The sequence below is a fragment of the Spartinivicinus poritis genome, from assembly GCF_028858535.1.
GTDB classification, from domain to species: Bacteria; Pseudomonadota; Gammaproteobacteria; order Pseudomonadales; family Zooshikellaceae; genus Spartinivicinus; species Spartinivicinus poritis.
In genome coordinates, this window is sequence record NZ_JAPMOU010000012.1 from 115,343 (window position 1) to 164,103 (window position 48,761).

Genomic DNA, 48,761 nt, shown 5'->3' on the forward strand with positions numbered 1-48,761 from the left:
CTTAGAGCCTGTCTCACTAAGTGTAACGAGCGATATCCTGCTGGCTGTTGTCTGGAGTGATGAATCCGGCAAGCAATTGCCTGATAATCTGGATCCGATCGTGGTTGCTGATGAACACCTTTCATTAGCCAGGTTGATAGATGAAGAACTTATTCTAAATCTACCAATTGTACCTGCTCACGAGGACCCAGTTTGCCAGCCGCAAATGGAGTGGTTAGACCCTGATGCTGAAGATGACTCAGCAGTATCAGAGCAACCCAAAAACCCATTCGCAGTGTTGGCTTCCTTGAAAAAGTCGAAGACTTAAGGAGCTTTTCATGGCTGTTCAACAAAACCGTAAAACTCGGTCTAAGCGTGGTATGCGTCGTGCACACGATAGCTTGACGAGTGCTGCGTTAACTGTGGATGCTTCCACGGGTGAAACCCATCGTCGTCATCATGTTTCGCCAGATGGCTTTTACCGTGGTCGTAAAGTCGTAGCTAGCAAAGACGACGAGTAATCCTTGACCCAGTTAACGACCATTGCGCTTGACGTAATGGGTGGGGACCTGGGTCCCCGCAGCACTATAGTTGCTGCCGTTCAGTGGTTAAGCCTTCAGCCCAAACGTTCTTGTCAGCTTATCCTAGTGGGTGATCGCACCCTCATTCAACGTCATTTAACAGCCTTTCCTGATCAATCTACTCAATTTGATATTGTTCATGCCCCAGATGTTATTGGAATGGCTGATAAGCCAACCTGGGCATTGCGTGCCAAACCGAAAGCCTCCATGCGCCAGGCAATTGAGCTGGTTGCATCGGGTCAGGCAGATGCCTGTGTGAGTGCAGGTAATACGGGGGCTCTGATGGTGATTGGCCGGTATGTGCTAAAAACACTGCCTGGTATTGATCGGCCGGCAATAGTCAGTCGGTTACCTACTCGGAAGGGGGTAAGCTATCTACTGGATTTGGGAGCCAATGTCGATTGTCATTCAGAGCATCTGTATCAGTTTGCTGTGCTGGCAGCATTATTAGTCAAATGTTTACATAGCGTAGATTCTCCAACTATTGGCTTATTGAATGTAGGTAGTGAAGCGATTAAGGGAAATGAGCAAGTGCGGCTGGCGAGACAGCTGATTGAAAGCAATCCAAAGCTTAACTTTACAGGTTATGTTGAAGGCAACCAGCTGTTTCAGGGGCAGACTTCGGTTGTTGTTTGTGATGGTTTTGTTGGGAATGTGGCATTAAAAACCAGTGAAGGGTTGGCGGAATTTATTTTAGAGTCAATACAGGAAATGGCTGGGCCTTGGTTGCGGAACCCGCTAACCCGCTGGTTTACGAAACGCTTTTTTTACAAGCTACATCAGCAAATTGATCCCAGAATATACAATGGTGCTTGCTTGCTAGGCTTGCAAGGAACTGTGGTAAAAAGCCATGGTCATGCTGATAGTTTAGGTTTTAGCTGGGCAATTGAGCAGGCTTATCAGCAAGCCCAGCTTAAGTTACCTCAAGTGTTGAATGAAGCCCTAGAAGCTTGGCTCGAAATAGACTAAGTCAATACTTTATCAGTAAGTGTATTTTAAGCTTGCTAAGTTGTTAGCAGTGAGTATATCTACAGCACTTGTAGCGTAGTAACATCAGACAGGTGCGGTGTATAGCTGTTATTGGGTTTCAATTTTTTGTCATTACTGGGTTGTTAAATAAAACATAAGCAGTAATTTCACTGTTAAATAAGACACATTGTTTAGATTAATAATTTCTCAGATACTTTTTTGAATATTTCGCTTATAATGGCGGCTTTTTATTGACTGATAAGTCAGAGGATTGCAATTTACATGACGACACAATTTGCCTTTGCATTTCCCGGCCAGGGATCGCAACAAGTAGGTATGCTGTCAGCAATTGCTGCTGAGCAGTCAGTGATTCAGGAAACATTTGCTGAGGCATCTGCTGCGCTTGGCTATGATTTGTGGCAGCTGGTTCAACAAGGACCTGCTGAAGCACTGAATCAAACTGAGCAGACCCAACCAGCAATACTCACCGCTAGTGTGGCTTTATGGCGTTTATGGCAAGCAAAAACGGCAGCTACCCCTGCGCTGATGGCTGGACATAGCTTGGGAGAGTATTCGGCGCTGGTTTGTGCAGAGTCCCTGTCATTAGCTGATGCGGTTAAGCTGGTCAGGCTGAGAGGGCGCTTAATGCAGGAGGCTGTTGCTGAAGGGGAAGGTGCGATGGCTGCAGTGATCGGTCTTGATGATGAGGCAGTAGCAGAGGCATGTACTGAAACAGCTGGGCAGCAAGTAGTAGCACCTGTTAACTATAATTCTCCTGGCCAAGTTGTGATTGCTGGGCATCGTGAAGCTGTTGAACGTGCCATGGTTGTGGCAAAGGACAAAGGCGCTAAAAAAGTGATGCCTTTACCAGTCAGTGTGCCTTCCCACTGTTTGTTAATGAAGCCGGCTGCAGAGAAACTAGCTGAAGCACTAGCCGAAATTGATGTAAGTCAGCCCAAAATACCTGTATTGCAGAATGTGACTGCTGCAACAGCAAATACAGTAGAACAGCTTCGAGATAATTTAGTTAAGCAGTTATATAACCCTGTACTATGGGTAAATACTGTTCAGGCGATTGCTGATGCGGGTGTTGACACTATTTATGAGTGTGGCCCTGGTAAAGTGCTATCTGGCTTAAATAAGCGTATTAATCGTCGTTTAACGGTGGCTTCATTGGAGCAGCTTGAAGCACTTGAAGCGGCAGTGGCTGCGTTAAATGCCAATTAATTAGCTAAGTGCTAATTAATTAGTAGTTAGTTGAACTCATTTGATAATCGAGAGAAACAATGGATTTAACTGGAAAAGTCGCCCTGGTAACTGGGGCAAGCCGGGGTATTGGTCAAGCCATTGCTAAAGCGTTAGCTGAATCAGGCGCTACCGTTGCTGGAACGGCAACTTCTGAAAAAGGTGCTGAGGCTATTACCGCCTATTTAAAAGAGCTGGGTAATGGTGGTCAGGGCTTTGTTTTAGATGTAAGTGATGATGCTTCTGTTGAGCAAAGCTTGAAAAACATTGCTGATACATTGGGTGGTAACCCGTTAGTTGTGGTTAATAATGCCGGTATTACGCGTGACAATATATTAATGCGGATGAAAGCAGACGAGTGGGATTCAGTGATTAACACTAACCTCACTTCGCTGTACCGGGTGAGCAAAGCTTGCTTGAGAGCAATGACAAAAGCTCGTTGGGGGCGCATTATTAACGTCAGCTCTGTGGTAGGCTCCATGGGCAATGCAGGGCAAACTAATTATGCAGCTGCAAAAGCAGGACTTGAAGGGTTTACCCGCTCATTAGCAAGGGAGCTGGGCGCACGTAATATCACAGTGAATGCGGTAGCCCCTGGCTTTATTGATACGGATATGACTCGTGAGCTGCCAGAAGCGCATAAAGAAACATTACTAGGGCAAATTCCACTGACTCGGTTGGGGCAACCAGAGGAAATTGCAGCAGCAGTTAAATTCCTTGCCAGTGAGCCTGCAGGCTACATTACTGGCGAGACTCTCCATGTAAATGGGGGTATGTACATGGGATAATTGATAATTCCCATTGTACTCCCCAAAAGTGCTGCTAGAATACCCGGTAATTTTTGGGGGTGGTGAAACTTGCATTCATCACAAACGTTTTTATACACTTACCTCTGCAGCGAGACTGCATAACTAGATAGGAGCAGAACAAGGTATGAGTACCATTGATGAACGCGTCAAAAAAATCGTTTGCGAACAATTGGGCGTTAAAGAAGAAGAAGTGACAAACGGCGCATCTTTTGTTGACGATCTTGGCGCTGATTCTCTAGACACTGTTGAGCTGGTAATGGCTTTAGAAGAAGAGTTCGAAACCGAGATTCCTGACGAAGAAGCAGAAAAAATTACAACTGTTCAAGAAGCAATTGATTACGTTATTAAGCATCAGTAATTTTATTTGCTTCTCGTTCGTTTAAATAAAAAGCCGTTCATATTCTGAACGGCTTTTTATTTGTGGCTTATTTTTGTTGTGCTTGAAGACAGTGCTATACGCTGTATTTTTGGTAGTACAGCTATTTATAGTGATACGGCAAAGGCTTGTTCCAATTTTGATGTGCGTTTAATAAAATATTGCTCAGCGATTTACGCCTCATAGGGGCTGATCCTTGTCTTTTGGTAGTGGTGTTTAAAAAAACGTTGAAGCCTGTTTCAAGCTAAAATTATCAGTGTATACCCTATGTGTGGTGTTTGGAATTTCATAAAACCGTAGAAATTCCTTAATATTTTTTGCTCGTTTGTCGTAAAACAAGCGGCGTTTAGTTAAACAACTAATTGATTTGTAATTGTGGAAGAAATATCTGCATCAATATCGTTCATTATTGCTGCTTTATATTCTTCGTTGATAGCTAGCTATTTATTTGGGGAGAGCATTAGTGTCTCGCAGACGAGTGGTGATTACCGGTTTAGGGCTTGTGACTCCATTAGGAAATACGGTTTCAGCTACCTGGCAAAAAATACTAGCTGGTCAAAGTGGCATCAGCACTATTGATTTTATGGATGTAGCAAACCTGCCAACGAAGTTTGCAGGTGCCATCAAGGACTTGGATATTACTGAGTATATGCCTGCAAAACAGGCCCGCAAAATAGATATGTTTATTCAGTATGGTTTGGTTGCAGCAATTCAAGCCATAAAAGATGCTGGCTTTGAAGTCTCTGATGCTAATGCAGATCGGATTGGTACGGTGATTGGTTCAGGTATAGGGGGCATCTCCACCATTGAGCAGAATGTGCAGATTCTCAATCAATCTGGGCCGAGACGAATTTCTCCTTTCTTTGTTCCAGCCTCTATTGTCAATATGGCTAGTGGCCAGTTATCCATGATGTATAACCTTCGGGGTCCAAACTATGCCATTAGCACCGCCTGTACCACAGGTACCCACTGTATAGGGTTGGCAGCACGCAATATTGCTTATGACGAAGCTGATATCATGGTGGCTGGCGGAGCTGAAAAAGCCTCAGCAGCAATCGGTATGGCAGGGTTTAGTGCTGCAAGGGCTTTGTCGACTCGTAATGATGATCCAGAAAAAGCCAGTCGCCCTTGGGATAAAGATCGTGATGGTTTTGTCTTGAGTGATGGGGCGGGTGTGTTGGTGCTAGAAGAGTACGAACATGCTAAGCGTCGAGGTGCCACTATTTATGCAGAGCTGACAGGCTTTGGTATGAGCGCCGATGCCTTTCATGTCACTGCACCGCCTGAGGATGGCCGTGGAGCACTCAAAGCGATGAAGAATGCTTTAAAAGATGCCAAACTGCCTCCTGAACAAATTAATTACATTAACGCTCACGGCACTTCTACACCAGCTGGTGATGTGGCAGAGTCTCGAGCAGTTGAGCAGCTGATGGGATCCCATGCGACTGCATTGGCAATGAGCTCTACCAAATCAATGACCGGGCATTTATTGGGCGCTGCAGGAGCTATAGAGGCGGCGTTTACTGCGTTGGCCATTCGTGACCAGGTTGTCCCGCCTACTATCAACCTAGATAACCCGGATCCAGAATGTACGCTTGACTATGTGCCACATGAAGCACGATCGTTGGCGATAGAGTATGCGCTATCAAACTCTTTTGGATTTGGTGGTACGAATGCTTCACTGGTATTTGCCAAAGTCTAACCTCTGGCTCAAGTAAGCTTTTATTGATAATGAGCGTGTTGCAAAAGTACTTCAAATCAAGCCTTTTCTCCCCGTAAGAGTGTCGCGAAAAGGTACTGGAGAATAAATATGGAGTAACAGGGTATTCTTCCACCGCTCTACAAGGCCATCCCTGGCCTTTAGAGCTTTAGCTGTTCCCGGCAGCCGTTCCAGAGCACCCTATCACTCCATATTTCCAAGCTTTAGCAACGAGCTCAAAGGGGTAAAGTGCTAAAAATGACTTTTGCAACACTCTGCAAAAGAGGTAGTAGATAGGTTGGCTGAACAAGGTCGATTAAATAACGGTTGGCTAAATGGTGAGGCAGTTGCTGACTTGCCAGCAACAGATCGAGGGTTGCACTATGGCGATGGTTTGTTTGAAACCATCCGAGTGGATAACAAGCAGCCTATTTGGTGGCAGCAGCATTTAGAGCGACTTTTGCTGGGTTGCGAGCGTCTTGGCATAACCATTGAGCCAGGCATTGTTGAGCAAGAGCTACAGGGTTTTATTGTTAAGCAAAAGGATCATGGCATCGTAAAGCTTATGATTACCCGTGGCTCAGGTGGTCGTGGTTATAGCCCCTCAGGTGCCAATCAGCCAACGCGGCTGCTGTTATGGTATCCACTGCCTAACTACCCTGCGAAAAATTTCCAACAAGGTATTCAGCTATTTGATTGTCAGAGCTTATTGGGGCATCAGCCTTTACTAGCAGGCTTAAAACATCTGAATCGGCTTGAGCAGGTGCTGGCCCGGCAAGAGTGGAATGATAACCAGTTTGCAGAAGGGCTAATGCTAGATTTGAACCAGCATATTGTAGAAGGCACAATGACCAATGTTTTTTGGGTGGCCGATAATGGTGAGTTGCACACACCAAACCTAAATGATTGTGGAGTGGCTGGCGTTTGTCGCCAGTTTGTGCTTCAACAAGCACAGCAGCTGGGTATTACGACGAAACAGGAGTGTTACACTGTTGCTGATCTTGCCAAGGCCAAAGAAGTATTTGTCTGTAATAGTGTGATAGGAGTCTGGCCAGTCAGAGCTTACCGCCAGTGGTCTTGGCCTCTAGGCTCCTTGACTCAGCAGTTGCAGGCACTGATAAATGCTGTAATGCCATGCGAACGTTTATTTTCAAAACAATAACATTGTTGCTTTTTCTTGCCGGCATCGCTTTAGTTGCCGCTGCCTGGGCGCTAATTTATGGGGTTGATATGTATGGCCAGCAGCCCCTAAAGGCTCAACAGCAAACCACTCTTACCATTGCCAGTGGTTCTTCTGTCAAGCAGATTACTCAACAGTTGAAGTCACAAGGGCTGGTTGAGTATGATTGGCTATTTGCACTTTACATTAGAGCCAAAGGCAAAGCCCATCAGCTAAAAGCGGGAGAGTTTGAATTACAAGCGAATGCTAATCATCAGGATTTATTGAGTACACTCGTCAACGGTAAGCAGCGGCAGTACAGCGTTACTCTGGTTGAAGGCTGGAATGTGAAGCAAATGTTGAGTGCTATTACCAAGCATCCTCAAATTACCCATACTTTACCAGTATCAGTAGATCAAGAAAGCTTATTGGAGGCACTAGGGCTACCGAGCAAGCATGCAGAGGGGTTGTTTTTTCCTGACACCTATTTTTTTACTGCGGGTATGAGTGACAAAGACTTACTGCTGCGAGCATACCGGAAGATGGATAAGGTACTTGCACAAGAATGGCAGCAGCGCAAAGAAGGTCTCCCTTATCAATCACCCTACGAAGTGCTTATCATGGCTTCAATTGTGGAAAAAGAGACAGGCACTGCAGGTGAAAGGCCCCAAATTGCTGGCGTGTTTACTCGTCGTCTGGAAAAAGGGATGCGGTTACAAACTGATCCTACGGTTATTTATGGGTTAGGGGAAAAATACCAGGGCAATTTGACTCGTAAGCATTTACGCCAGCCAACCCCTTATAACACTTATACCATTAAGGGCTTACCCCCTACACCGATTGCCTTACCGGGTAAAGCTGCAATTAACGCCGTATTAAATCCAGCGCCTGGTAAGTCCTTGTACTTTGTAGCTAAAGGGGATGGTAGTCACTATTTTTCTGCAACGCTTAAAGAGCATAATCGAGCAGTGCGTAAATATCAGTTAAACCGGCGTGCTAACTATCGCTCTCAACCAGTTAATAATTAAGTAATTTTTAAGCAAAATACCATGTCAAAACTGAAGTCAGGTCTATTCATTACCGTGGAAGGCTCTGAAGGGGTAGGCAAGTCTACCTGTATATCATTTATTACTAACTGGCTACATGCTAATGGCCTGCCTTGTATAGCCACCAGAGAGCCAGGGGGAACCCCCTTTGCTGAGACAATCCGTAACTTGTTATTGGCGCCACAGCAGGAGCCTGTTACCGATCTCACTGAGTTATTGTTGATGTTTGCGGCCCGGGCTCAGCATCTTGAGCAGGTAATCAAACCTGCTATGGCTGAACAAAAAATAGTGGTTTGTGACCGATTTACAGATGCCACCTATGCTTATCAAGGCGGCGGGCGAGGAGGTGATTTCCTTCAAATCAGTCAGCTTGAGCAACTTGTGCAGGGCTCACTTAGACCTCACGCCACACTGCTGCTAGACATGCCGGTAGCAGATGCGTTAAAGCGAGCGGCTAAGCGAGGAGCGCTAGACCGTATAGAGAGCCAGACCATCGATTTTTTTGAGCGGGTCAGACAGGCCTATTTGGAAAGAGCCAAGCAATATCCTGAACAATTCTACCTTATTGATGCAAGTCAGCCCCTGGCACAGGTTCAGCAGCAGGTTGAACAGGTATTGGCCAAGGTTGTAAAGCAACATGCTTAGCTTTGAAGCTAAGCCATTGCCTTGGCAATTAGCGCAATGGCAGCAGTTAATGGCTCAGCGTCATCAACAAAAGCTGGCTCATGCTTATTTACTGCATGGTATGCCAGGAGTAGGGAAACTGCACTTTGCTCAATTGTTTGGCCAGCTGTTGCTGTGTGTGCAGCCAAATGTAAACACTACTGCACCTTGTCAGCAATGCAAATCATGCCTGTTATTTAATGCAGGCTCTCATCCAGATATTTTGCAGATTGCACCTGAAGGAACCGGCAAGCCAATTAAGGTTGATCAAATCCGGCAGCTCATTGATTTTGCAGCCAAAACTGCTCAGCAAGGTGGTTATCGGGTGATTATTATTGACCCAGCAGATGCCATGAACATCAATGCCAGCAATGCTTTGCTGAAGTGTCTGGAAGAGCCTGGTCACAATACGATTTTGTTGTTACTGAGTGAGCAAACCAGTGCATTGCTGGCAACCATCAAAAGCCGTTGTCAGGTACTGGCATTTCCACTTCCAGAGTTAGAATTAGCGAAAGACTGGCTGCTACACCAGTCACTGCCTGATAGCGACTTAGAAAATTTATTAGTAGCCGCTCATTATCAGCCCCTTACAGCCTTAACGTTCCACAAGGAACAGCGGCTGAAGCAGCGTCAGGCATTACAGTCCTGCTTGGCAGCAATTACCAAAGGACAGAAAACCCCTGTGGCTGCTGCTCAGGAATGGCTCAATGAAGATTTACTCTGCCTATTTGACTGGCTGGTAGACTGGTTGGCAGAGATGATTAAGTGGGCGATGGCAAAAGATGAGACATTCATCAAAAATCAGGATATGCTTAAAATGTTGAGTTATGTTTCAACTAAAGCAGGTGTAACTCGACTCTATGGTTATTATATGTGGCTGTCTGAACAGCGTCAGCGGCTGTTAGGTGCGGCAAACCAGAATAAGCAGTTAATGTTGGAAAGCCTGTTTATTGGCTGGCTTCATCTAACAATCCATTAGATAGATTGAATACAGTTAGGCTGTTGTCATGAAACCTCCTAAGTTTGGTCCACGAAACGGAATCTTGTCATTAACCATTAAGGATAAAGCGGTGCTCTATGCGGCTTATATGCCTTTTGTGGGGAATGGTGGGCTGTTTATTCCAACTAATAAGACTTATCAGCTAGGCGATGAAGTGTTCTTGCTGCTTAATTTGATGGATGAGCCAGAAAAGATTCCTGTTGCAGGTAAGGTAGTATGGGTCACTCCAAAGGGTGCTCAAGGTAACCGTGCTGCAGGCATAGGTGTACAATTTAACGGGCAGGATGATATGGCTCGAAATAAAATTGAAACCTACCTGGCTGGAGCACTACAGTCTGATAGACCGACCCATACTATGTAACGCTCATTGTTAATAAGTTCTTCTAAGCCCGTGTTTTTACACGGGTTTTTTATTTATTTTAAGAAATTACTTTAAGTCGTATTTTACGGTATCCAGTAATACCAAACATTACGGATTTACTTTACTGATTAGAATGGGTAATACCCAGTACGTATTACAGGTTAGGTTCTGCTGTTATGTTAATTGACTCACATTGTCATTTAGACCGTATTGATTTAGCGCCTTATCAAGGTGATTTATCAGCTGCTTTGCAACAAGCGAGTAATCGAGGGGTTGCTGGCTTTTTAGCAATTGCTGTGGATAAGGACAATATCAACACAGTGGTTGAGATAGCGCAGCTATATGACAATGTCTGGGCTAGTGTCGGTGTTCATCCATTATCCGCTGCTGAAGGGTCACTATCTGTTGAGGAGCTAATCAGCCATGCCAGTCAAGAAAAGGTAGTGGCAATTGGAGAAACTGGGCTGGATTATTACTATGATCAGCACTCCCAGGCCGAGCAGCTCAAATCATTTGCAGATCATATAGCGGTTGCGAAACAGTTGAACAAGCCGCTGGTAATTCATACTCGCCAAGCTAAAGCAGACACGTTAACACTTCTGCGTTCAGAAGGGGCTGAGCAAGCAGGCGGTGTTTTACATTGCTTTACCGAAGACTGGGATATGGCCAAGCAAGCCATGGATTTGGGCTTTTATATTTCAATTTCTGGGATTGTAACTTTTAAGAAGGCTACCAATGTCCATGAAGTCGCTAAGCAAGTGCCACTAGATCGCCTATTAGTGGAGACGGATTCGCCTTATCTGGCACCAGTGCCTTATCGTGGTAAAACCAATGAACCACAGTATGTGGTGGAAGTAGCGAAGTGTTTGGCTGAATTACGGGGCGAATCATTTGATGTACTGGCTCAGCAAACCACTGAGAACTTTTTCAGGCTATTTGCTGGTGCAAGGCGGCTTTAAGGAAGGGGTAGGTAAGTGATGCAGAACCTTATGAGGCATGGATGCCGATTAGAGCATCCAGGGAGGGACTTGCTGCGTGTTCTGGATCGCTTACCTAGCCCGTATGTCAAAGTGATCAAATTATTCTTCCAACAACTCCTTCCGACCTCGAAAATACTCCAACGCTTCAGGGTTAGCTAAAGCATCAGTGTTATCGACGGTTTCGTTATGGATCACTTTTCGTACTGCCAGCTCGACTATTTTGCCGCTAATAGTACGGGGGATATCAGCCACCTCTAAGACTTTGGCTGGCACATGGCGAGGGGTCGTATGCTCACGAATGGTTTTTTTAATGGTGGTGGTCAGTTGTTCAGTTAAATGCACATCAGGCTTCAGCTTGACAAACAGCACCACACGCACGTCATCTTGCCATTGCTGACCTACCGCAATACTTTCCAACACTTCCGGCACTTGTTCCACCTGGCGGTAAATTTCGGCCGTGCCAATCCGCACTCCTCCTGGGTTCAGTACTGCATCCGCACGCCCATGGATAATGACGCCACCCTGTTCAGTTAACTCGCCGTAATCCCCATGACACCAAATACCAGGAAAGTTACTGAAGTAAGCTTTGTGATACTTGCTTCCATCTGGGTCTTGCCAGAAACCGATAGGCATGGAAGGGAAAGGCTGTTTACAAACCAGCTCGCCTTTCTCACCAGTGATTGCTTCACCTGCCTCATTGTAAAACTCCACAGCCATACCTAATCCGCGACATTGCAACTGACCACGATAGACTGGCAGGGTAGGGTTGCCCAAAGCAAAGCAAGAAATAATATCAGTACCGCCAGAAATGGAGGATAAGCAAACATCCTGCTTGATATCCCGATACACATAATCAAAGCTTTCGTGGCTGAGGGGAGAGCCAGTGGATAAGATGGCTTTCAGGGCAGGCAATTGATGGGATTGAGCGGGCTTTACCTCGGCTTTTTCTAGGGCTGCAATATATTTAGCACTGGTACCAAATACAGAAATGTGCTCTTTTTCAGCCATATCCCACAACACAGTGGGCTCAGGGTGAAAAGGGGAGCCATCATAAAGCACCAAGGTAGCACCAGAGGCTAACCCACTAACCAGCCAGTTCCACATCATCCAGCCACAGGTAGTGAAATAAAACAGCACATCCTGGTCGGTAATGTCAGTATGCAGTTGATGCTCTTTCAAATGCTGAAGGAGGGTGCCACCTACACCATGAACAATACACTTTGGCTTTCCAGTGGTGCCAGATGAATACAAAATAAAGAGCGGATCATCAAAGGCACATGACTCGAAGCATAATTGATAATCGGCCGGTGGTGTTGCCAGTAGTTCTGCCCAGTCAGTGCTCTTAGCATGCTCACTAATATCCAAAGGCTGCTCCAAAAATTGAAGAATAACCGTGTGGTGGACATTGGGTAATTGCTGCTGGATTTGCTTCAGCTTGGGACGACAGTCAATCACTTTGCCGTTGTAGTAGTAACCGCTGCAGGCAATAAACACTTTAGGCTCAATCTGGCCAAACCGATCGACTACCCCATGGGTACCAAAGTCAGGTGAGCAGGAAGACCAGACTGCACCTAAACTGGCTGTCGCTAACATAGCAATAATCGCTTCAGAGCAGTTAGGCAGCATCCCCACCACCCGGTCACCCTTTGCTACCCCCATGGCTTTGAGCTGATAACTGACAGCAGTGACTTGCTCAAATAGCTCTGCATAGCTAAGTTGCTGGCGGCGGCCTGACTCATCATAACTAATGATGGCAGGATGGTTATCACGGCGACTGAGTAAATGCTCAGCGTAGTTAAGGGTACTACCCTGGAACCACCGTATATTGGTAAAGAATTGGGCATCCTGCATGGGTTGTTCATTGGTTAAGGTTTGCTGAGGGGGGCGATGAAACTTCACCTGGCAGAACTCAGTGATACTCTTCCAAAAGGTCGCAATATTTTCAATGGACCACTGATATAGGGCAGGGTAATCAGATAATGAGCATTGTTGCTGTTGCTCAAGGTATTGACGAAACTGGGTGATTCTCGCTTGCTGGATACGTTCAGCAGAGGGCTGCCAAATTGGACTGTCCTTCATTTTACTTTCTCAACTGGTCTACTACGGGCGCGTAGTATGGGTTCTTATTCTTGTTACTTTCTTGCCCCTCGGGCAAGTGGTTGTCGCAAAAGCTAGCGGATATGGGGTGACAGGGTGTTCTGTAGCTAAGGCATGGATGCCACTTCAAGAGCGGCGGAAGAATATCCTGTTATTCCATATCGGACACTAAATTGACTTTCTGTACTCTTTTGCGACAGCCTCGGTTAAGAGGGTAACTATTTTCAAAGGGTAACACTCATCGCCTGGGCGACATTGGAGCGGTTAGCGCGCCCTAGTTGATGGCATAACCGCTGACTAATGTCAATCAGCTTAGGCAGCTGTAGGCCTGTAGCAAAGCCTAATGACTCAACCAGATAAGTCACATCTTCAGTTGCGACATTACCACTGGCACCTTTCGCATAGGGACAGCCTCCTAACCCGGCGATAGCACTATCCACAATTCGTATTCCTTGATTCAGGGCTTGGTAAATATTGACCAATGCCTGACCGTAAGTATTGTGAAAATGAACCGCTAATTTACCAGTTCCGGTAATAGGTATTACCAAATCCAGTAATGGCTTTATTTTGGCTGGTGTGCCAATACCGATGGTGTCACCCAGTGATATTTCATCACAGCCGAGGTCCAGCAGCTGCTGAACGACTGGGGCTACTTGGGCGGGTGAGATATTCCCTTCATAAGGACAGCCCACCACACAGGAAACATAGCCTCTTACTCGTAGTCCTTGTTGCTTGGCCTGCTTTGCCACTGGGTCAAAGCGCTGCAGACTTTCAGCAATCGAGCAGTTGATGTTTTTTTGGGAGAAGGTTTCTGAGGCTGCGCCAAACACGGCAATTTCGTTGACTTTGGCTTCAATGGCTTGCTCCAAACCTTTCATATTGGGCGTAAGGGTGCTGTAAATCGTGTTAGGTTGGCGCTTAAGCTGCTGACAAACCTCAGTTGTATTGGCCATCTGAGGCACCCATTTGGGCGAAACAAAGCTGCCGCATTCAATGTGCCGAATACCTGCTGCTACTAGGTCTTCAATCAAAGCGATGCGAGTGGCTACTGAGACCGGGGTTGGCTCGTTCTGCAAACCATCCCGAGGGCCTACTTCAACGATACGGACAGCTTCTTTAGGCATTAGCAGGCTCCTTTTGGTTGGCTTCTTCCACATGTAAAGCCAGCAAATCAGTGCCTTCACTCACTAAGTCGCCTGCCTTGAAGTAAATGGCATCCACTGATCCTGCAGAAGGGGCATGAATGGTGTGCTCCATTTTCATCGCTTCCAGCACCATCAAAGGCTGCCCTTGCTCCACCTGCTGGCCTGTGGTTACCAGCACTGAAACAACCGAGCCTGGCATGGGGGCTACTAATGCCTGGTCATGGGGGCTCGCAGCTGAGGGGTTATTGAGAAGGCTGGGTGGTTGCTCTATGCACCAATCTTGCTGCTCGATATGAAGCCAATATTGGCTGTCTGTGCTGGTAATGGTGGCACTCACCATTTTTGAGTTCAGCTGAGCGATGAGTTGATGCTGTTGCCGTTTACCCTGGCAATGGTATTTGTCAGCGCCAATAGTTAATTCCCACTGTCTATCACTTAGCCATTTCACATGAACGGCCATAGGCTGCTGGTCCACCAGCCAGTGAAAAGTAGACTCTGCCTGATAGTTACAACGCCAGGGTGCTTGGTTAGCCCACGGATTGCAGGTAGGAGAGGTTTGTTGACTGGCTTCAGGGATTAACTGAAATAGAGTGACCAGTACTAATGCTTGCTGTAATGGATCAGCGCTGGCTTGAAGCAAGCTAGGCAGCTGCTGGTTAAGAAGGTGAGTATGGTATAGCCCTTCAACAAACCATTGACTATTTAGGACTGCCAGCAAAAATGCACGATTATGGGTAAGCCCCAGTAGAGTCGTGTGGTCCAGGGCTTGTTCCATGCGCTGAATGGCTTGAAGCCGGGTTTCTCCCCAAGTAACCAGTTTGGCTAACATGGGGTCATAGTGAACGCCAATCCTGTCCCCTTGAGTGAGGCCATGCTCAACTCGCAAATAGGGCTGAGGCTCTGGCCATTCCAGGTGAAGTATTGGGCCAGTAGCCGGTAAAAAATTGTTTTGCGGGTCCTCAGCGTACAGTCTGACTTCAATGGCATGACCATCAATAGCTAATTCACTTTGGGCAACAGGTAAAGGCTCTCCACAAGCCACTGCTAATTGCCAGGCAACCAGATCAGTGCTGGTGATCATTTCGGTCACTGGGTGTTCTACCTGGAGCCGGGTGTTCATTTCCATAAAGTAAAATTGACCATCAGCAGCCAGCAAAAACTCAACTGTACCTGCCCCAACATAGTTAATTGCTTGAGCAGCGGCTAATGCTGCCTGGCCCATTTGTTGTCGGAGCGATGGGCCTAACCCTGGAGCAGGGGCTTCTTCAATAATTTTTTGGTGGCGACGTTGGATAGAGCAATCCCGTTCAAATAGATACACCCCGCTGCCTTGGCTATCACAAAATACTTGTATTTCCACATGGCGTGCCTCAGCCAGATACTTTTCAACTATCAGGGTGTCATCGCTAAAGCTGGCTTTGGCTTCTCGCTTAGCACTCTGATAAGCACTGGCAAATTCCTTTTCTGCACTAACCACACGCATCCCTTTGCCACCACCACCAGCCGCTGCTTTCAGTAATACTGGAAAGCCAATTTGTTTGGCGGCATTGAGTAGGGTAGCTTGCTGCTGGTCGGCTTGGTGGTAGCCAGGCATAACCGGGACACCAGCTTTTTCCATCAGCTGCTTGGCTTGTTGTTTAGAGCCCATTAAGCGAATGGCATTGGCTGGTGGACCAATAAACCGAATACCAGCTTGCTCACAAGCAGCCGCAAATTCAGCATTTTCAGCGAGAAAGCCATAGCCAGGGTGAATTGCTTCAGCATTGGTTTGCTGGGCAGCATTAAGGATGGCTTGTTGATTGAGGTAGCTGTCTCGGCTGGGGGCTGGGCCAATCCAAATGGCTTGATCCGCGAGTTGGGCATGGCGGCTGTGACGGTCTGCCTCTGAGTAGACAGCCACGCACTGGATACCCATGGCTTGAGCGGTATGAATAATCCGGCAAGCGATTTCTCCTCGGTTGGCAATCAGAACTCGCTTAAACATGCTGGCTTTCCTCCTGCCAAGCCGGCTTACGCTTTTCTAAAAAGGCGCTCAAGCCTTCTTTGCCTTCAGCTGAGGCTCGAATATCCGCAATCAGCTGTTGAGTGTATTCAGTTAAGGCAGGCCCTATGGGCATGTTAACCACTTGATGGATCAGCTGCTTAGCCGCTTTCATGGCTTCAGGGCCGTTGCTGGAGTAACGTTGGCAGAGCCGTTCAGTAATGGCTGGCAGCTCTTCCGGTTGAGCAACTAAATGAACCAACCCAAGTTGCTCTGCAGTTTCTACATCGATGGTTTCCGCACTTAAAAAATAGCGGCGGGCCGCCCGTGCCCCCATCGCTTGAATCACATAAGGACTGATGACCGCAGGTACCAGGCCTAACTTGACTTCACTTAAGCAAAACTGGGCTTTGGGGGTGGCAATGACCATATCGCAGCAGGCGACTAGGCCAACCGCACCACCATAGGCGGCTCCCTGAACGATTGCGATAGTGGGTTTGGGAAACTCATTGAGAGCTTGCAGCATTTTGGCCAGTTCACTGGCATCTTGCAGGTTGTCCTGGTAGCTGTGGTTGGCCATTCGGCGCATCCAGCCAAGGTCTGCCCCGGCACTGAAATGGCGGCCATTGGCTTTGAGAATGAGCGAGCGTACTTGGTCATCGTGGGCTAATTGATTAAATACTGCCTGCAGCTCTGCAATCATTTCATCATTAAAGGCGTTGTGCACTTCTGGGCGGTTAAGTACTAGCTCAATTGCGCCTTGAGCCAGCGGATTGACTTGAAGAAAGCGAGTGGCACTGAGGTCAACGGAATTCATGGTCACTATCCTTTTTATCTTCTGACCTTATTTACATTCTGAAAATACCGAAAGTATTGCGGGTTGTGGTTGGAGTAGAGGTTGAAACAGGTGCAGCTGAGTTGGCTTGGTAGGCTGCGGCCAGGCCAAGCCCTACCACTGTTCGGGTGTCTTTTGGATCAATGACGCCGTCATCCCATAAGCGTGCACTGGCATAATAAGCGTGAGCTTGTTTGTCATATTCGGCGCTGACTTCTGCTTTAAAGGTGGCTTGTTCAGGATCAGGCCAGTCCTGCTGCCGTTTTGCCATGGCAGCGGCTTTCACCTGAGTGAGTACACCAGCCGCTTGCTCACCACCCATTACGCCAATTCGGGCATTGGGCCACATCCATAGCAAGCGAGGGTCATAAGCACGGCCGCACATGCCATAGTTTCCTGCACCATAACTCCCCCCAATAATGACGGTTAGCTTAGGTACGTTGGCGCAGGCTACTGCATTGACCATTTTTGCCCCGTGCTTGGCAATGCCTTCTGACTCATATTTTTGGCCCACCATAAATCCCGTGATGTTTTGCAAGAACAGCAGTGGAATCTGCCGTTGCTGGCAAAGCTGAATAAAGTGAGTGCCTTTTAGAGCGCTTTCAGAAAACAGCACACCGTTATTCGCAATGATCCCAACCGGGTAGCCCATAATGTGGGCAAAGCCGCAGACCAAAGTACTCCCATACAGGGACTTGAACTCAGTGAAATCTGAGTCATCAACGATGCGGCAAATGACTTCTTTGATATCAAAGGGTTTGCGAGTGTCGGTGGGAATCACCCCATATAGCTCTTCGGCACTGTATTGAGGTGGCTTTATTGGGTGGGGAGGGTTGGTCAATTTTGACTGATTGAATGAAGCAACCGATTGCCTGGCTAAAGCCAGCGCATGATCATCATTTTCAGCATAATGGTCCGTCACCCCAGAGGTACGGCAATGAACATCCGCACCGCCCAGGTCTTCTGCGGATACCTCTTCACCTGTTGCGGCTTTAACCAGTGGTGGACCAGCCAGGAAAATAGTCCCTTGCTGTTTAACGATGATGCTTTCATCGGCCATTGCGGGGACATAGGCACCACCTGCGGTGCAAGAGCCCATTACGACGGCTAACTGAGGAATACCGGCGGCAGACATCCTTGCCTGATTAAAGAAGATTCGGCCAAAGTGTTCGCGATCAGGAAATACTTCAGCCTGGCGGGGCAGGTTGGCACCACCGGAATCCACTAGGTAAATACAAGGCAGGCGGTTTTCTGCGGCAATGGTTTGGGCTCGCAAATGCTTTTTAACGGTGAGTGGGTAGTAGGTACCGCCTTTTACCGTTGGATCGTTAGCGACAATCATACAGAGCTGCTGTTGAACCTTGCCGATGCCAGCAACCACCCCAGCCGCGGGAACAGGCTCGTCATACACTTGATAGCCGGCCAGCTGGCTGATTTCCAGAAAGGGGCTGTCATGGTCTAGCAGTAAATCAATTCGCTCTCGTACCAGCAGCTTACCTTTAGCCTTTTGCTTAGCTTGAGCAGCCTCACCACCACCTTGCTTAATGGTGGCAACTAAATGACGTAGTTTCATCACCTGTTGATGCATTGCATCGTAGTTTGCTCGATAGTCGTCTGAATCTGTATTCAGCAAGGACTTGAGTCGTGCCATAATTGCCTCGCTTAACGGGTTTCTTCAAACAGTTCACGACCAATCAGCATCCGCCGGATTTCGGAAGTGCCGGCACCGATCTCATAAAGCTTGGCATCTCGTAATAGTCGGCCAGTGGGATATTCGTTGATATAACCATTACCACCGAGAATCTGGATGGCATCTAAAGCCATTTGGGTGGCTTTTTCTGCGCAATAGAGAATGATACCCGCTGCATCCTTACGAGTGGTTTCACCCCGGTCACAGGCGGCAGCTACGGCATAAAGATAAGCGCGACAAGCATTAAGGGTGGTATACATATCCGCCAGTTTGCCCTGGATCAACTGAAACTCACCAATGGCTTGGCCAAACTGCTTACGTTCATGAACATAGGGCACCACGATATCCATGCAGGCTTGCATAATGCCCACAGGGCCTGCAGCTAAAACGACCCGCTCATAATCCAAGCCACTCATCAATACCTTAACGCCTTCGTTAAGCTTGCCAAGAATATTGGCGGTAGGCACTTTGCAGTTATCAAATACCAGCTCGCAGGTATTCGAGCCGCGCATCCCTAACTTATCCAGCTTCTGAGCCTGGCTAAACCCAGGAGTATTCCGTTCAACAATGAAAGCAGAGATTCCTTTTGAGCCTTTATCGGGTGCAGTTTTCGCGTAAATCACATAGGTGTGGGCATCGGGGCCGTTGGTGATCCACATTTTGGTGCCATTTAAAATAAAGTGATCACCTTCCTGCTTGGCTTTGAGCTGCATACTCACTACATCGGAGCCAGCACCAGGCTCACTCATGGCTAGGGCGCCAATATGCTCACCGGAAATTAATTTAGGCAGGTATTTCGCTTTTTGCTCTTCCGTACCATTACGTCGAATTTGGTTAACGCAGAGGTTGGAGTGAGCGCCGTAGCTGAGTCCCACTGAAGCAGACGCTCGTGAAATTTCCTCCATCGCCAAAGCATGGGCTAAATACCCCATGCCACTGCCACCTAGGGACTCTTCAACAGTAATGCCCAGCAGACCCAACTCACCAAGTTTGGGCCAAAGGCTGTTAGGGAAGGCATTATCGCGATCGATATCCGCGGCGAGAGGAGCAATCTTAGTTTGAGCAAATTGATGGATTTGCTGGCGGAGAATATCCAGGGTTTCACCCAGATTAAAATTAAGGCTGTGGTACACAATGCTCATGTTTAAATACCCTTACATTTCAAGAAAGTACGAATACTTTTTGCTTTTTATTTAGAGCACATCACTGTGCTAAGGAAGGCTGTCGCAAAAACTAGCGGACATGGGGTAACGGGATGTTCTGTAGCTGCGACAAGGAAGTCGCTTTAGCTCTTGATGGGCCAGGGATGGCACTTCAAGAGCGGCGGAAGAATATCCTGTTATTCCATATTGGACACTAGACTTATTTTCAACACCCTTTCGCGACTCCCTCAAGGGGGATAGGAGGGGCGGGGGTTCTGTAACTGCGATATGATATCGCTTTAGCACAAGAGGCCAGGGATGGCCTTCCTTGTGCGGTGGAAGAATGCCCGACTTTCCTATACTTAAACGCTTACTCTGAATGGTTTTCATTGCTACTGTGAAGAATCAGTACTTTTTAATGCATCCAAGCAGCGTTGCTCTGCTGTATCTAATTCCTGCTGTAGTGCTGCAATATCCTTAAATTGCTGGTTAAGCTGCTGGCGTTTAGCGGCAATCTTGTCCAGTAAGGCTTGGATTTGCTTGATATTGCTGGAGCCAGGTGTGTACATCTCAATCAGTTCCTGACACTCATCCAGGCTAAAGCCCAGCCGCTTGCCACGCAGAATCAGCTTTAAATGAACACGATCTTTATTGCTATAAACCCGGACTTGTCCTTGCCGCATAGGCATTAGCAGCCCTTTATCCTCATAAAAGCGAATAGTGCGGGTGGTTACCGCAAACTCCTTAGCAAGCTCAGAAATACTATAAGTAGTAGACATAAAGGTTATTCCAAAACCTATACAGCAGGCAGTGCTTAACACATGACTATATTGAATTAGAATATAGATTACCTTTACGTAAACGTAAAGTGTCGGTTCATAAAAAACTGATTGAGTAATGTATTTTTTAGATGGCTGGCTGGTGATCTATCGCTTCACATAAATCCAGGATACAGCAACGCATCCATACATTTGCAGAGTCTTCATCAGTACTCTCATGCCAGTAGAGGTGTACCTCCATGGTAGGGAACTCCTCAAAGGGTAAAGGCAAAATACGAATATTTTGTTGGGCTCGGGCAAAGCGTTCTGGAACCGTCATCGCCAGATCTGACTTGCGAATGACTAAAGGCGCTACTAAATAGTGTTGGGCAGTGAATACTACGTTTCGCTGAATACCTAAGCGACCTAACACGGTGTCAACTTCATCAGCCTGACCAAAGCGGGGCAAAATTTGTATGTGGTTAAGCTCCAGATAGTGGTCTAACGATAGTCCGCCATTATTCAAGACAGGGTGGCCCTCCCTCACCACGCAAACGTAATTATCTTCAAATAGCTTTTGATGTTTCACCTGAGGGTCGAAGTTAAGCGGGGCATCAATGGCGAAGTCTAATCGGCCAGAGGCAAGTTCTTTAGTGGTTTCTCTAGGGGAAATGGGCTGTGTTTCTATATTTAAGTGAGGCGCTATTTCTTGTAGTTTGGTAAATAAGCGAGGCAGTAAAATAGCTTCGTTCAAGTCGCCGATGCTTAATCGGAAAAGCTTATCTGCTTCTGCTGGCTCAAAAGAGTCACAGTGCTGAATACTGGTACGCAATAAGCTCAGAGCCTGACGCACTTGCGCGATGATATTTTGCGCCATTGGCGTTGGCACCATGCCTTGAGAAGTGCGAATAAACAGAGGGTCGTCAAAGGTTTCACGAAGTCGGGCAAGTGCGTTACTGACGGCGGGTTGAGTGATTCCCAGAATATGACCTGCTCGAGTCAGGTTTGCCTCAGAATAGATAGCATCAAAAACAACAAACAGGTTCAAGTCTATCTTGCTCAAATTCATAGAATGCCTCAGTTACTACAAACCACCTGGCGCGACATCCCTGAAGTAAGTGTTGTATTTTTCCTTACGCTTTTTCCAGAGTAGCAAAAGCTGTTGTAAAGCGTTAACTAATTATTATAAGTTGGTCATTTTATCGTCATGATGTTTACTGTTACTTGGCAATAGTCGTATAAGAGGAAACCACAGAAGCCGCCTAAGCTTGAGGTTTGACAGCAATAGGCGACAGTATTAGTGGCTTAAAAGGTTGCCCAGATAGGACAGTGATCGGAGGGTTTTTCCATACTCCGAATGGTGTAATCAATGCCTACATCATGGCACTGACTCATCAGTGAAGCAGAAGCTAAAATAAGGTCGATTCGCAAGCCACGCTTTGGCTCCCGTTCAAAGCCACGGCTGCGATAATCAAACCAGCTAAAGTGGCTGTTATCGGTGGGATTTAATTGACGAAAGCTGTCCTGTAATCCCCAGTCTAAAAGCGTTTGCAGCCATTCCCGCTCTTCAGGTAAAAAACTACACTTGCCTGTTCTCAACCAGCGTTTGGCATTGTCGGCACCAATACCAATATCAAGATCAGTATGAGAGACATTCATATCGCCCATGATAATTAAGGAGTCACTGGGTGTATGGTGCTCAGTGACATATTTTAATAGATCTGCGTAAAACTGTTGTTTGGCAGGAAACTTGGTTGGGTGATTGCGACTTTCTCCTTGGGGAAAATAGCCATTAATAATTGTGACTTTGCCTTTTTCAGGGTGAGAGTAGTCGGCGGCGATAAATCGTCTTTGTTGCTCATCTGACGGATAATAGGGGAAGCCTTTAACAACATTGGTTAACGGTGTTTTGCTGAGTAAGGCAACACCATAGTGTGATTTCTCACCATAATAGCTAACCTCATAACCAAGTTCTTGAATGCTGGATAAAGGGAATTGTTCGTCACTAACCTTGATTTCTTGTAAGCCAATCACGTCAGGTTGATGAGATTCTATAAGAGCTTTTAATTGGTGAAGCCGGGCACGGATACCATTGACATTAAATGATATGACTTTCATTGAAAACCTTTTAAATACAATTCTAGATAAAAAATACTACCTTAATAGCAACTTAGCCTAACACTGTAAATAGTCGTTAGCAGTGAAGAAATGAAGGCAATTGGATTATTTTAGAAGCTGATAAGGTTTGCTTATTGTGAAGTAGTTGGCATTGGTTGATTGCCGTGATATGGTGCAAATAATCGAGTCAATAATGAGACAAACAAAAGATCATAATCCATATGCAATAAGGTAAGAAGGTTAACAATAAACGCTTTATGACTTTCATCTGCTTAGGATGCAGTTGCCACAATATAGTCAGCGCAACGATAGCCAAGAAGGTATTTGCACAGGAAAGATAATAAGAATGATATTGACTGTTTAAAGTCAATGGAGGAGTCAATGACAGAGTACGCCCTTCAACTGAATGTGGAAGACCAACTGACAAGGATTGTATACATTGATGAAAACTTTAGTCGTGAAGCGCGCTCGATGCTTTACCACGCCTATCTTGAAGAACCTTCAATTCGTTATTTAATGGATGACTCCAAGCCAAACTATTCGCAGCGTGTACGTGCACTAATTAGAGAGCTTATTAAAGTACATTTTGCTGAAAATCAGCCAGTTATTGGTGTGATGAGGGGGGAGCGGCTAGCGGGCTTTGCTTTTGTTTCAACCCCTGATCACCAAGTAGAATTATTTGAGTCATTACGCTGGCGTTGGCGGCTAATGCTGTCTGTTGGTTTGCAGGCTGCTGAGCGATTTATTAATTATCGAAAAGAAGTGGCTGCCCTCTTAGCGGATAAGCGGTTTTATCGAGTACCATTAGTGGGAATTAATCCAAAATGGCAGCATCAGGGGTATGGACGTTTATTAATGGAGGCTGTGGACAGTCTATGTGAAACTGACCAGGGCTCTGAAGGGGTTGTACTGGATACAGGAAATAGTCGCTACTTGTCGTTTTACAGCTCTCTTGGTTACCAAGAGCTAGGAAAAGTAACGGTAGGCAGTGTGGCTGAGACGGTGTTGGTCAGACCAAACCGAGATCCCCTGCTTGATGAAGCGTAGGCGGCTTGTCAGGTATTTTATATTTAATAATGTGAGCTCATGACAATTAGTTGGCAGATCTTGGTGCCTGAATTCTTGACGTCTTTAATTTTCAGTCAACCTAGCCAGCCTGCATTCCCACTCGTTTCTAGCAAAGTGAACCCATAACAAACAAAGACTTAATTAAAGCTGTTGTATGGGTTGTTTGCCAGATTAAGCGGTATGATCATTTTATTGGTTGAACTTTAGCCCTGTCAGCATGCAGCGAATTTGTAGCTCTAAGAGCTGCTCTGCTGGTGCCCACTTCATTTGTTTGATAGTAAGCAGGTTGCTTACAATGCCTTGAACTCCACATAGTAGGGTTTGACCAATTAATGTGTGATCAGATTCTGCAAATGTTTGTGAGTCACAGCATTTTTTGATTTCGTTGAAAAGTGCTGTGAAATACTGCGATTGCATTATGATTTCGTTGGCTTGTTCATCTTGATCAGGCGTTGAATTTAGCTCTTCAATAGAAAATACAACACGAAAATGGTCAGGGTGCTTTAGCCAATATTGAGCATAAGCCATTAGCAATGATTTAATTTTATTGATGGAGTCCGCATTTTCTTGCTGATCCACTGCAAAATCACTTAACTGAGAAAAAATATCTACCCAGATAAAATGCAATAATGACCGTTTGTTTTCAAAGTAATAATAGAGGGTTCTTGGCGTACACCCAACACGAGCGGCGATTTTTCTGACCGAGACTTGATCTACGCCCTCATTAATAAAAAGTTCTTTGGCAACGCCAATGATTTTACTTCTGATGGCAGCCTGTTCTTCAGGTGATTTAGGCGGCCTGCCTTGCTTCCGTTTTACTGTAGTATCCACTGCTAAAAAGACCTCTTCACACCAGCAGTTCAAATTAAGTCCGTTAATTACTCATCAGAGGGAGTAGGTTTAGTGAATATACCAAATTAAAGAGACCAGAAGCTGACGTAGTTGGAAATCTGCAAACAGAGTAGGGTAATTTTAATCAATTAAGTGAAATATTTTGCATATTTTATTGTAAATAGCTAAACAATTTTAGACAGTGAGATGACTTTTATAGCTCATTTTTAGTCTGTTTTTTCATCAAGTGTTATAAAGATAAAATAAATAATGTTAACTAACAAGCGCTTGAAGTGAGAGAGAAGCACTACTTATCAAGAATGTTTTGCATAATTAATAATCAATTTTAGTTTAAAAAAACATACGACATGAAAGATTGTATATATGTCGAAATTATTGACAGGTCAATAATTTTAGACCATCCTAACACACTCAGTTAACATCCAATAAAATCAAAACAGCGAACAAACAAAGATGAGAACTCCCACATTTACTGAGAAGGAAGCGTTGCAACGGGAAATTGTAGGGGAAAGGTTTCACACTTTGGAGCGCTTTGGTGATCAGCTGAAACAGCAGCTGCTCAAAAGTACTCAATTCACTATTCATACAGCTTGTGAAATCCCTATTAGAGAAGCCAGTGAAGTACCTGAGAGTCTAGAGGTTAAGCAGTTAGACTCAACTCATGAGACGACAAAGCGTGCCTTGATAAATCTATTGACTGATTTTTATAAAGCTGATGAGCAAAGTATTGTTTCAACTAAACGTTTAAGTGGTGTGGTGAGTATTGATGCAGACTGCTTCCTACAATTGAAGCAGTTTAATCAACTGAAAATGTCGCTTAAAGAGGCTATGTTAAAATTGCCTTTCAAAATAAGGCGACATATGCATAAGTATTTGTCGTCACCCGGTCAACCAACAGTTGTTTTACTACAGGCTTATCGACAAGTACCTTTATATTCCAAGGCATTGCTAGCTGAGCAGCCCGGTATTGTAGCTAAGATTCAATTACATTGGCGTCGTAAAGGGGTAGGAGGGAAACAGACGACAGTTGCAGAACTACGGGATCGGTTGATAGCAGAAGCCAATGGCTTGTTTGGTGAGGGGTGCTGCCAAAAGCCATATACTGAGTTCAACTCAGACAATGGTAGGTTAACTCACTTTCGAATGAATATTGAAGCATTAACAGAGTTACCTGATAATGAAGTCTTGTTTGCTGACTATCGACTGATTCGTCCTCATCCACGGGCCAATATATTCTTTGCTGATGAGCGGGGCCAAATACTAACGAAGCCATTGACACCTGTGGCTGTGATGCCCATTTTTATTCATCAAATGGAGTCTTTTTCAACAAAACCGCTTTCTAACCTTACCCCTCGTGATATAAGTCGGGATGGAAAGCAATTAGCTGATGTGCCTGTGACTGAAAACCCATATGCTTTTCGCTATTTAGTGCCTCGCTATAGTTAACATGGTAAAGAGAGTCCAGTTTTACCATCGTTGGAGGCTGTGCTTTACTGTCTGGTAGTGTTGCGAAACCATAGTGGTAACCAAATGAAAAAGCCTCTAGCCAGGTTTTTGGGGGTGGTGATATATGCTTGTGCTGTAATAGGCTGGGCTGAAGAGAGTATTTTGCAAGTCGTGACAGAAGAGTTCCCCCCCTATAACTACACAGACAATCATGAAATTACAGGTATGAGTACAGAAGTCGTTAAAGCTGTGCTTGCTGAGTTAAAGATTAACGCGGATTTTCGCTCCTACCCTTGGGTCAGGGCATATAAAACGGCGTTGACCAAGCCTAATGTTTTAATTTATTCCATAGGTCGCAATGAAAAGCGAGAAAAGCTTTTTAAATGGGTAGGGGTGGTTGCACCAGCAAAGTTTTATTTGTTTGCTTTAAAGCAGCGAGCTGATATTCAACTTAACAAGTTAGAAGAAGCGAAGCAATTTTTGGTGGGTACCTTTCGTGAAAGTGTTCGTGAGCAGTATTTGTTGCAAAAAGGTTTTAAAAAAAATGTCAACATAATCAGTTATTACGATTATAAACGTGGTTTGACTATGTTGGTTAATAAACGCATTGATTTATGGGCAATGAATGAAATGGTTGCTTATTATATATGTAAAAGTATGGGGTATGCTCCAGATAAATTATTACGCCAAGCTTATTTTTTTGCTGAGTTATCTCCAGAGGGCTATTATATGGCCTTTAATAAAGACACAGACGATACGTTAGTCAATAAGCTCCGGCAGGGTTTAATGGCTATAAAAGATAAAGGTATTTTACAAAAAATTCACCAAAAATATGTAAACTGAACGACTCTTGATTTTGGTTGTATGGTAGCCGTTTTTGGCTTAAATTAAATCTTCAATATTATCTTCTCGCTGGTCAGTTATTTTTTTACTTTCTTTATGTTGTGTTTCCTCTTCACCTGTTGGCGTTGCTGGTTGTTGGTCTTGGTGTGTGGCTTCTTGTGATTGCTTAGGTACTTCAGCTTTTGCTATAGACTCAGTGGGTTTAAGTTGAGGGGGGGTGTTAGCGTAATGAATCTGATAGTCGTCCATGGTTTGCAAGCAAGGGATAACACGATTAACTTTCAACATAGTGAGTAAGCCTAGCGGTTGTCCTTCAGCCCCTATAATAAAAATACGTTTTTGTTTTGCTTTTAAAATTTTATGCATGTGGATAATAGTACCAATCCCTGTAGAGTCCATAAATAGTACAGGTCTCAGGTTGACTAAAACATCATCAGTAATTTTATTTGCTAATTGGTCAAAGATATATTTCAGCTTTCGTGACACTTTTGCATCAAAGTGTTCTTTTAAGGAAATAACAACATTTTGTTCTTTTTTATAAATTGAAAAATCCATCAAAGCATCCCTTTCAGTCTTTTTAGTAAGGAGTTAATCGTAGCTGACTTTATTTTCCCTAGTCTCCTGGGCCGGGGGCTATTGCTTTGTTTTAGTACTTCTTACTAGCATAGCTCAAAGTTGGATAAGCCATGTACGACAGTTGGTATCTTGCCTTAGGGTAGGAATGATATTTATTCAGTTGTTTATTATTTTAGCTTTAAATGGTTAAGATCAGCCAATTATTAGAGGTGTCTTTGCTTGCCCAGCTGTTTTTATGACAGTCTGCTTGCTGTAGAGGAGATTGATACGCAATACTAGCAGTATAAACCATAAGCCGTTAATTAGACCATCCTAACACTATGAAAAATACAACATACACGCACATTATTGACTTTTGGTTCAATGAAATCACGCCACAGCAGTGGTGGACAAAAGACGATAATTTTGATCAGTTAATCAGGGACCGCTTTTTACCAATACATACTCAAGCAGTGCAAGGTGAACTGTACCATTGGCGTAATGAAGTGGAAGGGCGTTTAGCTGAGGTGATTATTGTTGATCAATTTTCACGCAATATTTTCCGTAATAAACCTGAAGCTTTTCATTGGGACCCAATGGCTATTGTATTAGCTCAGGAGGCAGTTTTATTGCAGTGGGATACCCGGCTGCCCACTCAGCAACGTGCATTTTTATATATGCCTTACATGCACAGTGAGTCGTTAGTGATTCATGAGCAAGCGGTTAAGTTATTCAGTCAGTCAGGTTTAGAAAGCAATTTAACATTTGAGCTAGAACATAAGGTCATTATTGAACGATTTGGTCGCTACCCTCATCGTAATCAAATAGTAGGTCGTCAGTCGACACCTGAAGAGCTGGCATTTTTAAAGCAACCCGGCTCTAGCTTTTAAAACAATACCGATATTTGTCAAGGAATAAGTTAATGGAATTACTCTATAGTGATGCTTCACCATTTGCGCGGGCGGTACGCATCGTTATACGTCAGTTAGCAATAGATAATGTCAAGGAAACCATCAGCCACCCATTTAACAATGAGCCACTCCTGTTACATGCTAATCCTTTAGGAAAGGTGCCTTGTTTAATCATTGATGATCAGCAGGCTTTGATGGATAGTGAGCTAATATGTGATTATTTGGATCGGCATTGGGGAGAGAACACATTACATCAAACAATGGATAATAATTGGTCACTACGCCGATTTTTTACCTTAACAAAGGGGGGGTTGGAGTTGGCAGTGGCTTATCAGCAAGAAAAACTGAGAAAAGAGCAACAGTGCCAGTCGGCATTTTGGTTGACGCGGTTTAGCCATGGGATCCAACGCAGCTTAATAGAGCTAGAGCAGGCCATTAGAGTATTGCCTGACTCTCCAACTATCGCTCATGTATTTTTAGGCTGTTGCTGCGACTATTTATCATTTCGTCATAGTGAATTACACTGGCAACAGGCGTTTCCAGTGTTGGCTAATTGGTTTGAAAACAACTGCCGTGGAAATGAGTGGTTTACTACCAAGCCGAGAGTTTAGTAGGTAAAGATGAAACAGTGGATTTTTATTGCACTTGGTGTGTGTTGTAGTCTGGTTGGTGGTCTTTTTTTCGCCATTTCTTTTTTTATTTGGTTTTATTTTGATAATCCCTACTCAGAAGGGTTTTCTTTACCTTTTGTGATTACCTTTTTATTGATGATTATCATTGGTAGCTGGATGGTGATAAGGAATAGAAAGCAGTTAAGGCAAATTGAGCAGGAGAGTCTAGAAAAACGCATTCTAACTGCCATTCAGGCCAATGCAGGTCAAGTCACTGCCGCTGAAGTGGCTGTGTTAGCGGGCTGTACCTTAGAGCAAGCAACAGCTCAATTAGATCAGCTATGTGAGAAGGGAATGGGAGAGTTGCAAGTGACGGATGGTGGTAAGCTAGTTTATTTGTTTACTGGGTTTGCTCAAGCAAGTGATAAGGCAACCGCGCGCTCACCACTCGAACCTTAGGTTCAGATCCTATTGCTTGGTGTTTGTTCAAAGATTGTACGTTAAACAAACACCATTACTAATATTAAAGCATTATGAAATTAAGCTGCTTTTTTAAGATTTTTCTTTAATTTTTTTATCTTACTGGCATGCTTTTCCATTTTAGCTTTTCTTTGCTTAAGCTCTTTTTTAAGTTCTTTAACTTTTTTAGTCATTTACGAAACTCCTGCATTTTGATACTTAGAATTGTTTCCCTTAACAGCTCATTACTAAGGGAACCCTTATGTAAGATAGCAATCTAGCATATTTGTCAGTTGAAAATCGTATATAAATTTTATATAAAATTTTCATATTCAAGTAATACTGTTATTTCCTAATTGCAATCTAGCCTGAGTGTTTTAATAAAAGGCACCATTAACCATCAAGGTTTTAGAGGCTTATCTGTGTTTTATTGTTGTATAAGAATAGTTTGGTTTTTTTCTACCTCTTGTAATAACCAGTTGATTAAAGCACTAATTGTTGGCTGGTTGACTCGGTCAGGATGACAGACAAAGTAGTAACTATGTTTAGCGGTGACTGACTGACCAAAAGGAGTCACCAGATGACCAGCTTGTAGAGTACTATTGATTAAGTTGAGCCTACCTAGCGCAATACCCTGGCCATTGACTGCTGCTTGAATAGCGGCTTCACTCATATCAAAACTATACTGACAACAGGCTGTTATAGATGTATTACCGGATTGCTGTTGCCAATATTCCCACTCATCATAGTGCTCGGTTTCTGGACAAGCTTGTGAGTCATGAAAAATAAGGCAGTTTTTAATATTGTCTGGATGACCATATAAATCATGTTCTGCTGCATATTCAGGACTACAGACGGGCTGCAGGACCTCTGTCATTAATTGTTTAGCGTAAAGTCCAGGATAGTTTCCTGTACCATAGTAAATAGCGGCATCAACATTTTCAGTTAAAAAATTTCGCAGATTATTGGGTGTTTCAATAGCAATTGATAATTGGGGGTAGCTGGCTTGAAGCTGGCCTAAACGGGAGGCTAACCAATTGATGGAAAATGAAGCAGGAGCAGATAAGGTTAAGTGACCACTGATATCTTGATGTCGAATATCTTGAATAGTGGTATTTATTGTATGTAAAAAATGCCCTATGACGGAAAGCAGTTGTTTGCCTTCTGCGGTTAGCTCTATATTTCGATTAAACCTTAAGAATAAATTAAAGCCTAATTGCTGCTCTAGGTTTTTTATTCGATGGCTAACAGCACTTTGGGTCAAGTGAAGTTCCTTGGCTGCTAGGGTGAAGCTCATATGCTTAGCTGTACAAGCAAAGCAGTGGAGATTGGCAAGTATGGTGGCATTCAAAGGGCTGACTTTCTCATTAATCATATTAATCCGTAGATTGAAATTTCTTGCTTGTGATCATAAATAGGTATTTGTTGTAATGATACCTTTCTTACACCTAGTTAAAAAAGCCGATAAAAAGTTTAATTTATACCCAAAACGTAGGCTATCTATTATCGTTAATAAAGCACTAAGGTTTCATATGTTAACTCAAACACTGCCTCGCACATCTCTTGGTTTTTTCCCAACACCTGTTGTTGAATTAAAGCAGCTCAGTAACCAGTTAAAGGGGCCTCGAATTTTTATTAAACGAGATGATCAGACTGGGTTAGCGCTGGGAGGTAATAAAACTCGAAAACTGGAGTATCTCGTTGCGGATGCGTTGCAACAAGGCTGTGACACTCTGGTCACTGCAGGTGCTCCTCAGTCCAACCACTGTCGTCAAACGGCAGCTGCAGCAGCATTAATGGGGTTGGATTGCCATTTGGTGCTAGGAGGAGAGGCGACCAGCAAGGTAAATGGTAACTTATTGTTGGATCGATTATTGGGTGCCAATATTCATTGGTCTGGTGAGCAGCGCAAAGGTGAGCAAATTCCTCAAATAATTGACGCATTAACAAAACAGGGAAAAAAACCTTATGAGATTCCATATGGTGGGTCTAATGCTGTCGGTGCTGCCGCCTTTGTTTTTGCTGTAGAAGAGTTATCCCAACAACAGTGTAATCTTGATATTGAGTTTGACCATATTGTATTTGCTTCCAGTTCAGGGGGAACTCATGCAGGGTTAACGGTAGGGAAGTCACTGTTACAACTGAATACACAAATCATCGGTATTGGTATTGATAAAGGAGAGGCTGGTGAATTGCCTTATACAACTTATTTAACCCAACTCAGCAATGAAACTCATGCCCTTGTTTCGAAGGAGCAAGCCCATTACACGGAGTCAGATTTTTTCTTGAATACCAATTATCAGGGAGCAGGTTATGGCGTAGTGGGTGATTTAGAAAGAGATGCTATTCAGCTAGTAGCCCAAACGGAAGGCATTTTATTAGACCCTGTTTATACTGGGCGAGCAATGGGCGCATTAATTGATATGATTCGAAATAAACAGTTTGACCAACAACAAACCGTCTTATTTTGGCATACAGGTGGTGCACCGGCTTTATTTGATTATGCCGATGAGCTTACTAGAGATGCCCTTTAGTGATCCAAGTAAAAATACACCAACTGAATAACGGAGTTTGTTTTCATATTCAGTTATTCAGATGGCAAATAAATCCATATGATTAACAACAGCCGCTGGTTGTAGATACACAACAACTGGATTGTTTTTTACTAGCGTTTTTTGGCTCATCGTTATTGGATTGCCCATGATAGGTAGCAATGGTTTCCATAGAGTGAAATGCTTCCCAGGCAATACCGTCGGGGTCCGTTGTCCAGTATTTATTGGATCGTGCGTAACAGCAATGAGTATCTTGTTGGGCAGCAATGGGTTGGTTAGCTAATTCCATTGCCGTTTTTATCTTTTCCAGTCCTTCATTGTTTGTCACCTGAAGGCCTAAATGATCTACACCAAACTGTTGGCTGTGATTTGATATGGCGAAATTAACAAATGGATCATCCAATTGCCATTTAGCATAGTCTGCCTTTAGAACCGTCGGCTCAGACTCAAACAACTGACTGTAGAATTGAACACTTTGCTGTAGGTTTTTCACATTGAGGTGAATATGTAATCGTTTCATGGTTTATTCTCCTTTTTTATTTAATATGGATATATGTAATTCCATATATTTAAAGACTCAAAAATACAAAGTTTTTATAACGATTATTCCATATCAAACAATGAATTTACTTACTCCTTTCCTTTTTAGAAACTGTCGCGAAAATAAGTCTAGTGTCCGATATGGAGTAGTAGGCTATTCCTCGCCTTTAGAGCTAAAGCTGTTCCCGACAGCAGCGATTGAATACCCTGCCACCCCATATCCGCTAGCTTTTTGCATAGGGAGATGCACAACATTTAGCCCTTAGCGCAACCTGTTTAAAACCTGGGTCTTTATTAAACACAGGTTTTAAGCCAGCGATGATGTTACTCATCCAGCCAGGCATTAAGGGGTTGAGTGCATAATAGACCCACTGCCCACGCCGCTCATCCACGACCAAGCCACAACTTCTTAATTGGGCGAGGTGACGGCTGACCTTAGGCTGAGAGATGTTGATTGCTGCAGCTAAATCACATACACAAAGTGACTCATGGCTGCACAGCAACATCAGGCACTGCAGTCGCGTATCATCAGATAAACATTTAAAAAAAAGCGAAGGTTTATTAGTCATTGGTTACTGAACCGCTTTTCTGGCACTCAATTATTAAGAGGGTATTTATCTGTATATATGGATAAGCATATATACAGTTTAAACAATGTGCAAGTTTTTATTCAATAAACTATGCTTTAGGTACCGTTTGAGGTGATAACTTAAGCTGTAACATTTTTTTGAAAATATCAATTGGGTTTTGTCCAGCCATTAATTTATTTGGTGGGATACGAAAGTCATACAATGGTATGGCTAATACTGTAGCAAGCAATAAGCCGCATAAGGACTGAAACCCCATCCAGGCATACTCCCATTATTGACTGATTCTTAATCAGCTTAGATGCTGGACTATCTTTCACGCAACGATTAAGGCATCTAATGCCACTACTCCTTGTTGATTAACCACGACCGGGTTGATATCAATTTCTTTGACTTGTCCTGCGAGTTGATTGACTAATTGACAGAATTGGTAAATAGCGTCTATTAAAGCGTCAATATTAGCGGATTGATTACCGCGAACACCAGTTAAAATGCGATAGCTTTTCAGCTGGGTTAATTTATGTTTTATCTCGGCTGGTGAGGCGGAAGGTAATAAGAACATTTTATCATTTAAATATTCAGCCAAAATGCCCCCAGCACCAATAATGATGATAGGGCCAAAGGTGTCATCAGTTTTCATACCAAAAATCAGCTCGTGATCAAAAGACTGCATAGGCTGAATCAGTGCGTCAGGCCCTAATTGGGTTGATAACTGCTGATAGGCAGTAAGTAATGCATTCATATCCTTTAAATTAAGGATAACCCCACCAACATCAGCTTTATGCAGAACACCAGGCATAGCGGTTTTTAACACCACGGGAAACGGTAGTTGGTGCTGTAAGTTTCGTATTGCTTGAACATTATTGATGGCATAACTGATATTGGTTGGAAAACCATATTCTTTTAATAAAAGCAGGGCATCATGTTCTTGAATAACGTGTTGTTTGGTTAATACATCAATAGTTGTATTTGTTTGAGGGGATGTATTTATTTGAGAGGTTGCAGCTTTTTGCTGGCTAACAGATGAATATTGGAAATTCCTAAAATCGAATAAGTGTTTAATGGCTAATAGGGCAGGGCGAGTGCCGGTTAACACAGGTACATTTAATTGGTTTAATCGTTCAGTGGTTTTGCTGCGACGAGAGCCACTAAAATTGGTCATAAATACAATGGGTTTTTTAGTGGTTTTTTGGGCGATTTTTATGGCTTCCACCAGGCCATCAGTTAGAAAATAATTATCACGAATATCCTGGCTGAATAAACCAATGGCTGCATTGGGGTCCTGCATCATTATTGCCAAGGACTCACCAAAAATACGCTCAAAATCTAAACCGGTTCCCCATGGGTCTAACGGGTTATCAGCGGTTTGGCCAAACTCTTGAATCGCTTGCAACTGGGTTTGGGTGGTGTCTTCCATGGTTGCGAAGGGGAGGGAGATGGCTTCAGCTTCATCGGCTAGCAGGTTGCGTTCACCCCCCGAGTCAGCCACGGCCATTAACCCCCCGCTAGCAATAGACGGAAATTGACTAAACAGCAGTAAGCTATTGGCCAGTTCATCCAAGCTCGATACGCGAACCACCCCATAATGATCAAACACTGCTTGCAAGGCATCATCATCGCCAGCCATACCCCCTGAATGGCTCAACGCAAACTGCGCCCCCAGTTCACTGCGACCCACTTTCATTGCGACAACCGGAATACGCTGACTGATTGCTTGCTGCAATGCCTGAATAAATAAAGCCGGTTTACGGATCGTTTCAACATACAAACCAATCACTCGGGTGGTGGGTTGGCTTAAGGCGTAAAGGATAAAGTCTGCTACACAAGTCGTGGTTTCGGCACCAGATGCAATGGCCAAGTTGAATGTAAGCTGTGGGTCGTTATGGGCCAGGGTGCTAAAGACTGAACCAGACTGAGTGATTAAGGCAATATGGCCAGGGGTTGCATCATTGGGTGCTTTAAACCCGCAAACCCGTAGCTGGATATCATGGTTATAAAAGCCCATCGCATTGTGGCCTAGTAAGGGTACTCCAGCGGCCTCGCACTGGGCGGCAATCCGTGTGGCTAATGGTGGTTCTAAATCATCAGCTAATACCGCATTAGCAAATAACACAATGGCTTTAACCCCCGCCTCAATGGCAGTTGCCACCTGCGCTTCTGCTCGATGGGCGGCAATACATAACACGGCTAAGTCCACCGGTTTGCTGATAGCTTGCAGACTTTCATAACAGGGCAAGCCACAGACTTCTGTGTAACGGGGGTTTATGGGGTAAATGTCACCCTTGAAGCCAGATTGTTGAATCATGGCAACCATATCATGACCTAGCCCTGGTTTATTGGAAGCGCCAATTAAACCGATGGATTGGGGGGTGAGTAAGGGATTGAGAGTGGTGGTTATGGTCATGACAGCTTATCCCGTTGGCTATTTGTATTTATTTGCAAACCACTATAGGAGAAGGAATTCACTTGATTTTGCTCTTTTCCGCTTTTAATTTGATATAAACCGTCAAATTTTTAGGAAAAATGAATGTTTGGTGACCCTCCTCATAAGCTGCCCCAACAGGTCAGCTATTTGCTGCTGCCACGCTTTTCCCTGATAGGTTTTTCTTCATTGGTCGACCCATTGCGTTGGGCTAATACCATCAGTGGTAAGGTGCTATATGACTGGAATAATCTAGCAGTCACTGGCACGTCGGTTGAGTCCAGTGATCGGATTGCTGTTCAGGTGGATGGAACAATTAATGATATTGATCACTGCCAAATGCTGATTGTCTGTGCCGGATATGATCCCCAGCACCAGGTAAATCCGGCTCTGATGGGTTGGCTTAGAAGACAAGCCTCTCATGGTGCCCTTATTGGCGCCCAGGATACAGGAAGTTATATTCTGGCCAGTGCCGGATTATTGAATCACTACCGAGCCACCATTCACTGGGAAAACCTGCAAAGCTTTGCTGAGATGTTTCCTCAAGTAAAAGTGGTCAATGATATTTTTGAAATTGATCGAAATCGATTTTCTTGCTCTGGTGGGCTTTCCGGCTTAGATATGATGCTGCATTTGGTGCAATGTCAACATGGTCAGGACTTGGCCTCCGCCATTGCCGAGCAGCTTATTTACAGTCAGCGACGCAGCGCTGAGCACCCCCAGCGGTTATCTCTTCAAGCCCGGCTGGGCACCACTAATCCTAAGTTAATTGCTGCCATTAAAATCATGCGCAGAAATCTAGAAGAGCCATTGAGTATTCCGGCACTGGCGGCTGAAGTGCATATTTCTGATCGGGAGCTGGAACGGCTATTTCGCAAGCATCTGCAGACCACACCGGGTAGCTATTATCGAAATCTCAGGCTAGAACAAGCCAGGTGTTTATTACAACAAACCAGCCGCAGTGTCACCAATATTGCGGTTGCTTGTGGCTTTAGCTCATCAGCTCACTTTTCCCGCAGCTACCTCAGCCGATATGGCATAGCGCCAAGTAAAGACCGGCAGTCATAAATTGACCAATTATTGATAAACCCTGCTTAAAATTGTCATATTTGTCGATTTTAGGCAAGTTATACTCGATTAATATCAATTATCCTTGGGGCGGGCAAGGTAGCTTGATAAATAATAACAACAGCAATGCAACAACAATAACAAGCCAAAATAAAAAAACAGACAAAAAATAACTAGAAGGAATTCGCCTGAGCATGAATAACGATGTCATTATCACCTGTGCAGTCACAGGCTCTGGAGATACCGTAGGAAAACATCCTGCTATTCCTATTACCCCAGCCCAAATCGCCAATGATGCCATTGAAGCTGCTAAAGCCGGTGCGGCGATTGCCCATATCCATGTTCGCGACCCTGCTACCGGTAAGGCATCCCGTGATGTCGCCCTTTATCAGGAAGTCGTAGCTCGGATTAGAGAGCAAAGCACTGATATTGTTATCAACTTAACGGCAGGCATGGGGGGCGATCTTTACCTTGGGCCTGATGAAGCTCCCACTGATTTTTCCGAAAGCACTGATCTGGTCGGGGGAATGGCCAGGCTGCCCCATGTAGAAGCGTTACTGCCAGAAATCTGCACGTTGGATTGTGGCTCCCTCAATTTTGGTGACAGTAATTTAGTGTATGTGGCAACGCCTGAAATGCTTCGGATCGGTGCTCAACGTATCCAAGCCTTGGGGGTGAAGCCTGAGCTGGAAATTTTTGATACTGGTAACCTCTGGTTTGCCTTGCAGCTATTAAAAGAAGAGTTGGTTGATTCGCCACCCTTGTTTCAGCTCTGTCATGGGATTCCCTGGGGGGCGCCCCCAGACATTGGCGTCATGACCGGAATGGTGAATATGTTGCCAGATAATGCTAACTGGACAGCCTTTGCCTTGGGGCGTAATCAAATGCCTTGGGTGGCTCAGTCAATGCTATTAGGTGGCAATGTGCGGGTTGGTTTGGAAGACAACCTGTATTTGGATAAAGGAGTATTTGCCAGTAATGGGCAATTGGTAGAGCGAGCAGCCAATATCGTTACCAGCCTGGGAGGGCGGTTGTTATCACCTGCCGACGCAAGAACCAAGCTAGGGTTGAAGCAACATGGATAAACCTATGACACAGCCCATAGTGAGCCGATTGGAGCCCACTCAAGTCAGTCGGGCAGGAGTGATTGGTACTGGCACCATTGGTGGCGCCTGGGCTTTACACTTTCTAAGAATGGGAATGGATGTCGTTGCTTATGATCCAGGCCCTAATGCCCAACAAAATCTGTTGAATATGGTCGAAGCTATTTGGCCCACCATGAAAGAGCTGGGATTGCGTGAAGGCGCCAGCCCTAAGCGACTGAGTTTTGCCAATAGCATGGAAGAGCTGACTCAACGTGTTCAGGTGATTCAAGAAAGCACCCCAGAAAATTTAACGGCCAAGCGTCAGTTATTTGCTGAACTGGATTCAATAACACCCCCAGATGTCGTGATTATTTCCAGTACCTCTGGTTTTGCCATGACGGATATGCAGGTGAATTGCGAGCATCATCCAGAACGCTTTGTGGTAGGGCATCCGTTTAACCCTCCTTATTTGATTCCTTTCTGTGAAGTGGTGGGGGGAGAACAAACCAGCCCAGATGCGGTTGATTGGACTGCGGCTTTTTATGAATCCATCGAAAAGCAAGTTGCCAAAATGGATAAGGAACTACCAGGGTTTATTGGCAATCGGCTGCAAGAAGCCCTTTGGCGCGAAGCGCTGCATATGGTGGCGAATAACGAATGCAGTGTAGAAGATATCGATAAGTCCATTGCCTATGGGATGGGGTTACGCTGGGCCATTATGGGTCACTGCTTAACTTATCATTTAGGGGGTGGCCAAGGGGGAATGGCCCATTTATTAGATCATTTTGCCCCAGCCTTGAAGGAGCCCTGGACTCGGTTAGAAGCACCTGAACTCACCCCTGCATTGCGTGATGCCATGGTACAAGGCTGCCTAAACCAGGCAGAAGGTCGTTCAATTAATGAACTGGTTAAAGAAAGGGATGACTGTTTAATACGTATTATCAATACGTTAAAAGAATATAAAGCAAACCACGGTATTCAGCGGTAATACGGAATACTAAACAATACCGTTTTTAACTCTATTCATAGAGAAGTTGCGAGAGAATAAATATGAAGTAACAGGATATTCTTCCACCGCTCTATAAGGCCATCCTTGGCCTTTAGAGCTTTGGCTGTTCCCGACAGCCGTTCCAGAATACCCTGTCACTCCATATTCCCTGCTTTATCGACACTCTCAATAACTCTCCATAAGGAGTTGAAACCATAATAACGATAAAAAAAGAGGTTTATCCATGAGGAGTACCAGTAGTGAAGCGACCACGATTGAGTGCCAGAATGTCTGGAAAATCTTTGGTGATCGAGCTGAAGAAGCCTTAACTGCCATCCAAACCCGTGGGTTAACTAAAGAACAGGTCCACGCCGAATTTGATTGTGTAGTAGGGGTTGCAGGCGCCAGTTTTACCGTATCAGAAGGTGAGGTTTTCTGCATTATGGGGCTATCTGGCAGTGGTAAATCAACCCTGGTTCGCCATATTAATCGCCTGATTGAACCCACTGCCGGCAATATCCTGATTGATGATGAAAATATCAGTGAGTTAGATGATGACTCACTGCGGGCAGTGCGCGCAGATAAAATCGGCATGGTATTTCAGCATACCGCATTACTGCCCCATCGCACAGTAAGAGAAAATGTAGCGTTGGGTTTAGAGTTGCGCCATGTGGATGAACAAACCCGGTTACGGATTGCTGAAAAAAAGCTGGCGTTAGTGCAGCTAACAGGCTGGGAAGATCGCATGCCTGCTGAACTGTCTGGGGGGATGCAGCAGCGAGTAGGGTTGGCTCGAGCCATGGCAGCAGACCCACGTATTTTATTAATGGATGAGCCTTTCAGTGCATTAGATCCTTTAATTAGACGTCAGTTGCAGGATCAATTTTTAGCCCTGGCTGAGGTAATGAAAAAAACCACCTTGTTTATTACCCATGATTTAGATGAAGCGATTCGTATTGGTCATCGTATCGCGATTATGAAGGATGGCAAAATTGTTCAAATAGGTACACCAGAAGCCATAGTGACAGCCCCGGTTGATGATTATGTGGCGGATTTTGTTAAAGGTATTTCTCGACTTAAACTGGTGTTTGCTCAATCGATTATGCAGCCGCTTGCTGATTATTTAAACGAATGCAACACTTGTCTTGAACAAATTAATCATTTTCCAACAGCAGCCCAAGATGCGAACTTAAATCAACTAATCGATTTAGCCATTGTCCATGATCATCCAACGCTTATTTGTGATGGAGCAACACCGGTGGGTATTGTAACAAGAAAACAGTTGTTGCGTGGTATACAAGGAGGTGATTAAGCATGGCAAGTATGGGTACAGGTATGGATAGCACGGTAAATGGTCTGGCAACGAATAATAAGACAAAAGAATTGGAACAGTTAAAACAGTTTTTGGTGCATTCTTCCAATTATTATTCACAACAATTTAATCAGCTTGTTCATGGTAAAAAGCTCAGCTTTAATACGGCAGCTGTATTATTTGGGCCACTATGGGCTGCTTATCGCAATATTTGGGTATTATTTTGGATCTTGTCAATCGCTGATGTGATTGGCCTGGTTATCATTGGCCGTAGTGTATGGGGCAGTGAAAAATACCCAGAAGCCAGCCTGATGATGGGTGTATCGGTATTGGTTTTGTTTCGTTTGCTGGGTGGACTTGTCGCTAATCAACTGTATTATGCTTACTTTAAGCGGTGGCGTGTAAACTCTGGCTTGCAGTGTGGCGTCAGTACTAAACGAATTGGCATCGGCTGCCTGCTAATATTGGCTACCTATCCACTGACCATTTATCAATTTACCGCTACACATATTGCCAGTTTTCTTGAAACCTTCCCTACCTCACGAAAAATTGCGGCAAAAACGGCGCTAGCCATTGACCATAGTGTCGATTGGATGATCAGCCAATTTGAGGGCATGTTTGATAATATTACTGCTTGTATTAGAGAAATATTAAATTTTCTTGAGCTGATTTTTATTGGTACACCTTGGCCGGTGATGGCTTTGTTATTACTGTTATTGTCTTGGCGGGCTGCTGGTTGGAAAGTGGTTGCATTTACTGCTGCAGCACTAGCGTATTTAGGCTTTTTTGGGTTTTGGAATAAAGCCATGAGTACCATGGCGTTAGTGGCTGCATCTGTATTTATTTGTTTTATCATAGGTACCCCCTTGGGTGTTTTAGCGGCAAGAAAGCCTCGTTTTAATGCGGTGCTAACACCCATATTGGATTTAATGCAAACCATGCCAAGCTTTGTTTATTTAATACCGGCCATTGCCTTTTTTTCCATTGGTAAACCGCCTGCCGTATTAGCAACGGTTATTTTTGCCATGCCCCCTATGATTCGACTAACCACGTTAGGCATAAAACAGGTGCCGGAGTCAGTGATTGAAACCATGTTAGCGTTTGGTGCAACCTCGCGACAAATTCTATTTAAAGCAGAATTACCTTTGGCTGTCCCTTCCATTATGACGGGTATCAATCAAAGCATCATGATGAGCTTGTCAATGGTGGTGGTGGCTGCCTTGATAGGAGCGGGAGGGTTAGGGTATGACGTACTGTTTTCATTGCAGCATTTAGAGGCGGGCAAAGGTTTATTAGCCGGTATTGCCATTGTGCTATGTGCAATGATACTGGACAGGATTGTTCAAGGAAAAAGAAAATAGGACACCTCTAAAGAAAAAATCACTATTTTTAGAGGCATCCTATAGATGTTCTTCGTGAATGATTTTAATTAGAACAATAAAAAAGAGGTAGTAATAATAATGAGTAAAATAATAAAAAAACTAGGGTTAGCCACTGTGTTTACCTTCGGGATTACCCAGGTTGCTGCAGCTAAAGATACCATTGTGATTGGTGAAGTGAGCTGGGATGCTTCTTTGGCTATTGAACAGGTATTGAAACAGGTCATGGAAAAGCATTTGGATGTTAACGTAAAAATAGTGGCTACTGATCAATCTGCGATTTGGGCAGCGATGGACAAAGGTAAAGGGAGTATTGATGTTCACCCTGATGTGTGGACATCCTCTCAAGCGGAGCCTTGGACAAAGTTTGTGGTGAAAGGAGGCAAAGAGTCGGTATTGGCTAATCAAAAACCGTATATGGGAACAGAAGGTTTATTTATTCCTGGCTATATCCAAGACAAGTATGGGGTAAAATCCGTTTATGACTTAGCCAAGCCTGAAATCGCTAAATTATTTGACCAAGACGGGGATGGCAAAGGAGATTTTTGGCCTGGTGCGCCAGGCTGGGGAATTGTTAAAGTCAATCAAGTCAAAGCGAAAAGCTATGGATTTGATCAATATTTTAAAGCCTTTCATGTGTCTGATGCTATTCTAAGGGCGCAACTTAAAACAGCCTTTCGTAAGAAAACCGGGATTTTATTTTATTCCTGGACGCCTGACTGGATTCACAAGGCATATGATTTACGAAAATTAGAAGAGCCAACATTTACTGGTTATGCTAGTAAAGATAAACAACAAGATCCTAACTATAACCCAGATGGCTGCTGGAATATGGTAAAAGGGGATGAATGGTTGGAGAAGAGTGCTATTACCTGTGATTGGCCAGAAACGAAAGTCTATTTAGCTTACTCAAAATCGTTACTAAGCCGAAATATTCAAGTAGCCCAGTTTTTAAATAATGTGTCTTTTACAACGGATGACATTAGCCAGTGGATATATCAGATTGCTCAAGAAAAAGAAGCCCCTGAAGATGTCGCTGAAGAGTGGATTAACAATAACCAAGCTGTTGTTAAGCAATGGTTAAATCAGTCATAAACCCTTATATCCATACCCTCTAGAGTAACTCTGCTGAGGGAGAGCAAGATACTTCCCTCAGTTGCTAAAGCGGTATTTATCTTTAATTTTTGCTAGATCTCCGTTTGCTTGTAACTTGATCATACCTTCTGTTATTAACCTGGCATAGTGTTTAGAAGAAGGTAGCACTGGAGAAAAAGCTATAGACATGCCGCCTGTTTTTAAACAACCTGCCATTTTAAGCTTATATGTCAGCTGGTGTGTTTGTATTGTATGGCTAATCACATAGGGACTATCGATAATAGCATCAACACGCTTTGTAGCTAGCTTTTGAATATTTCTTAGTAATGCTCCACGGTCATCACCTTTTAACACTTGAATAAAGTGGCTATTCGTATTTTGTTTTATATATTGGTCTACCTCACCACCATCATCGTAAGGGTAATCCTGTACAATGCCTAAGCGAATGTTTTCTAAGCTGTTGACGTTTATATATTGCCAGGTGGAGTTACCTCGGATGTGAAAGCACATATTATAGGTGACTTGTGGTATAGTAGGGAAAATAAAGTCAGGGGTAATACTTTTTGAGGATCCAAATACCGCGTTATATTTTCCATTTCTTGTTTCGAGAATGGCTCTTGACCAAGGCATGCTGGCCAGTTTCAACGAATATCCATGGTCAGCTAAAATGCGTATGACTACTTCAGAAAAAATGCCAGGTTTTTCGGCGAACCCCTCTTCAGTGGATGGATCTACACAAATATAAGGGCACCACCCATTGCCAGCCACAATAATCACATCGCTCATTGTGATGATTGGTTTGAGAAAAAGTATGAATAAAAGAAGCGCCGCTAAGCATCTATTGGTAGTACTGTTCATTACATAGTGACTTGTCACCCGTTAAAGGTGCTTTGGAAATGTTTACTTTTTCTGTTGAGATACTCACCAGTATAGTATAGGGCACCTTTAAGGCGTTGGTTTAAAGGTATGTTGGTGGCTGTCGACTAGTGAGTAAAGCCTCCAGTTGGTGGTTAGTGTCAGTATACCCGTCGAGAATGATTTTTAGGTTTTGCTATCATCGCTCCTAATCACCAAGGAAGGTGTGAATGCAGTTAATGCATTATGACATGGATGTCATGTATTAGGGCAATGCAGGAGCAATTGCCGAGGTGCAATTAACTGTCACCCCAATCACCTATTAATATAGGCTCAAGGGGCTTCGTCACTTGATGGCCTCACCTAAAAACCCTTCGCATTGGGTATATATAGGCTACTGAATGGTTGAATTGGGTAATCCTATCTAAGCTATTGACATACAGAATCAAGATGAACTGATGTTGTTATGTCTGACCGAGAAGTGCCTGCAAGTGAAACCGCTGCTTTAGTTGGAACACGCAATTCAATAGCGACTCAATTACTAAAAGCGGTTTTTTCAATCTACCTGTTAATTACTATAGTGCTAACACTTACCCATATGGTAGTCGATTTTACTGAAACCAAACAGAGTATATACAATGAGTTAATTAATATTAGTGAAGCGTTCGCTCCAGTGTTGCGGAGATCTATCTGGGATCTTAACCCAGAATCGACAAAGAGTGCTCTTGAAGGAATGAATAAATCATCCCATGTACTAGGTGTGCTTATCAGAGATAATAATAATAATATAATTGGTGCTTTAGGTCCAATTTTTGATCAAACGATTGAAGTGTCTTTTTCTAATAAGGAAAAGACTATAGATATTATCTCTGAGTATGAGGTGTTTGAGCACTCAACAGTAATAACGCCTATTAAATTATTGAATATTTATACTAAGGAAAAAGTCAAAAAATATAAGATTGAACAAATTGGGGTATTAACATTATATTCCAGTCATAGTGTTGTATTTGATAGTGTTAAACTTGGGTTTGCCTTAATTATCGTTAATGCTGTATTAAAAACAGCAGCATTATGGATGTTGTTCCTGTTATTCTCACGCTATATGTTGGCTAAGCCATTAGCTATATTATCCCGTGCGATGGAAAAAGTGAGATCAGATAACATCGATAATGTAGACGTTGACCTTAACGTAAAAAAGTATAATGAATTGACCGTGCTGGAAGCAGGTTTCAACCAGATGATTAGCAGTTTATTGGAAACCAGGAGGCATTTGCAAAATAGCCATCATCGTCTGACTGTTTTATTGAGCGGCATTAGAGGCTTATCCAGTGCTAGTGATAGATTTAGCGCCATGGCGTTGGCGACACACAATGTCATTGAGCTTATCTATCATGATATTATCCAACTAATTCAATTTGGCCACTTCGAGTATAATCAGAAATCGAAAGAAAGCTTTTTTACCTATCAATATAAATTGACAGACAAAAGGGTGGATAGTGTTAGTCAACAACAGCTGATGAGTCTTAACTGTTATGATGTTCATGAAGTATTACCTGAAGCAATCAAGGATGTTGAAAATAATGGGAGTTTATATAGTGAACATGATGATAAATTGATTTTTTTGGTTAAGCGCCAAAATGAATTATTAGGGTTTATAGAAATCAATGGTAAACTTGAGCAGCCGTTATCTTTAGAAGATAAAAATGCTATTAGTATGTTGATAGAGTCTTTGTCGATTACACTCGATAATATTTATATTAGGCAAGGGTTAGAGCAACAGGTTAAAATGAGAACCAAAGTGCTCAAGGATACACTGGATCAACTGCAAAAAGAACATGTCCGATTAAAAGAAACACAGTCTAAGCTGGTTCATTCAGAAAAAATGGCAGGTTTAGGTGTATTGGTAGCAGGGGTGGCCCATGAAATTAACAATCCTGTTAACTTTGTCCATGTGGGAGGGCAAAACCTTGAGCATGAGCTAGAAACATTTAAATCATTTATTTTTGAGCTAGCAGGTGAAGAGGCTAGTCAATCCATAAAAGATGAGTTCAATACACGTTTTGCTAAGCTGTTTAAACATAGTAATAATATATTAAATGGTAGTACACGAATTAAAAATATTGTTCATGAGTTGAAATCGTTTTCCCGGTTTGATGAAGATAGTAGGAGTGATGTGAATATTATTGCTGAGCTAAGGTCGACTATTAAATTAGTAACAACCAGGTTTAAACGTAGTGTGGATTTTTATTGTGATTTTAAATCGGCACCATTAATTACGTGTTGGCCAGCTAAGCTTAACCAAGTTTTTCTCAATTTATTGATCAATGCTTGTCAGGCAATCCAGGAAAAATACCATCAATTGACTGAGTCAGAAGTAGGCCACTTATTTATTCGTTCATTTCAAACAAGTAAATACGTGTATATCAGTTTTGAAGATGACGGAATTGGAATGCCCAAAGAGGTACAGCAAAAAATATTTGATCCCTTTTTTACCACCAAGAAGGTAGGGGAGGGAACAGGTCTGGGCTTATCACTATCCCATGAAATTGTTGAAAGGCATGATGGTTGTATATCAGTGAATACGGTGGATCAAATAGGAACTACAATAACGGTATCGCTTCCATTGCATGATCACTACGAGGATTGACATGAGCATTTTTAGCGATAAAAAGCTTAAAGATATTCAGAAACAAAATTATAACTATAAGAAGCATAATATTTTGATTGTTGATGATGAGGTTGACAACCTGGAAGCGTTAGAAAGTGCTTTAAGCCAAGAGTACAATGTCACTAAAGCTCAGGATGGTGAAGAAGCGCTGAGTTTAATTGAAGGTGGTAATGGGGCTGAGCAGTTTGATTTAATTATCTCTGATCAGCGTATGCCTAAAATAAGTGGCGTAGACTTTCTTTCTAAAACGATTGCAATATGTCCACTTACCGTTCGGATGATTCTCACCGCTTACGCAGATGCCAATGCTATCATTGATGCGGTCAATAAAGGGCATGTATATAAGTTTATTTTAAAGCCTTATGATAGAGAGGATATGATTATCACGGTTCGGCGTGCGTTGGAGGCATTTGAGCTCGAAAAGGAAAATATGGAGCTTATTCATCAATTAAAAATAACTAACTCTGAATTGGAACTGAAAGTTGAAGAGCGTACTAAAGAGTTACAGCGAGCATTAGAAAAGCAGGAAAGGCTCAATGAAAAAATTCTTGCCCAAACCAAGGAGCTGCAAACGGTAAATGAACAACTGTCTTATCTGGCGACCACGGATTCATTAACAGGGCTTCCTAATAGAAGGCATTTCCTAGAGTTATCTGACAAAGAGTTTGATCGATCTCAACATTATAAGCAGGCATTGTCTGTATTGGTTATAGATATTGATTATTTTAAACAAATCAATGACATTCATGGCCATATTGCCGGTGATAAAGTGCTGATGGAGTTTGCTGATTTCCTGAGTGAATCCATTCGTGTGCATGATATTGTAGGCCGAATGGGAGGGGAGGAGTTTTGTATTACATTACCGCAAACCGATTTACAAACCAGTTATAGTTTTGCAGATAGGATTCGAGAGGGGGTATCAAAACTATTGGTTGAGTATGATGGCCAACAATTGCAGATAACAATCAGTATTGGTTTATCTCAAGTACGACAGGAGGACACTGCGATTGAACATGCTATTCATCGGGCTGACATAGCTTTATATCAGGCTAAAAATGATGGCCGAAATTGTGTGGCAATGGATGAAAAATAATATAAGGATCGTCTTATAGCTGTTTACAGTTTCTGCGTAACCTAAGGGTGTTCCTATAGAAGGTCATGTTAGAAAAAGTATTTTTTATGGATTAACTGAATAATGCCCTTTTTTTGGATAGTGATTAGTGCATTTCTAACCTTTTTTACTAGTGTGGTGTCTGAGTCTTTATTAAAAGCTATATAGAGCTCATCAGATAAATCTTCTAGTCTGTATACCCGCGTATACTTCCTTATTGTTAATCCTTCTTTTTTAATGTTGTAAACAAATGATGCCTCGTCAAATGCAATCAGATCAACACGGCCTAATAGGAGCTTGCGTAAGTTTTGCGTATCATTAGATACTATTTTTAAATCGGAAAATCCCTGTTTTTCCAAGTAAGTAGTAATTACATCGGAAATAGAGCAACCAATAGAATATCGCTTAGCATCCTCTAATGACTGTATATTAATATCAGTTCGTTCTTGCAGTTTATATAAAGAGGTTTTATAAGGGGCGATAGCACCAACCCATTGAAACAAGTTTTCGCGTTCAGGTATTCTGGCAATAGAGTAGATCATAAAGTTTTTAGTGTTTAGCGCTAGATCATAAGCTCTTGCCCAGGGATAAATACTAATTTGGGGTTTCAGCTCAGCTTCTTCTAAAACAGCTAGCAGTATTTCTGTTGACATGCCCTCAATTTTTCCCGATTTTTCAAAATTATAGGGAGGAAAGTCTTCAGTAACGATATGGACTTCTTGACAAAAAGCTACAATTGATAGGCTGGCCAGTAAAATAAAAATAATCAGCTGTTGCACGAGTAAACCTTATATCACCCTTTACTATAGGTGTTCTTGCTTAAGAGTGTAGACCTTAGGGCCTTGGTGTGAAAGTAACTGAAATTATAAGTAACCTTTATTTGCACTATGAGTTATCATTGAAGCCTATTAAGGCAAACAGTATAATTGAATTTAAAGCTCTCAAGCGCGATTAGGGTTTACTACTGTTACGTAACAGAGGTAAATTGGTATATAAATAATAGCTAATTATAAGGTTGTGATATGAAGAATCATTAAAAAAGGTATTACGTATGAAATCGAAAAGTAGTTTTGTCGTTTCATATTATGTTATTTTTTATTGCCTTTTATTATTAGTTAAAAGCCATGCCTCAGCCAACTATGATTTGCTGGTAGCCATGACAGATCACTATCCACCATTTGAATACATCGAAGATGGCTCACCAAGAGGTATTTCGATTGAAATTTTAAACTTAATTTTAAAAAAGCTTGATATAGAAGTAAGTATACGTTTTATGCCTTGGAGTCGTGCTTATAAAATAGCAACTACTACCCCGAATACCATGCTAATGACTATGTCGAAAACGGAAGAGCGGGATCAGTATTTTGAATGGGTAGGGCCTATCTACAAAACTCAGGTAAAAGTGTATCGTTTGCAAAGTAGAAAAAATATAAATTTAGTGGATATTGATGCAGCCAAAAATTATAGAGTTGGTACTGTAAGAGGGTATGCATCAGAAAAGCTTCTGCTTAGCAACGGATTTAGTTTTGGAGATAACTTGTTCAGCGCATCAGACTCTGATATAAACTTTCAAAAGCTATTAGGTAAGCGAATTGACTTATTGGTTTCGAATGATTTAACTATAGTTTATTTGTTAAAAAAATACCTAATTATCATCATGCCTAAGCTATATTTAGTAGCTTACCTGGTAGCGGAGGTGTTCTCAGCGCTACAAATGCTAG

Annotated in this window: 47 protein-coding genes (1 of these 47 cut by a window edge); 29 read left to right on the top strand and 18 right to left on the bottom strand. The window is 43.5% G+C overall.

The features are described 5' to 3' along the window. The 13 genes from ORQ98_RS11630 to ORQ98_RS11690 all read left to right on the top strand — a co-directional run. On the top strand, positions 1-307 hold the 3' portion of the coding sequence (locus ORQ98_RS11630; protein ID WP_274688977.1) for a YceD family protein. It extends 227 nt beyond the left edge of the window; the window shows 307 of its 534 coding nt (coding positions 228-534); its start codon lies off the left edge, out of view; it ends in the stop codon at positions 305-307. Positions 308-317: 10 nt separating this feature from the next. Further along, positions 318-500 carry a 50S ribosomal protein L32 gene (gene rpmF / locus ORQ98_RS11635; RefSeq protein ID WP_180567041.1) on the top strand — a complete coding sequence of 61 codons (183 nt, stop codon included), beginning with the start codon at positions 318-320 and terminating at the stop codon, positions 498-500. Between the two features lie 3 nt (positions 501-503). After that, entirely contained in the window at positions 504-1,529 is a 1,026-nt protein-coding gene (gene plsX / locus ORQ98_RS11640) for a phosphate acyltransferase PlsX (RefSeq protein WP_274688978.1), read from the top strand. A gap of 282 nt (positions 1,530-1,811) precedes the next feature. Then, a complete protein-coding gene (gene fabD, locus ORQ98_RS11645) occupies positions 1,812-2,756 on the top strand; it encodes an ACP S-malonyltransferase (RefSeq protein ID WP_274688979.1) in 945 nt (314 codons plus the stop codon). A gap of 59 nt (positions 2,757-2,815) precedes the next feature. Next, positions 2,816-3,562, top strand: a complete 747-nt coding sequence (gene fabG / locus ORQ98_RS11650) for a 3-oxoacyl-ACP reductase FabG (protein ID WP_274688980.1) — start codon at positions 2,816-2,818, stop codon at positions 3,560-3,562. A gap of 145 nt (positions 3,563-3,707) precedes the next feature. Beyond that, on the top strand, positions 3,708-3,941 hold the full coding sequence (gene acpP / locus ORQ98_RS11655; RefSeq protein ID WP_274688981.1) for an acyl carrier protein: 234 nt from the start codon (positions 3,708-3,710) through the stop codon (positions 3,939-3,941). Positions 3,942-4,422: 481 nt separating this feature from the next. Beyond that, entirely contained in the window at positions 4,423-5,661 is a 1,239-nt protein-coding gene (fabF, locus tag ORQ98_RS11660; protein WP_274688982.1) for a beta-ketoacyl-ACP synthase II, read from the top strand. A 295-nt stretch (positions 5,662-5,956) separates the two neighbouring features. Continuing rightward, on the top strand, positions 5,957-6,820 hold the full coding sequence (gene pabC, locus ORQ98_RS11665; RefSeq protein ID WP_274688983.1) for an aminodeoxychorismate lyase: 864 nt from the start codon (positions 5,957-5,959) through the stop codon (positions 6,818-6,820). Further along, a complete protein-coding gene (gene mltG / locus ORQ98_RS11670; RefSeq protein WP_274688984.1) occupies positions 6,793-7,845 on the top strand; it encodes an endolytic transglycosylase MltG in 1,053 nt (350 codons plus the stop codon). Before pabC ends, mltG begins: the two co-directional genes overlap by 28 nt. A gap of 21 nt (positions 7,846-7,866) precedes the next feature. Next, on the top strand, positions 7,867-8,508 hold the full coding sequence (gene tmk, locus ORQ98_RS11675; protein ID WP_274688985.1) for a dTMP kinase: 642 nt from the start codon (positions 7,867-7,869) through the stop codon (positions 8,506-8,508). Next, entirely contained in the window at positions 8,501-9,505 is a 1,005-nt protein-coding gene (locus ORQ98_RS11680; protein ID WP_274688986.1) for a DNA polymerase III subunit delta', read from the top strand. Before tmk ends, ORQ98_RS11680 begins: the two co-directional genes overlap by 8 nt. Positions 9,506-9,533: 28 nt before the next feature. Beyond that, positions 9,534-9,887, top strand: a complete 354-nt coding sequence (locus tag ORQ98_RS11685; protein ID WP_274688987.1) for a PilZ domain-containing protein — start codon at positions 9,534-9,536, stop codon at positions 9,885-9,887. A 176-nt stretch (positions 9,888-10,063) separates the two neighbouring features. Beyond that, positions 10,064-10,846: a TatD family hydrolase gene (locus ORQ98_RS11690; RefSeq protein WP_274688988.1), complete on the top strand. Its 783-nt coding sequence runs from the start codon at positions 10,064-10,066 to the stop codon at positions 10,844-10,846. A 120-nt stretch (positions 10,847-10,966) separates the two neighbouring features. On the opposite strand, the gene ORQ98_RS11695 is transcribed toward ORQ98_RS11690, so the two are convergent. The 9 genes from ORQ98_RS11695 to xthA all read right to left on the bottom strand — a co-directional run bounded on the left by ORQ98_RS11695 (position 10,967) and on the right by xthA (position 22,633). Then, positions 10,967-12,946, bottom strand: coding sequence for an acetoacetate--CoA ligase (locus ORQ98_RS11695; RefSeq protein WP_274688989.1), 1,980 nt, complete (start codon positions 12,944-12,946; stop codon positions 10,967-10,969). 242 nt (positions 12,947-13,188) lie between these two features. Further along, positions 13,189-14,088 carry a hydroxymethylglutaryl-CoA lyase gene (locus ORQ98_RS11700; protein WP_425347682.1) on the bottom strand — a complete coding sequence of 300 codons (900 nt, stop codon included), beginning with the start codon at positions 14,086-14,088 and terminating at the stop codon, positions 13,189-13,191. After that, on the bottom strand, positions 14,081-16,093 hold the full coding sequence (locus ORQ98_RS11705; RefSeq protein ID WP_274688990.1) for an acetyl/propionyl/methylcrotonyl-CoA carboxylase subunit alpha: 2,013 nt from the start codon (positions 16,091-16,093) through the stop codon (positions 14,081-14,083). Before ORQ98_RS11705 ends, ORQ98_RS11700 begins: the two co-directional genes overlap by 8 nt. After that, positions 16,086-16,907 (bottom strand): enoyl-CoA hydratase/isomerase family protein, encoded by an 822-nt coding sequence (locus ORQ98_RS11710; protein ID WP_274688991.1) that lies wholly within the window; start codon positions 16,905-16,907, stop codon positions 16,086-16,088. The genes ORQ98_RS11705 and ORQ98_RS11710 overlap by 8 nt, the downstream gene beginning before the upstream one ends. 31 nt (positions 16,908-16,938) lie before the next feature. Continuing rightward, the gene (locus ORQ98_RS11715) at positions 16,939-18,576 is read right to left on the bottom strand and encodes a carboxyl transferase domain-containing protein (protein WP_274688992.1); all 1,638 of its coding nucleotides are present in this window, start codon (positions 18,574-18,576) and stop codon (positions 16,939-16,941) included. Positions 18,577-18,587: 11 nt separating this feature from the next. Continuing rightward, positions 18,588-19,757, bottom strand: a complete 1,170-nt coding sequence (locus ORQ98_RS11720; RefSeq protein WP_274688993.1) for an isovaleryl-CoA dehydrogenase — start codon at positions 19,755-19,757, stop codon at positions 18,588-18,590. Between the two features lie 392 nt (positions 19,758-20,149). Then, complete coding sequence (locus ORQ98_RS11725; protein WP_274688994.1) at positions 20,150-20,536, bottom strand: MerR family transcriptional regulator; 387 nt, start codon at positions 20,534-20,536, stop codon at positions 20,150-20,152. A gap of 127 nt (positions 20,537-20,663) precedes the next feature. Continuing rightward, the gene (locus ORQ98_RS11730; protein WP_274688995.1) at positions 20,664-21,584 is read right to left on the bottom strand and encodes a LysR family transcriptional regulator; all 921 of its coding nucleotides are present in this window, start codon (positions 21,582-21,584) and stop codon (positions 20,664-20,666) included. Positions 21,585-21,820: 236 nt separating this feature from the next. Then, complete coding sequence (gene xthA / locus ORQ98_RS11735; protein ID WP_274688996.1) at positions 21,821-22,633, bottom strand: exodeoxyribonuclease III; 813 nt, start codon at positions 22,631-22,633, stop codon at positions 21,821-21,823. Between the two features lie 381 nt (positions 22,634-23,014). Here xthA and ORQ98_RS11740 point away from each other — a divergent pair, with 381 nt between their 5' ends. Next, positions 23,015-23,680 carry a GNAT family N-acetyltransferase gene (locus tag ORQ98_RS11740; protein ID WP_274688997.1) on the top strand — a complete coding sequence of 222 codons (666 nt, stop codon included), beginning with the start codon at positions 23,015-23,017 and terminating at the stop codon, positions 23,678-23,680. 210 nt (positions 23,681-23,890) lie between these two features. On the opposite strand, the gene ORQ98_RS11745 is transcribed toward ORQ98_RS11740, so the two are convergent. Then, positions 23,891-24,532, bottom strand: coding sequence for a TetR/AcrR family transcriptional regulator (locus tag ORQ98_RS11745; protein ID WP_274688998.1), 642 nt, complete (start codon positions 24,530-24,532; stop codon positions 23,891-23,893). Between the two features lie 474 nt (positions 24,533-25,006). On the opposite strand from ORQ98_RS11745, the gene ORQ98_RS11750 reads away from it, so the two are divergent. Then, positions 25,007-25,999, top strand: coding sequence for a DNA replication terminus site-binding protein (locus ORQ98_RS11750; protein WP_274688999.1), 993 nt, complete (start codon positions 25,007-25,009; stop codon positions 25,997-25,999). A gap of 84 nt (positions 26,000-26,083) precedes the next feature. Next, a complete protein-coding gene (locus ORQ98_RS11755; protein WP_274689000.1) occupies positions 26,084-26,842 on the top strand; it encodes a substrate-binding periplasmic protein in 759 nt (252 codons plus the stop codon). 39 nt (positions 26,843-26,881) lie between these two features. Here the strand turns inward: ORQ98_RS11755 and ORQ98_RS11760 are convergent, their stop codons facing one another. After that, positions 26,882-27,397 (bottom strand): STAS domain-containing protein, encoded by a 516-nt coding sequence (locus ORQ98_RS11760; RefSeq protein WP_274689001.1) that lies wholly within the window; start codon positions 27,395-27,397, stop codon positions 26,882-26,884. 341 nt (positions 27,398-27,738) lie between these two features. Between ORQ98_RS11760 and ORQ98_RS11765 the strand changes: the two genes are divergently transcribed. From ORQ98_RS11765 to ORQ98_RS11775, 3 genes are read left to right on the top strand one after another with little or no spacing between them, the layout of a single operon-like run. Further along, positions 27,739-28,287 (top strand): DUF924 family protein, encoded by a 549-nt coding sequence (locus ORQ98_RS11765; protein ID WP_274689002.1) that lies wholly within the window; start codon positions 27,739-27,741, stop codon positions 28,285-28,287. Between the two features lie 32 nt (positions 28,288-28,319). Then, positions 28,320-28,919 carry a glutathione S-transferase family protein gene (locus ORQ98_RS11770; RefSeq protein WP_274689003.1) on the top strand — a complete coding sequence of 200 codons (600 nt, stop codon included), beginning with the start codon at positions 28,320-28,322 and terminating at the stop codon, positions 28,917-28,919. A gap of 9 nt (positions 28,920-28,928) precedes the next feature. Then, a complete protein-coding gene (locus tag ORQ98_RS11775) occupies positions 28,929-29,378 on the top strand; it encodes a hypothetical protein (RefSeq protein ID WP_274689004.1) in 450 nt (149 codons plus the stop codon). 427 nt (positions 29,379-29,805) lie between these two features. On the opposite strand, the gene dsdC is transcribed toward ORQ98_RS11775, so the two are convergent. After that, a complete protein-coding gene (dsdC, locus tag ORQ98_RS11780; protein WP_274689005.1) occupies positions 29,806-30,753 on the bottom strand; it encodes a DNA-binding transcriptional regulator DsdC in 948 nt (315 codons plus the stop codon). A 157-nt stretch (positions 30,754-30,910) separates the two neighbouring features. Here dsdC and ORQ98_RS11785 point away from each other — a divergent pair, with 157 nt between their 5' ends. Beyond that, positions 30,911-31,912 carry a D-cysteine desulfhydrase family protein gene (locus ORQ98_RS11785; RefSeq protein WP_274689006.1) on the top strand — a complete coding sequence of 334 codons (1,002 nt, stop codon included), beginning with the start codon at positions 30,911-30,913 and terminating at the stop codon, positions 31,910-31,912. A gap of 82 nt (positions 31,913-31,994) precedes the next feature. On the opposite strand, the gene ORQ98_RS11790 is transcribed toward ORQ98_RS11785, so the two are convergent. The 4 genes from ORQ98_RS11790 to ORQ98_RS11805 all read right to left on the bottom strand — a co-directional run bounded on the left by ORQ98_RS11790 (position 31,995) and on the right by ORQ98_RS11805 (position 35,461). After that, positions 31,995-32,450, bottom strand: coding sequence for an ArsI/CadI family heavy metal resistance metalloenzyme (locus ORQ98_RS11790; RefSeq protein WP_274689007.1), 456 nt, complete (start codon positions 32,448-32,450; stop codon positions 31,995-31,997). 244 nt (positions 32,451-32,694) lie between these two features. Beyond that, positions 32,695-33,039, bottom strand: coding sequence for an ArsR/SmtB family transcription factor (locus tag ORQ98_RS11795; RefSeq protein WP_274689008.1), 345 nt, complete (start codon positions 33,037-33,039; stop codon positions 32,695-32,697). A 109-nt stretch (positions 33,040-33,148) separates the two neighbouring features. Next, positions 33,149-33,316 (bottom strand): hypothetical protein, encoded by a 168-nt coding sequence (locus ORQ98_RS11800; RefSeq protein ID WP_274689009.1) that lies wholly within the window; start codon positions 33,314-33,316, stop codon positions 33,149-33,151. 57 nt (positions 33,317-33,373) lie between these two features. Next, positions 33,374-35,461, bottom strand: coding sequence for an acetate--CoA ligase family protein (locus tag ORQ98_RS11805; protein WP_274689010.1), 2,088 nt, complete (start codon positions 35,459-35,461; stop codon positions 33,374-33,376). Between the two features lie 123 nt (positions 35,462-35,584). Between ORQ98_RS11805 and ORQ98_RS11810 the strand changes: the two genes are divergently transcribed. From ORQ98_RS11810 to ORQ98_RS11835, 6 genes are all read left to right on the top strand, one after another. Next, on the top strand, positions 35,585-36,547 hold the full coding sequence (locus ORQ98_RS11810; RefSeq protein WP_274689011.1) for a GlxA family transcriptional regulator: 963 nt from the start codon (positions 35,585-35,587) through the stop codon (positions 36,545-36,547). Between the two features lie 194 nt (positions 36,548-36,741). Then, positions 36,742-37,632, top strand: a complete 891-nt coding sequence (locus ORQ98_RS11815) for a beta-keto acid cleavage family enzyme (RefSeq protein WP_274689012.1) — start codon at positions 36,742-36,744, stop codon at positions 37,630-37,632. A gap of 4 nt (positions 37,633-37,636) precedes the next feature. Continuing rightward, positions 37,637-38,620: a 3-hydroxyacyl-CoA dehydrogenase NAD-binding domain-containing protein gene (locus ORQ98_RS11820; RefSeq protein ID WP_274689013.1), complete on the top strand. Its 984-nt coding sequence runs from the start codon at positions 37,637-37,639 to the stop codon at positions 38,618-38,620. 244 nt (positions 38,621-38,864) lie between these two features. Next, positions 38,865-39,932, top strand: a complete 1,068-nt coding sequence (locus tag ORQ98_RS11825) for a quaternary amine ABC transporter ATP-binding protein (RefSeq protein WP_274689014.1) — start codon at positions 38,865-38,867, stop codon at positions 39,930-39,932. A 2-nt stretch (positions 39,933-39,934) separates the two neighbouring features. Continuing rightward, entirely contained in the window at positions 39,935-41,293 is a 1,359-nt protein-coding gene (locus tag ORQ98_RS11830; protein WP_274689015.1) for an ABC transporter permease, read from the top strand. Between the two features lie 99 nt (positions 41,294-41,392). Beyond that, the gene (locus tag ORQ98_RS11835) at positions 41,393-42,406 is read left to right on the top strand and encodes an ABC transporter substrate-binding protein (RefSeq protein ID WP_274689016.1); all 1,014 of its coding nucleotides are present in this window, start codon (positions 41,393-41,395) and stop codon (positions 42,404-42,406) included. A 57-nt stretch (positions 42,407-42,463) separates the two neighbouring features. Here ORQ98_RS11835 and ORQ98_RS11840 read toward each other — a convergent pair whose 3' ends face one another. Further along, the gene (locus ORQ98_RS11840; RefSeq protein ID WP_274689017.1) at positions 42,464-43,192 is read right to left on the bottom strand and encodes a substrate-binding periplasmic protein; all 729 of its coding nucleotides are present in this window, start codon (positions 43,190-43,192) and stop codon (positions 42,464-42,466) included. 535 nt (positions 43,193-43,727) lie between these two features. Between ORQ98_RS11840 and ORQ98_RS11845 the strand changes: the two genes are divergently transcribed. After that, positions 43,728-45,908: a HAMP domain-containing sensor histidine kinase gene (locus tag ORQ98_RS11845; protein WP_274689018.1), complete on the top strand. Its 2,181-nt coding sequence runs from the start codon at positions 43,728-43,730 to the stop codon at positions 45,906-45,908. A gap of 1 nt (position 45,909) precedes the next feature. Then, on the top strand, positions 45,910-47,022 hold the full coding sequence (locus ORQ98_RS11850) for a GGDEF domain-containing response regulator (RefSeq protein WP_274689019.1): 1,113 nt from the start codon (positions 45,910-45,912) through the stop codon (positions 47,020-47,022). Between the two features lie 68 nt (positions 47,023-47,090). On the opposite strand, the gene ORQ98_RS11855 is transcribed toward ORQ98_RS11850, so the two are convergent. Beyond that, a complete protein-coding gene (locus tag ORQ98_RS11855) occupies positions 47,091-47,819 on the bottom strand; it encodes a substrate-binding periplasmic protein (RefSeq protein WP_274689020.1) in 729 nt (242 codons plus the stop codon). 272 nt (positions 47,820-48,091) lie between these two features. Here ORQ98_RS11855 and ORQ98_RS11860 point away from each other — a divergent pair. Next, positions 48,092-48,761 (top strand): substrate-binding periplasmic protein (locus tag ORQ98_RS11860; protein ID WP_274689021.1); only part of this gene is annotated, 670 nt, incomplete at its 3' end.

Coding starts and splice junctions, on each gene's coding strand:
- rpmF (WP_180567041.1), top strand. CDS start 318: ATGGCTGTTCAACAAAACCGTAAAACTCGGTCTAAGCGTGGTATGCGT.
- ORQ98_RS11720 (WP_274688993.1), bottom strand. CDS start 19,757: ATGAGCATTGTGTACCACAGCCTTAATTTTAATCTGGGTGAAACCCTG.
- ORQ98_RS11805 (WP_274689010.1), bottom strand. CDS start 35,461: ATGACCATAACCACCACTCTCAATCCCTTACTCACCCCCCAATCCATC.
- ORQ98_RS11760 (WP_274689001.1), bottom strand. CDS start 27,397: ATGGATTTTTCAATTTATAAAAAAGAACAAAATGTTGTTATTTCCTTA.
- ORQ98_RS11685 (WP_274688987.1), top strand. CDS start 9,534: ATGAAACCTCCTAAGTTTGGTCCACGAAACGGAATCTTGTCATTAACC.
- ORQ98_RS11740 (WP_274688997.1), top strand. CDS start 23,015: ATGACAGAGTACGCCCTTCAACTGAATGTGGAAGACCAACTGACAAGG.
- ORQ98_RS11815 (WP_274689012.1), top strand. CDS start 36,742: ATGAATAACGATGTCATTATCACCTGTGCAGTCACAGGCTCTGGAGAT.
- ORQ98_RS11850 (WP_274689019.1), top strand. CDS start 45,910: ATGAGCATTTTTAGCGATAAAAAGCTTAAAGATATTCAGAAACAAAAT.
- tmk (WP_274688985.1), top strand. CDS start 7,867: ATGTCAAAACTGAAGTCAGGTCTATTCATTACCGTGGAAGGCTCTGAA.
- ORQ98_RS11705 (WP_274688990.1), bottom strand. CDS start 16,093: ATGTTTAAGCGAGTTCTGATTGCCAACCGAGGAGAAATCGCTTGCCGG.
- ORQ98_RS11770 (WP_274689003.1), top strand. CDS start 28,320: ATGGAATTACTCTATAGTGATGCTTCACCATTTGCGCGGGCGGTACGC.
- ORQ98_RS11820 (WP_274689013.1), top strand. CDS start 37,637: ATGACACAGCCCATAGTGAGCCGATTGGAGCCCACTCAAGTCAGTCGG.
- ORQ98_RS11790 (WP_274689007.1), bottom strand. CDS start 32,450: ATGAAACGATTACATATTCACCTCAATGTGAAAAACCTACAGCAAAGT.
- ORQ98_RS11795 (WP_274689008.1), bottom strand. CDS start 33,039: ATGACTAATAAACCTTCGCTTTTTTTTAAATGTTTATCTGATGATACG.
- ORQ98_RS11680 (WP_274688986.1), top strand. CDS start 8,501: ATGCTTAGCTTTGAAGCTAAGCCATTGCCTTGGCAATTAGCGCAATGG.
- ORQ98_RS11845 (WP_274689018.1), top strand. CDS start 43,728: ATGTCTGACCGAGAAGTGCCTGCAAGTGAAACCGCTGCTTTAGTTGGA.
- ORQ98_RS11830 (WP_274689015.1), top strand. CDS start 39,935: ATGGCAAGTATGGGTACAGGTATGGATAGCACGGTAAATGGTCTGGCA.
- ORQ98_RS11825 (WP_274689014.1), top strand. CDS start 38,865: ATGAGGAGTACCAGTAGTGAAGCGACCACGATTGAGTGCCAGAATGTC.
- ORQ98_RS11755 (WP_274689000.1), top strand. CDS start 26,084: ATGAAAAAGCCTCTAGCCAGGTTTTTGGGGGTGGTGATATATGCTTGT.
- ORQ98_RS11710 (WP_274688991.1), bottom strand. CDS start 16,907: ATGAATTCCGTTGACCTCAGTGCCACTCGCTTTCTTCAAGTCAATCCG.
- xthA (WP_274688996.1), bottom strand. CDS start 22,633: ATGAAAGTCATATCATTTAATGTCAATGGTATCCGTGCCCGGCTTCAC.
- ORQ98_RS11725 (WP_274688994.1), bottom strand. CDS start 20,536: ATGTCTACTACTTATAGTATTTCTGAGCTTGCTAAGGAGTTTGCGGTA.
- ORQ98_RS11695 (WP_274688989.1), bottom strand. CDS start 12,946: ATGAAGGACAGTCCAATTTGGCAGCCCTCTGCTGAACGTATCCAGCAA.
- fabD (WP_274688979.1), top strand. CDS start 1,812: ATGACGACACAATTTGCCTTTGCATTTCCCGGCCAGGGATCGCAACAA.
- ORQ98_RS11715 (WP_274688992.1), bottom strand. CDS start 18,576: ATGGCACGACTCAAGTCCTTGCTGAATACAGATTCAGACGACTATCGA.
- ORQ98_RS11730 (WP_274688995.1), bottom strand. CDS start 21,584: ATGAATTTGAGCAAGATAGACTTGAACCTGTTTGTTGTTTTTGATGCT.
- fabG (WP_274688980.1), top strand. CDS start 2,816: ATGGATTTAACTGGAAAAGTCGCCCTGGTAACTGGGGCAAGCCGGGGT.
- ORQ98_RS11750 (WP_274688999.1), top strand. CDS start 25,007: ATGAGAACTCCCACATTTACTGAGAAGGAAGCGTTGCAACGGGAAATT.
- ORQ98_RS11785 (WP_274689006.1), top strand. CDS start 30,911: ATGTTAACTCAAACACTGCCTCGCACATCTCTTGGTTTTTTCCCAACA.
- ORQ98_RS11810 (WP_274689011.1), top strand. CDS start 35,585: ATGTTTGGTGACCCTCCTCATAAGCTGCCCCAACAGGTCAGCTATTTG.
- ORQ98_RS11765 (WP_274689002.1), top strand. CDS start 27,739: ATGAAAAATACAACATACACGCACATTATTGACTTTTGGTTCAATGAA.
- acpP (WP_274688981.1), top strand. CDS start 3,708: ATGAGTACCATTGATGAACGCGTCAAAAAAATCGTTTGCGAACAATTG.
- ORQ98_RS11835 (WP_274689016.1), top strand. CDS start 41,393: ATGAGTAAAATAATAAAAAAACTAGGGTTAGCCACTGTGTTTACCTTC.
- ORQ98_RS11840 (WP_274689017.1), bottom strand. CDS start 43,192: ATGAGCGATGTGATTATTGTGGCTGGCAATGGGTGGTGCCCTTATATT.
- dsdC (WP_274689005.1), bottom strand. CDS start 30,753: ATGATTAATGAGAAAGTCAGCCCTTTGAATGCCACCATACTTGCCAAT.
- mltG (WP_274688984.1), top strand. CDS start 6,793: ATGCGAACGTTTATTTTCAAAACAATAACATTGTTGCTTTTTCTTGCC.
- ORQ98_RS11700 (WP_425347682.1), bottom strand. CDS start 14,088: ATGCCTAAAGAAGCTGTCCGTATCGTTGAAGTAGGCCCTCGGGATGGT.
- ORQ98_RS11775 (WP_274689004.1), top strand. CDS start 28,929: ATGAAACAGTGGATTTTTATTGCACTTGGTGTGTGTTGTAGTCTGGTT.
- ORQ98_RS11800 (WP_274689009.1), bottom strand. CDS start 33,316: ATGGGGTTTCAGTCCTTATGCGGCTTATTGCTTGCTACAGTATTAGCC.
- ORQ98_RS11690 (WP_274688988.1), top strand. CDS start 10,064: ATGTTAATTGACTCACATTGTCATTTAGACCGTATTGATTTAGCGCCT.